Consider the following 55787-nt stretch of genomic DNA (forward strand, 5'->3'; position numbering starts at 1 on the left):
CGAGTTCTGTCAAAGAGATTGTTGTAGTGACCCATGCTACGAAGCGGTCTTTCTTGACCAAGGTTGGGACGGTCTACTACTATTTCTAAGATACAAGGTTGGGTGAAGCGGAGCGCAACCCAACATTCTGATATATGTTGGGTTACGCAAAGCCTCCACCCAACCTACAATTTTTTGCTTCCGAGTTCAGAGCTATTAATGAATACAAAACTCACCTTGACAGCACCACTTTGCACTCATAAATTCCAATTACGGCGGAAATGGAAGAAACCTTCTAAAAACTCTTGCCAAGCAATATCACTATTTAACCTCTGCTTACTCCACTCTCTTGCAGCTTGTTCCAGAATTTCTGAGAAACTGGGATAGACAGGAGATAGATTTGCTAAATCTTTGACTTTAATTTTTTGGGACATTGCTAAGGCAATCAAATTAATCACTTCTCCAGCTTCTGCCCCTAATATCGAAGCTCCCAAAATTTCGCCATTGCGTAGCACAATTAATTTACACATACCAGTGGTTTCGTCCCGAAGTTGGGCTGCTGCCACTGTTTTAAAATATTGACGCAAAACTAAAACTTCATCTCGACTAAATAGACGTTTTGCCTGTGCCTCTGTCAAACCTACTTGCGCCACCATCGGCACAGAAAACATTGCCCAAGGAATGGAGCGATAATTTACTCGTAATCTAGGGAAAAAGAGTGCATTGTTCAGAGCAATTTTTGCTTCATAATTAGCGATATTGGCAAAATCGTAACCACCAATTACATCACCACAAGCGTAAATGCGGTGGTTAGTGGTTTGTAGTTTATCATTCACTACTAAACTACGCCGATGCCATTTTACACTTACCGTTGCCAAATTTAGGGATTCAATATTCGGCTGTTGTCCAGTCGCCACTAAAATTTCATCAGTTTCAATGGCTTTATCTCCTGCTTGAATCCACTTTTTATCCTCAATTAGCCTCACCTGAGTTACTAGTTTATCGGTGAGGACGCGCACACCTTCGACTTCCAACTGTGCCTGAAGCAATATGGCTATTTCAGAGTCAATATGGGAGAGAACATAAGGATGCTTGACTACTAGCGTCACACTGCAACCAAATCGGGCTAAAGTTTGAGCGATTTCAATACTTTGGGGAGTTCCACCGATAATTACCCAATTTTTGGGTAATGTTCCTCCCTGTAAAGATTGCCAAATATTAGAAAGGGTTAGATAGCCAGAGCCTTGCAATCCCTCAATCTCTGGAATTTCTGGACGCGAACCACTGGCTAACAAATAAGTACGGGCGTGTAGTAGGCGATTGTTAACGGCAAAAGCCAGTTGGGGCGAAGATTGAAATTGACCACTGCCAACAATGACATCTACCCCCAGCGCGGCTAGGACGGCAGGAGAATGCTGTTCTTTGAGATTTGCGGCGACGCATTGAGCATACAGCATCGCTTCTTGCCATGCCATAGATATTTGGTATTCTTCTGAAATATCAGTCTTTGTGGCATGAATACCAAAACTAGCGGCATCATTCAACTTTTGCGCCAGTTTACCGATTTCGGTAAGAGCATGGTGATGAGTAAACCCATAGTCTACTTTAGGTTCCACCAAGGCAACCGTAGCACGTAGTTGGGTTGCAGCAAGAGCAGCGTAGTATCCAGCAAGACTGCCGCCAATAATTACAACATCGTAGTCAATTGTCATTTGTCATTGGGAATGGGGAATGGGGAATGGGGAATGGGGAATGGGGAATTGGGCATTGGGCATTGGGGACAAGGAGAAAGACTTGTTTCAAGTTCTCACCTCTTGTCCCCTTGTCCCCCTGCCTCCCCTGCTCCCCTTGCCTCCCCTACTTCCCACTCAGCGCTGTTAGTAAGCGTTGGTTATCGGACTCTTCACGTACAGCAACCCGGAAAAAGCGATCGCCTAATTCTTTAAAACTAAGACAATCACGGATTAAAATCTGGTGATACTTGAGTAATTGGTGCTGTAACTGCGAAGTAGACTCTTGAGACTCAACCAGTAAAAAGTTAGCAGCACTTACTTGGGGTTGCAATCCCGGTATTTCAGCCAAACCCTGAAAGAGTTGGTTTCGTGCAGGTGGTAGCCATGCCCAGGTTTGCTGCTGAAACTCTGTATCCTGGAGGGCTGCAATTGCCGCCGCCGCCGCTAGAGTGTTTACGGGCCAGGGGTCACGCCATAGCTGCCATTTAGCTAGGCAGTCGGGGTGGGCGATCGCATATCCTAATCGCAATCCTGGGAGACTGTAAAATTTGGTTAGCGATCGCAATATTACTAAATTCGGATATTCCTGTACCACCGGAATTAGGCTTTCTTCCTCATTAGGCGGCACAAAATCCATAAATGCTTCATCCACCACAACCAAAGCGAATTGCTCCAGATAGGGCAAAATAGAGTCCCGTGAAAATATCTTGCCGGTTGGGTTGTGGGGATTATTCAGCAATAATCCTTTGTCCTTTGTCTTCTGTCCTTTGTCAAGGAATAATGACCAATTACCAGTGACTAGTGACAAAGGACACTCCAGCACATTAGCGTTATACGCTGCCAAGGTTCGGTAATAGTCACCAAAGGCTGGAGTAATTAAAGTTGTCGCGGCTAATTGAGCCAATTCCCTACCTATTAAAGTGAGTAATTCTGCGGAGCCGTTACCCGGCAGAATCCACTCAGGAGGCAGTTGATGGAAGTGACTGAGAGCTAGTCTCAGTTCACTATATTTTGGATCTGGATAGTGCTTAAGATTACCGAGTTGGGACAGTATAGCAGCGATCGCGCTGTTTGGAGGCCCCAACGGGCTGATGCTAGCAGAAAAATCCAGAATAGCATCAGGGGGACAGCCAGCCAGTGCTGCTGCCCAGGCTAAATTTCCCCCGTGTGCAGGTTGCCGCATTAAAAAAGGGTTCCCGAAGACAGAACCTATGCTTTTGGGGGTGCTACCTTTTCTCTAAACAGTTTTCCTGCGGAGAAAGCAGGAACTCTCGTTGCGGGAATTTCCATTTTCTCATTTGTTTTCGGGTTGCGACCTTCGCGGGCTTTACGTTCGCGTGATTCAAATGAGCCAAATCCCACCAATGTCACCTTATCACCAGAGGAAACCGCTTCAATAATCGTTTCCAAAGCGGCAGTTAAGACTGCATCCGCTTGTTTCTTGGTAACACTAGCCTTTTCAGCTACGGCATCAACTAATTCACCTTTGTTCATATCAAACTCCTGAAGGTTTACTTGAGATTCTTTACGGATGCACCCTGGTACATCTGTATTAAAATCTTTGTTAGCGGGAATACAAAAATCATCCTTTGGGAGTATTTTTACTCAAAACGGCTGTACATCCCATCGGCTCGACTTTTCAATGAATCATTCTAAAGCGTTGTAGCCTGATGTGGATAGATGAAACCATTAATTTATATAGATTTCAGGATTTTTTGTAGTTTTAGGGTACTTGTTTCACTAAAAACCACCCCAAAAGTAGGAAAAAATACCTAGTAAATCCCGCAATCGCCAAGAAAACAGGGGAGTGGGGAGGCGGGAGATGGTGAGGATTTGTTGGGATTAATTACCGATGTTGAAGAGTTATTGCTGAGATTAACCAATTTTTATGGAAATCAAAGACTCATGTTTCCGATTTCTCTAAAAAGTCAGGTATTTTGCTTACTTTTCATATCATCTGAAAAATCCAACACGAAATTTAACCCCATAGCGAGCTTTTTTAGTAGGGAAGGGGGAAAAATTAAAGCGTCTCCCCTACAAGGCTATCCATTAGTTACATCTTTCTTAACATTTGTTAGCGATCGCTGCGACAACTTCTTCTGGTACCTCCGTTACGCGTAGCTTGCTTCGACCGAGGAGTAAGACAAACCAGGCACTTAACAAAACCTTTAGGGACTTCCAGTAAAAAACATCTCTACCGTCTCCATGTACTTTGGAATTTAGGATTATTTATTTTTTGCAGAATCGAGCCAAGGTAAGGAAGCGGTATGATCGAAACGACTACTAGGGGTAATAGATTATGACTCAAGCCATACCAAAACTAGTAACTTTTGAAGATTTTGCAGCGTGGCGACCCGAAGGTGGAAGATACGAATTACATGACGGCGTGATTGTTGAAATGGCACAACCAGTGGGAGACCATGAAGATGTCGTTGGTTTTGTAGCAAGAAAACTAACAGTAGAATTTGACCGACTAAATTTACCTTATACAATCCCCAAAACTGTTCTTGTTAAACCAACTAAGTCGGACTCTGCCTATTCCCCAGATGTGCTATTACTCAATCGCCCTAATTTAATAAATGAGCCGCTATGGAAGAAAGAATCAACTGTAAGTCTTGCAGCATCAATTCCCTTAGTAGTTGAGGTAGTTAGTACGAACTGGGATGATGACTACTACACAAAACAGGGTAAGTATGAGGGTATTGGAATTCCTGAATACTGGGTTGTAGATTATCTCGGTCTAGGCGCTAAAAAGTTCGCTGGCAACCCCAAACAGCCTACTATATCTATTTATCAATTAATCGATGGTGAATACCAAGTTACTCAATTTAGAGGCAGTGATCGTATTGTCTCGCATACTTTCCCGGAATTGAATTTAACAGCCGAACAGATTTTTCAAGCTGGAGGTCTACCAACATAGCCACAACCCCACTTGCTGTTTTACACTACTAAAAAATTTCAGTTTTTTTAATTATTGTTTCTTCTGTTTAAGTGAATTCAACACTTTATGTAGTGTCTGTCTAGTTAGCCTAATCAAAAGACCTCTGAAAGGTTTTAGTACCCAAAACTGTCCCTCTCCGACTCGGAGAAGGACAGAGTTGAACTTTAGTTCAAAGCAGTGAGAGGTGCGAGGATGTGAGCCAGAGGTGACTCTCCTACTGGTGATCTTTATTGCCTACCGGGAAGCTTCAACCCTCGACGTTCAAGGATTTGCCGCACTTCTGGGCTGGGATTGTAGTTATAGCCATAAGAGGAGTTTTCAGAGTCATCCATAATTTGAGGTGTTAGTAATACAATCACCTCATTGCGCTGGTTGGATCTATTTGTACTTCTAAACAGCGCACCAATAAGGGGAAGATCGCCCAAGATGGGAATCTTGGAAATACTTGTCCGGTCTTGGTCTTGAATAATCCCTGAGAGAATTAGTGTCTGACCATCTCGTAAGCGAATTAAGCCAGAAGTAAGGGAACGCTCAGAGACTAAAACAATTTGTCCATTTCCTGTATTTTGTGAGCCTGTAGGAGCGCTGACTGTAGGAGCAACCGATAGAGAAACGAACCCATTATCGTCAATCCGGTCAACTTTCACACTTAAGGTTAACCCAACTTTTTGTTTATCAATTTTTCTTTCTGTCCTAGAGCCAGCAGAAGTATCCGTTGTTTGGAGAGTTATATTTCCCACCACTTCTTGGGTCAGATTAACAAGTGCCTGCTGACCTTCTTGCACAATTAAGGTTGGGTCAGTCAAAATCTTGGCATTGCCATTCGTGACTTGAGCTTGCAAGCTAGTGAGAAGACGTTTGGGGAATTGATAAATAGACGGCAAGCTATATGTATATTGAGCAGGGGTTTGGCCAGTTACCTGATTAGTATATTGAGTCGGTAGACCAGTAACTGGGTCAAACTGAGTTGGGACAGATGTAATTGTTCCTGGAGTTGCTGCGGTAAATGATGAAAGTCCTGGTTGCGTTGGGTTAGAGTTTACACCAGCACTAACTGCTCCTGTGGTTGGATTTTGTGGGTCAAGAAAAATATTTGCGCTACTAAGTGGATTAGGTCTTGTAGGTGTACTAGTTACACTGGTTCTCGCTTCAGCACTATTAACTGGCCTTGAACCACCGAAATTAAGAGACGCTGCACCGCCATCATTTGAAAAGTAGTTGTTGCCAATCCCAAAGGAAAAGCTAGTGTTGTAGTCCTGAGTGTTATTGAGATTAACATCGATAATCTTGACGTTAACTACCACTTGACGACGGCGGATATCAAGCTGAGTTAGTTGAGCCATTGCCATCTGAACTAGCTTGGGAGGCCCAATCAAGGTTAAAGAATTAGTGCGTTCATCTCCTAATGCCTGTAAACCTCTCAGTAATGGGTTAGAGTCTTTGAAATCAACGCGTTGAGTTTCAACCTTGGTTTCTGTAGTTGTCTGAGCTTGTGTGATGGGAGCAGCTGCATTCCCAACAGCTACAGCACTAACACTGGTAACTTGTCGTTCTCGGCTGATAGCACTTTCTGCCCCTAAGCCAACCAAAAAGTTGATGGCGACTCCCACTGTGACCTGATTGAGTCGCAGGTTACGCATAACCATGTCACGGGTGGAATTAGGTAGTTTAGGCCCCACAAAAACTGTGCGATTACTGCGGTTAGCTTCTAAACCACTCAAACGCAAGACGTAGTTGAATACATCTTGCACTGGCTCGTTTTCTATATCTAAAGAGATGGTTTGAGAAGTTGCTTGTGCAGCAGCACCTGGTTGACCTCCACCACCTTGCTCACCTCCGATATAAGCCAGGTTCAAATTAGCAGCACGAGCAAGCAGTGACAAAACCTCACGCACTGGCGCATCTCGCAATACTAAGCGGGGGACACGTTCTTGAGTGCCTAAGTCAATGGTGCTAGGAGAAGCATCAGTGGCGGAAACAGCAATATCTCCTACCGGTGGGGCAACGGCTCTGGGTAAAAAAGGCGGAGCCTGGCTTAGAGGTTGACCCGGCCCAGCAGCTTGTGCAGGTTGTCCGTCAATGGTGACTTCCGGGTTGGGAACAAGAACACCTGAATTTTGACCAGATTGGGCTGGAGTTGTAGCAGGCGGTGCTGTGGGTGTTGACGCTGTTGGCGTTGGTGCTGATGCTATAGTGCCTGCCGATGGGCTAAAGCTGAGTGTAATTCCATTTTGCGATCGCACCACGGGTTGACTGCTAGGTACGTTGCTGCTGCCAGTTACCGTTACCCGAATGCTGTTGGCATCAAGCTGGCTAACCTCGACAGATGCAATTCCTGGTGCTGGGCTATCTTGACGAAAACTATTACCTTGTGGTAATCGTAATTGAGTATTGATAATATCTGCGACTAAAGTCTTACCTCTTTTTGTCGTGAAAACTTGGGGGCGCGAGCCTGAAGAAGTTTTCAAAGCAACACTAATTCCACCATTAACTGGATTTAACTGGACATTAGTAACTTGACTAATTTGTGCCCAAACTGGTTGAGCTGCCAAAAATACAAAAGCGGCAGTACCTAATATAAAACTATTACCGTGAAGCTGTTTCACAGTTCATTCCTCACCTAATAAAACCTTGTTTACAAACAATTTTGAGTAGTTCGTTAAAAGTAAGAAGTTATGAGTGAATAGTTAGGAATGATAACTCCTAACTCACAATTCACAATTCATAACTACTAATTAAAAACTACTTTTTCGGAGCAGCTTTTGCTGCTGCTGCGGCTATTTCTTCAGGACTAAGTGGCATCAATACTTGTAACTGGAATGATGTGTTAATCGCTGCTGGCCCAACCTGTACTGGTGTTTTGTCTAATGGGGATCTTGACTCTACTGGAGCCAAATTTGCTTGATAATCTTTAACTATTAACAAAGGCTGTAATCGCTCAATGTTACGAATTATCGATTGTGTTTGCTCATAAGTTCCTGTAATTTCGGCATTGATAGTGCTGCGTTGCAGCTTGCCGTCAACCAGTAGTCCTAGAGATCCATCAGTAATCGGTTCTGGCTTTTGGGAAACTGGCACGAATCTCTTCAGTTTGGCTCTAACTGCATTAATAGAAGTTGGAGTATTGCCAGACTCAATTAAGCGGTTCAAATCTAACAGCAATGTATCTAAGGTTTTTTCGTTAGCAAATAAACCTAAAACCTGAACTTTTTGCTGTTTTGCCTGCACTAGCTCTTCTTTAACTTTGCCAATCTGTTTGATGCTGGCTTTTTTTTGCTCAATTTGCGCTTGCAGTTCAGAACTTTTGGCTTGCTGCTGCTGGTAGCTTTCCCAAGCTGGCATTAGCAGGTTTAATAATATATAACCTGCTCCCGCTAAACCAATTACCCCTACCAAGATGCCAATGATTTTTGGTGTAAAGGCAATACCAAATATCACGGGGTGGGCTGGCGTTTCCGAATTGAATTCGCCACCATGTTCGGCAAAATTTAAATCATCACTCAGCGTCATTTTGGAATGACTCCTGTTTGTTGCATACTACGAATTCGAGTTACTAACCCCACTGTGCCTTTTTTTTCCAACTCCCGGATTAATTCCGAAGCTGGAATATCGCTCATGCTCGATTGAATAGTGTATTTAACTACTTGGGGTGGCTTAATTATTACACCACTAGAAGGTTGTGCTGCACCTGGTGGTAAGGGAGCATCTACTAATGCTGCCGTCACAATTCTGCTTTCTGTGGACTTCAAGAACCGAGACTGTTGTAAACTCAATAAGAAATCATTGACATCGTTAAAAGAACGAGCCAATCCGGTAATTTCTAATCCGCCGGCCGGATTGTTTGGGGGCTGCCCTGCTACTACCGCAATAGGTGGAGTTTGCTTGATGGTTTCGATTTGGACTGCTGTTGGGATGCGATCGCGCAAATCTTGCAGCATTGCTGACCAAGGTCGAATCTGGTCAAATACAGTGACTAAAGCTTGGGTTTCCCCTTTAACTGCACTCGTCTCGGCTTTGATTTTGTTCAGATTTCCTATTTCAGTATCTAGTCTCTTGCTTTCCTGATCGAATTGTGCTATCTGAGCATCTAATTCAACAATCTTCCCTTGCAACAACCACCAACTAACTCCCAATAAAGCTGGAAGACCTATACCTACTGCAACCCCCACATACACTGGTGTCATATTACCTGTAGGGAAGCTTAGGGATATTCCTCCCTTTCTGTCAGGCTTTTGCTGGTATGCTGGGCGATCTTTAAGAAAATTAACATCCAAACTGTACATTTTCTCACACCAATTAGAAACAAATATTTATGGTTTGAGAATTCTCAAACAGCGTAACTATCAAAACAGACAATCCAAAATCTAAAATCGGTATTACACCTCCCGCATACCTAAACCAAGTACAATCGCCAAGCCAGAGCGTTGTACCTGTGGATATTTATCAGTGTCAACTTCTAACGACAAAGACCCAATTGGATCTATTTGGGTAGTTGGCAAGCTCAATCGTTGGGTAAAGAATTCATCTAGCTGTTGGAGTCCACCTCCTGGCCCAGCTAATAAAATCTGCGCTACCTCCAAATTTTCACTTTGATTAAGGTAAAAATCGATTGAACGGCGCAGTTCATCCGTTAGTTCTCCCAATACTCTTAATATGGCTGCCATACCAGGATCGATCTCGGTAACACCGGTTTTCCCACCATCTAGGGGAGTTGGGGGAATAATCATTCCGTGTAACAGTTCCATATCTCGTGATGTGGGTAAGCTCATTGCCCTTGCTAACGCAGTTTGCATTTGATAAGTGCCTATAGGCACTGTGCGCGAAAATTGCGGTACTCCGTTAACTATGATGGCGATTTCTGTACTGTCGAACTCTATATCAACTAGGACTGCTGCTTCTTGCGGCCCAAATTGTCGCAGTTGTTCACGAATAGTTCGAATCAGGGCAAAACTGTTAATTTCTAAAACATCAATTTGTAGTCCTGCCTGTTCGAATGTACTTATATAGGTATCCGTTATTTCCTTGCGAGTGGCTACTAGAAGTACATGTACTTTTTCAATGCCATCCTCATCTACAAAGTAGTCAAGTTTCTGATAATCTACATCAGCTTCTTCACGAGGATAGGGTAAATACAAACCTGCTTCATGGTTTAGCACCATTTCTCGCAGTTCTTTGTCATCTAACTCCGTTGGTACAGGTATAATCCGAACGATGGAATCTCGCCCTGGTACACCAGTGGCAACACGAGTAGTTTTTATTTTGCTTTCAGCTAGCGCCTGCTGGATTAATTGCGCCATTGCTGCGGGATCGGTGATTTGACCATCGGTAACTACGCCTTCTGGAACTGCTACCGATGTAAAGGTTTCTAGTTTCAAGCCTTGACGCTGTTTGCGTAGCTGAACTACATTTACCCGTTCGGGAGCAAGTTCAATGCCGACCCCTTTATTCGATTTGCCAAACAGACGATTGAATTTTTGTACCACAGTTGTGCCCGATGGACTGCTAAATTGAAAATTTAAATTTGTTGTGGATAGAAACGTAATATATTACGTCTCGACGCGTAATTTATTTAGCCTATAATCTCGACAATTCTGTCTAAGCTTTTCACACTGATCAAGCGTAAAAATACTGGGAAAATGATTCAATTGCGAAAATTTAAACAACTTCTTGCTTTGGCACTGCTTGGCTTATTAACCAGTTGGATTGTAAGTTGCAGCACAGGTAATGTTAGTACAAATACAAAACAAGCTAATTCAGGAGGGGCAACTATTGAGTTTTGGACAATGCAACTCCAACCTCAATTTGCCGACTACTTCAAAAACCTAATTGCAAATTTTGAATCACAAAATCCAGGTATAAAGATTAACTGGGTTGATGTGCCTTGGGCAGCTATGGAGAACAAAATTTTAACAGCTGTCTCAGCAAAAACGCCACCTGATGTAGTTAACCTCAATCCGGGTTTCGCTTCCCAACTGGCGGGTCGAAATGCCTGGTTAGATTTAGATGCGAAAGTCTCAAACGATATACGTTCCTCCTATCTACCGAATATCTGGAAAGCCAGCACGCTTAATGGCAAGAGTTTTGGGTTTCCCTGGTATCTCACCACAAGGTTAACCATTTATAACACTGATTTATTAAAACAGGCAGGTATCAATAAGGTACCCACAACCTACGCAGAATTAGCACAAGTAGCCCAAAAAATTAAAGATAAGACTGGCAAATATGCCTTTTTTGTAACTTTTGTACCGCAAGATTCCGGTGAAGTGCTGGAATCTTTTGTGCAAATGGGAGTCACTCTAATAGATGCTGAGGGGAAAGCAGCGTTTAATTCAGCACAAGGTAAGGCAGCGTTTCAATACTGGGTAGACTTGTATAAAAAAGGGCTACTGCCTAAAGAGGCTTTAACGCAAGGACATCGCCATGCGATCGATTTATATCAATCTGGAGAAACTGTGTTTCTAGCTTCTGGGCCAGAGTTTCTGAAAACGATCGCTAATAATGCCCCGAAAATCGCCCAAGCTTCAGCAATAGCACCTCAACTCACTGGTGACACAGGTAAGAAAAATGTCGCGGTAATGAACATAGTTATTCCCCGCGACACTAAACAACCAGATGGCGCTGTGAAGTTTGCTTTATTTGTCACCAATGACGAAAATCAGTTAGCCTTTGCAAAAGCTGCAAATGTCTTACCTTCTACAGTCAAGGCATTGTCTGATAGTTACTTTACAGATGTTCCAGCTAATGCTTCAACAATAGAAAAAGCACGAGTTATGAGTGCTAAAGAACTACAAAAGGCAGAAATATTAACCCCTAATTTGAAGGATTTCAACAAACTGCAAAAGGCAATATATGAGAATTTGCAAGCAGCAATGTTAGGGGAGAAGACTGTAGATAAAGCTGTAGAAGATGCGGCGCAGGAGTGGAACAACAGATAAATTGGGAATTGGGAATTGGGAATTGGGAATTGGGAATTGGGAATTGGGAATTGGGAATTGGGAATTGGGCATAGTTATTTTCATTTTCCTTGTCCCCCTTGTCTCCCCCTGCTCCCTGCTCCCTGCCTCTATAGCGATGGTATATTTTTTTATTTGGAAGTCCCTTACCTCACTACTTACTCCCCATTTGCAAAAAATCGCCTACTAGATAAAGGGAACCACATAAAACGATTAAATCGTCTGTGGTGGTTGAGATTGCGGCTTCTAGGGCTGTGAATAAATCTGGATGGATTTGGCGATCGCTTAATTTGGGACAGATGCTATAAGCTAGGTTTGCTAAGGAGTCTAGATCGGCAGAGGTTCTACCTGGCCAGGATTCTACTGGTATTGGTACTAAAAAAAGGCGATCGCCGGGGCGCAGCAGGGCGGCAAAAATATCAGCATGATCCTTATCGGAAAACATTCCCATAACCCAAGTGATGGGGTTGGGATTAACTGCGTCTAAGCTATCAACATACTGACGAAGAACTTGGGCGGCGGCAGTATTATGAGCGCCATCAAGTAATATTTTATGGTTGTTCCAGGTAGTCCATTGCATCCGCCCTGGCCATTGAGTTTTTGCCATCCCCTTAATTATGGCTTCTTCAGAAATCTGCCAACCCTGTTGTTGGAGAATTTCTAAAGCTGCTATTGCCAAAGCTGAATTTGCTAATTGAATTTGTCCCGCTAATGGCAAAGGATATTTAGTTAATTGAGAATTTTGAAGTGTTTGATATTCTGCCCATCCTGTAGCGATTTGACGGGCAGGTTGAGGCGTAAAAATTGGACATTCTAATTCTAAAGCCCGCGATCGCACAACTTCTTCTGCATCTGGTGGCAATTGCCCAACCACGACGGGACATCCAGGTTTGAGAATACCTGCTTTTTCTCTAGCAATGTCCGCAACGGTGGGGCCAAGTTGTTGCCAATGTTCTCGACTGATGGAAGTGATGATAGTAACTATGGGTTCCAAACAGACATTGGTTGCATCTAAGCGCCCTCCTAGTCCGACTTCTACCACAGCCACATCTACTTGCTGCTGGGCAAAATATAACCAAGCAGCCGCTGTAATTACTTCAAACTGAGTGGGGTTCCCATACTTCTGTGAAAAAGTTTTATCCCCACTATCCTCCTGTTTCAAGTGGGAAACATCGCCCCCCTTTTCAAGGAGAGTTGGGGGGATCTCCTCGTCACCAGCCCGAATAACTGCTTGGACTTTTTCTAATAATTGCCTTAATTCTTCAGAATCAATTGGCTGTTCATTCAAACAAATACGTTCTGTCCAATCGACTAAATGGGGGGAAGTGTAGCGTCCTGTGCGATAACCAGCCTCAGTAAGTACCGAGGAAAGATAGGCACAGACGGAACCTTTACCATTAGTGCCAGCAACATGAATTACCGGGACTTGGTGATGAGGATTGCCGAGATTTGCCAATAAGTTAACAATGCGATCGAGTCCTAGATGGACACCAAAGCGTTGAAGGGGTTGTATTACAGAATCAATATCCAAGGAGGGGAAGGGGGAAAGGGGAAAGGGGAAGGGGGAAAGGGCAAGAGGGAAGGGGGGAGAATAAAAATTACCTCTTTTCCCTCTGCTCTCTCTGCCTCTTGTGCCCAATGCAGCATTAATCGTGATAAAACCGACTGTCTCCGTAAGTAGAAACAGGCGGTTCAAAAGTGATGATATTAAGCTGAATCTAGGCTTCCCGATCCAAAAAGCCTTGAATTTGTCTTAAAGCCGCAGCGCCAATATTAAACACTGCCCAACTAGCAGCAATGACAACTGGTGCTAAAACGATCGCTATACGGTAATCGATATCCATATCTAGAACCCCTCTCTTAAGTAGAAATTAAAGTTTTGTCAACTGCTCTCATTTTTATTTTTAGCTGAAGTGGGTAACTTTTCCCAACATATATGTAAAGAATGTTTAAATTATTGAAAATTGGGTATGGGGCGTTGGGTACAAGAGGCATAGGGGAAGAGAGCAGAAAGCAGAGGCGAAAGAGCTAATTTTTATTCTCCCCCTTACCCCTTACCCCTTAACCCTTACCCTGTCCCCTTCTCTCTAAGACTTACTAAAGCCAATGTCTGTACCTTTACCAGCATGAACTAAAGCTAACTTTTGGTAACGTTTAGCGTGTTCAATTAGTTCTGCGGCTTCAGCCTCTGTTAATTGTCGTAACACTTTGCCTGGAACACCTACAACTAGTGACAAAGGCGGTATATTTTTAGTTACGACTGCGCCAGCACCAATAATGCTACCAGCACCCACTCGTACCCCGTCTAAAATAACCGCACCAATGCCAATCAAACTTCCACGCTCAATGTAAGCGGAATGTACCACAGCGCGATGCCCTACGGTAACATGATCTTCTAAAATTGTCGGAAAACCAGGATCGCCATGTAGAATTGCACCATCTTGAATATTTGTGCATTCGCCAATTTCAATGCGTTCTACATCTGCTCTAACTACTGCTCCATACCAAATGCTTACCCCTGCTGCTATATTTACCGAACCCATAACAACAGCATTGGCTGCGATGAAGGCAGCTTGAGAAAAATCAGGAGATGTCCAGTAAGAAGCGGTAGACACGATAGAATATGAATAATGGTACCAAGGAACACTGGAGAAACTCCAACCTTTGAGGCTGGTTGCACGACCAGGATATCACAGCGTCAAGCCTCTACGCTGAGGAAAACACTAGTGAACAATGTTACTGCCGCAACTCTGTGTCTGTGCAGCAGTCAACAAGTAACCCAAAGTGGTAGAGCCGAAGTGTATAATCCAATCCACTAGTGCTGGTGAAGACAAAATTATGTTTGTACGCACTTCATGATGAATCCAGGCTTTCAGTACCCGATGTTTGGGCCGGAAATACAGTGTCCCCATTGTCGCCAGACTATTCCGGCGCTGACATTAACAGATACCTATTTGTGTCCGCGTCATGGCGCTTTTGAAGCTAATCCTCAAAATGGAGAGTTAATCCATTTGCAATCAGGCCGTCATTGGCGGAGGTGGAATAATGAATGGTATAGGCAGCATACTCATCCCGATGGTATTCGGTTTGAAATTCACGAAGCATTAGATAAGCTCTATACCCAAGGTTATCGAGCCACAAAAGTGATTATTGCTCACCGCTATCAGGAATTGATGAGTGGCTATTTAGAACGCAGTACACCTTGGCGTTCTGGACAACCAGAAGTTACCGCTGCTCGGCTATACGGCTTACCCGTAGAGTTTAGCCCCGATACCTCAGAAGATCCCTGTTGGGAAGTGATTAATTTTGACTTGGAAAAAGAGCCTGGTGTCCCTGTACGCTACCCTTATTTCAGGTTGTTTGAATAATGGTCATTAGTCATTAGTCATTTGTCATTAGTGAATAACAAAAGACAAATGACTAAGGACTAAGGACTAAGGATTAATATGCACCACGCTTCTATTCGGACTGCGAATATTCATCGAGCGATCGCTTTCTACGAACATTTAGGATTTACAATTTCGGAACGCTTTACTACAGGCTACACGTTAGCTTGCTGGATGGAAGGATTGGGCGGCAGAATTGAACTGATCCAAATTCCCGAACCAAAGCCAGCCCCAGATGCCTTTGCTGACGAGCATTATGTGGGGTATTATCATCTCTCGTTCGATTTAACTGAGATTACACCAGATTTACCTAGCTGGTTTACAAATTTACAAGAACGTGTTTTGATTGCGGCGGCTGAGAGTCAAACCGAAGAATTACAACCGTTAAAGGTACTTTTAGAACCGACACAACAGCAAATAGGCGATCGCATTTACGAAGTGGCTTTCATTGCCGATACTGATGGCTTACCTCTAGAATTCATTCGGGTTTTAGCAAAACTGCCATAATTTAGCTTTTTTATTACCTTTATTGTTAATATATTGTTTTTCTGTATTGTTGCCGAGGTAACAGATTTTTTTGCCATATTAAACTGTGGTCACTCACCAAAATAATTATGTAAATTAATTTACAGATATATTTCCTAAGTACATGTATGGATTATCTAGATTTTATAAATATTCCTTGCCGTTATTAATTTTAAGCTTATGGCTAGTAGCGGTTTTTTTGTTGAGCGATCGACCTGCTAATAGTCAACATACAGCCATATCTAACAAAGAAAAATCCCAGTCAACCTTGCTAGCAAAAAGAATAATGCCCTCAACACTGACAGAAAACGTCCATAAGACAGTGCTGGAAAATGGTCTAACTGTCCTAACAAAGGAAGTGCATACTGCGCCAGTGGTGACGGTGCAAGTGTGGTACAAGGTTGGCTCACGCAACGAAGAACCAGGGGTAAATGGCATTGCCCACCAGTTGGAACACCTGATGTTTAAAGGCACGAAAAATCGTCCAATTCAATTTGGCCGTTTGTTTAGTGCTTTAGGTAGTGATTCTAATGCTTTCACGAGCTATGACCAAACTGCGTATTACGGTACTGTGGAGCGTAACAAGCTAAAAGCGCTTTTAGTGCTAGAAGCAGACAGAATGCAAAATTCCCAGATTGAGCCAGAACAACTAGCGAGTGAAAAGCGAGTAGTAATTTCTGAATTGCAAGGTTACGAAAATAGTCCAGAATATCGCCTCAACCGCGCCGTCATGCAGGCAGTATTTCCTAACCATGCTTATGGGTTGCCTGTAGGTGGTACTAAAGCTGATGTCGAGAAATTTGAAGTTGAGCAAGTACAGAAATATTACCGTAATTTTTACAGCCCCGATAATGCTGTCTTAGTGATTGTTGGAGATTTTCAAACCGTGAATACCCTCGAAATAATTAAAGAAGTGTTTGGCAAACTACCAAGGAGGCAGGGGGCAGGGGGAGCAGGGGGAGACAAGGGGGACAAGGAAAATGAAAATAACTATGCCCAATTCCCAATTCCCAATTCCCAATTCCCCACTCCTATAGTGTTGCGAGAACCGGGAGCAGGGCGACTGTTACAAGTTGTGTATCCGCTACCGGATGCAAATCAACCAGATGTGCCTGCATTGGATGTGATGGATTACATCTTTACAGAAGGACGGAATTCTAGACTTTATCAGGCATTGGTGGAATCAGGTTTAGCTAGTGAAGTTACAGCATCTGTTACCAGTTTGCGAGAATCTGGCTGGTATGAGGTTTTGGTGACGGCTGGATCTAAAAAAGATTTGAAAAAAATCGACTTAGTGTTGAATAGCGCGATCGCAAATGTAGCAGAAAAAGGTGTGACAACTGAGGAAGTAGAACGAGCCAAAACCCAATTAACAGCAGATGTAATTTTGAGTAACCGTGATATCACCTCTCAAGCAATGCGATTGGGCAATGATGAGACAACTGTTGGTGATTATCGCTATACAGAACGCTATTTGGCTGCTGTTCGTCTGGTGAAGCCGACGGATGTTGTCGCTGTTATTAACAAATACCTTACTAAAGAAGCTCGGACAGTAGGCTTTTTTGAACCAACTCAAAAGCAGATAGCAGGGGTTGGCGACAAACCAGACTCAGCCCAAACTACAGAAAATTTTTCTCCTGGCGTGCCTGTACTTCCTTCTGAGGTGGTGAAATACTTACCACCTGTGGATTTGGCTACAGATGCGATTGCCCAAGTTTTACCACAGGAATTTAAACTTACCAACGGGCTGCGGATATTACTGTTACCTGATAATAGTACTCCCACCGTTACTTTAAGCGGCTATATTCAAGCCGGTACAGAATTTGATCCAGATGATCGAGCGGGATTGGCTGCTTTTGTGGCAGATAATTTGCTAAATGGTACTAAGAGCAAAGATGTCTTAACTATTGCCAAAATATTGGCAGAACGAGGGGCGAGTCTCAACTTTGAAGTCCATCGTGAAGGTGTGCATATCGAGGGTGATAGTTTAGCAGGAGATTTGCCAGTAATTCTAGAGATATTGGCAGATGTTGTTAAAAATAGTACCTTTCCCGCACAAGAATTGGAATTACATCGCCAACAAACTTTAACCGATCTGCAACTGGAATTAGATGAGCCAGCAGAAGTAGCCAGAAGAATATTTGTGCAGTCAATTTACCCGAAAAAACATCCCTTACACACTTTTCCCACAGAGGAGAGTTTACAGCAGATTCAACGCCAGGATGTGATCAATTTCAAAGCTAAACATTATCGTCCAGACACGACAGTATTGGCGCTGGTGGGAGATTTTGATCTAGATAAAGTGCGATCGCTCATTAAAAATGAGTTTGGTAACTGGGAAGTTAGCGGCCAAGCACCCACATTAAAATATCCTCCGGTATCAATGCCGGAGAAAATAGTGAGTGTCAACCCAGTTTTACCAGGTAAAGCCCAAGCTGTGACATATATGGGTTACACAGGTATTAAGCGTTACGATCCTCGGTTTCACGCAGCCTTAGTATTGAACCAGATTTTGGGAGGCGATACTTTATCTAGTAGACTTGGTGCAGAAGTACGCGATCGCCAAGGTTTGAGCTATGGAATTTATAGCTACTTCCAAGCCGGGAAGAATGCAGGCACATTTTTGATAGAAATGCAAACTAGTCCAGCAGATACTAGTCAAGCGATCGCTAGTACTCGCCAAATACTACAGCAAATCCATCAACAAGGTGTCACTGCGCTAGAAGTAGAAACAGCTAAACGTACCCTCATCAGCAACTACAACGTTTCCCTGGCAAACCCAGAAGAATTAACAGATAGAATTCTGATGAATGAGGTGTATGGACTAGATAAAGTAGAATTGCATACCTTTACTGACAAACTTCAGAAAGTCACCTTTGAGCAAGTTAATCAAGCGGCTCGTGAATTACTCCATCCAGATCAAATCGTAGTGGTTACTGCTGGGCCATCTGTGTTAGCAGAGAAAAGCATTAGGTAGAGATGGGCGCTGGGCATGGATAATAAAGAATAGGTAAAGCGGTTTTTCCCGCTACCTATGAATTGTTCCTGCTCATCAGCATTGCCTTTTGAGAACTACCAATGAAAATTTACAACCATTTATACCAAATTTTAATTGCATCTCTGACTTTTCCAAATACTGATTGGCTGCAAATATTACGTCGTAGCTACGTAATATTAACGTTGTTAATAAGCTTAAATTTCATCACTGCGACTCCAGTAATGGCGGCAAATTTGTCTGGTGATTTGCTTAAGCAACCAGCCACAGAAATTACAATTAGCTTGGGTAATTCGGCTAACGAACTCAAATTTGAGCCAAATCATCTGGAATTCGAGGCTGGCAAACGCTATCAACTTCGGCTTACCAATCCCAGCCAACTGAAGCACTATTTTACTGCTAAAGACTTTGCCGATGGCATCTGGACACAAAAAGTCCAAGCAGGCAAAGTAGAAATTAAAGGAGCTATTCACGAACTGGAACTCAAGCCGGGTGCTGAGGCGGAATGGGTATTTGTGCCCTTAAAATCTGGAACTTATGGCTTACGTTGTTCAATATCAGGACATACGGAAGCAGGTATGACTGGAGAAATTGCCATCAACAACTAAAAATTGTTCGACTCAGTATTTAATAGCCGTCTAGTGTTTCAATTAAAGATAATTAATCTAAATCGTATAAACCTCGTCTACCTTGAGAACCGTAGTTTTGTAGGTTGGGTGCAGCAATAGCATAACCCAACATAAATAAATATATCTTTTAAAAAACTCTAGGTTTCAACATAAATGAGGTTTAGTTGGGAGCGAAAAATAAGTTAGGGCGATTTTGCCTGAAGTCTAAAATATCAGGAGTAAGTGAATATGTTATTCTGTATACATTAGTGACTAAACTGTAATAATCCTGATCAGGGATTGAAATAACTTAAATTATAGATATTTTTCTCAAGTAATCTAGAGAAAGCATTCATACTTCATCGACAAAGCCAACAGTAATTATTAATTTCCCATGAACATTTTCAGTAACTTACTTTCTCAAGCAACTCAGCCTGCACCTGCAAAAAAACAACGCCGTGGAATTGAAATTAAATCACCGCGTGAAATTGAAATCATGCGGCAATCATCGGCAATTGTGGCAACTGTCTTAAAAGAAATTTCCGAGCTAGTAAAGCCAGGAATGACAACGGCTGATTTGGATGCTCACGCAGAAAAACGCATCCGCGAAATGGGTGCAACACCAAGTTTTAAAGGATATCACGGTTTTCCTGGTTCTATCTGCTCCAGCATTAATAACGAAGCAGTGCATGGCATTCCTAGCCCTAAAAAAGTGATTCGTGTGGGGGATGTATTAAAAGTAGATACTGGCGCTTATTACCAAGGCTTTCATGGTGATTCTTGCATTTCAATTGCTGTAGGTGAAGTGACAGAAGAAGCTGCTAAATTAATTCGCGTAGCAGAAGAAGCTTTATTTAAAGGTATTGAACAAGTAAAGGCTGGTGTATACCTGCTTGACTTAGCTGGAGCAATTGAAGACCATGTGAAAGCGAACGGCTTTAGTATAGTTGAAGAATTCACTGGACACGGTGTCGGTCGTAATTTGCACGAAGAACCTTCAGTATTCAACTACCGCACCCGCGAGATGCCAAATGTTAAACTCCGTGCGGGAATGACGCTGGCAATTGAGCCAATTTTAAATGCGGGTTCTAGACACACCCGGACATTATCTGACCGTTGGACAGCAGTCACTGTGGATAATTCTTTGTCGGCTCAGTTTGAGCATACAGTGTTAGTTACAGACACGGGTTATGAGATTTTGACTGACCGTTCTAAGGTGTAATTGTTAGTTTTAATTATCTGTTGTTAAGAGAGGGAAAGTGTCACCAGATGACAATTTGCCTCTTTATTTTTTACGCTAGGTTCGTTCTCAAATATAAGATTGACGCAAACACTAGTCAAAAAGAAAGTAGGTTATAATCTAATACGCTTGGGTTAAGCGCTACTTGTACAAAATCGTGGCTTTTTGAGACGCGATAAATCGCCGTCTCTACAAGTGTTTTGGTCTTATCTGAATTGTACTGATTTTTTAAAACTTGCGATATCTAGTTTTCCACGAATCATTTAGTTAGGACTGCTATATTTGATTAATAGCGGCATAATTATTTTTATAAACAGTAAGAATTTCTTTAGCTTGTACAGAGACAGATGTACTCTCTGGAATAGCTTGTAATAAATTGATTGCTTGCACCCATTTATATTGTGCTTGTTGCCGAACTAGTAGCGAATGAGGTGAACTATTTACAAAAAGATTAGCTTCTATTGCTAGTTTTTGGGCTGATTCTAAGTTTGCTAAGGCTTGCTTTTCTACTAAGATTCTTTGACTGATAGATTTATAATTAATCTGATAGTAAGCTAATTTCTTCTTTGCCCTGTCATAAACTGATGTTTGATGAGGAATACTATCTAATAAGATAATTGCCTGATGCCATTTAGTTTCTGCTTGTTGCCAGACTTTTAGAGGATGCGGTGGTTTTTGAACTAGAGCAGCAGCCTCCATACCGAATTTTTGAGCAGATTTAAACTTAGCATTTGCACTTTCTTCTTGAGTTAAACTTAGATTTATCTGCTGCCATTGGAGATTTTGTTCTTTCATTTTCCAGCTACCAAAACCCAAGACTAATAAACTTGAGACTACGATCAAAACCGAACGTACTATCTTGGGTGTCGAAAACTTTGGTAATATTTGTACATGCTGGCTAATAGTTGCTTTATTATGATTTTCTTGTTCTATCTTTTTTAGGGCTTGTTCTGCCTGTTCCCTTAAAGTGTCACCCTGAATAATTAAAACAGCTATTTGTTCTTGGAGATGATCGCAATCATTAAGAATATCGGTCAATTCTTGAAATTTACTACCACTCGATATAATTAATTCGTGGTCATCATCTAACCACTCTAAGGCAAAGCCAGATTTCCCACAAAAAGCAGACACTCCTAATAAAATATTTAATAAGCTACGACTATTTTTAATAGTATCAAAAACATAATTTAACTTCTGTCTTAATTGTAATAATTCATTTTGGCAATTATTAATTTTTTGAATTTGATCCTCTAAAACATGAGATTTTTCACAGACTAATTTAATTTTTAAATTATCATAAGTTATCTGAAATTGTGCAAATAAACTGAGATGATTAATATCAGAACTTAGTTGATTGACTAAACTATCATCACTGAGAATATCAGCAGCTATTGCTTGCAAAAAATAACCCCATTCTATCCAGTCATCGATTTTGGATTGTAAATCAGTTAATGAAATTTTAGTTTTTGAATGTCCAAATTTGTCTGCGATCGCTGGATCTACCAATCCAACGCTAGGTAGAAACAAACTAGCTACAGTGCCTATTCGAGGAAGTGTAGCGATCGCAGAATTTTTGACGTTCTCCAATCTCAATTCCTGGGCAATTAATTTTTTAATATTTCGTAGTTGTTCTTGAGCATTATTAATCGAGATAATTTGTTCCATGATTTTATTAGAATCGCCAATAGTCAGTTTTAGATTCTGAATTAGTGTTGGCAATTCGCTAACAAGTATTTCTAGGTTAGCCATAAATACCTCTTAGGGATTTGTCGAAAGTTTATGCGAAACAATTAAAATATCTGGAGTAAGAACATAACCACACATCTAAGCATCCTAGTTGAGTGACAAATCTTAGGATCTATAAAATGTATAATTCCCGTAAATCCTGGTAAAGTAACAATTTCAGTTTAAAAATCCCAGAGAAAGACAAAATTACCCATTCACTAACCTATGAATGAAGTTGATTTAGCATTTACCCCAGCACTAGAGTTGGCGCAATTAATTCGTCGCCGGGAAGTATCACCGCTAGAGTTGGTAGAAATATATTTAGAACGGATTGAGAAATTAAATCCCCAATTAGGAAGTTATTTTACGGTGACGGCAGAACTAGCGATCGCAGATGCCAAAGCCAAAACAGAATTATTGACAACTACCTCAGAACTACCGCCATTTTTTGGTGTGCCAATTTCCATTAAAGACCTAAACGCTGTAGCTGATGTTACCTGTACTTATGGAAACCCGGCGTTACTGAACAATATCCCTAACTATGATGATGGCGTTGTAACACGGATTAAGCAAGCTGGATTTACTATTCTTGGTAAAACAGCCACTTCTGAATTAGGTTCTTTTCCTTACAGTGAGCCTACGGGTTTTCCTCCAGCGAGAAATCCGTGGAATTTAGAATACACCCCAGGCGGTTCCAGTGGTGGCGCGGCGGCGGCGGTAGCAGCAGGATTGTGTGCGATCGCTCAAGGTTCTGATGGCGGTGGTTCAATTCGTGGCCCTGCGGCTTGTTGTGGTTTGGTAGGACTTAAACCATCCAGGGGTAGAGTGAGTAAAGCACCCGTAGGCGAACGCCTCGCTGGAATTGCCGTCAACGGCCCCATCGCCCGGACTGTTGCTGATGCTGCTGCCCTTTTGGATACCATATCTGGCTATGTCACAGGCGATCCTTACTGGTTGCCAGATCCCGAACCATCATTTCTCGCTGCCACTCAGACAAAATTGGGTGCTTTGCGAATTGCCTTTGACACTAATATTTCTCCTTTGGGAGAAGCTGATGCTAACTGTCAGCAAGGTGTCCGTCAAACAGTCCAGTTATTAGAACAACTCGGCCACCATGTTGAACAGAAATCCCCAGATTTTAGCGGTTTAGTTGAACCATTTCAAATCGTTTGGCAAGCTGGGGTAGCTGCGTCAGGACTTCCTGTTGAAGCCTTACAACCATTAAATCGTTGGCTATTTGCACGCACAGGTTCTGTTGCCCAGTACCTCCAAGCAGTTTCCCAAATGCAGATTGTGGCACGACAGATTGTAGCCTTTTTCGATACCGTGGATGTGCTGGTACTGCCAGTTTATCTCCATTCACCTATCCGCGTTGGAGAATGGGCTGTGCTGAGTCCAGAAGAGACATTCCAAAATATTATTGAGTGGATTGCCCCTTGTCCACCTGCGAATGCAACTGGACAACCTGCGATCACAATTCCTGTCGCTTTTGATAGTAATGGTTTACCTATAAGTGTGCAACTAATTGGTAAACCTGCGGCTGAAGCTACCCTCATCAACCTAGCAGCACAATTAGAAGCGGCTAACCCTTGGATTCATCATCGTCCAGCCTTTGCGATATCAGGCTAATCATGCAGGCATCCCTGGAACAACTTTCGCAAATTATTGTGTTTGCAGGTTTAGAAACGGCAGACAAAGTAAATTTGCAACCTCACACTCAGGTGCAACGCTATCGCAAAGGAGAGATTATTCTCCATGAGGGTGATGTCTTACCAACAAAACTCTATGCTGTTGCTAGTGGAGAAATTCAAGTTACCAAAATAGCAATGACGGGGAAAGAAACGATTCTCCGCACCTTAACGGCTGGGGAAATTTTTGCGGCTCCTGCTTTATTAGGCAATGGAATTTCCCCAGCAACCGTAACTGCTGAATCTGATTGTGAAATTCTCACTATAGAAAGAGATGCTTTATTAAAAGCGATTGGACAAAACCCTGAAATTGCATTACGAATGCTGATGGTGTTTAACAGTCGGATTCAGCAATTGCATGAAACAGTCCACGGATTAGTTTCTGAAAGAGCTATTGTTCGCCTTGCCAGATTAATTCAATATTTTGCTGCCGAATCTGGAACTGAATTAAGTCCACAAGGCGAGTGTTTAAAAGTCAAATTGTCTTATTATCGCATGGCTCGCAGTAGCGGGATTACTTACGAAGAATGTGTGCGGTTAATTAAAAGTCTCAAGTCAGTAATTGACTATCGTCGTGGTGGGACGATTATCATACTGGATACTAATAAATTAGATGCGATCGCTTCTGGAAATATAGATCATTGAAGAAGAATTCAGAAGTCAGAATTCAGGAGTCAGAATCAAGACGCTCGATAACTCGCTCTAAGCGTTCACGTAGCGTCTCGTAGAGAAGCCATGCCGTTGGCACAGCCTCTCGTAGAGAAGGCTTTACGCTGCGCTATCCGCCAGTCGCACAGAATTCATTCTGAATTCTGACTCCTGACTCCTGAATTCTATTCAATAACATTTGTTACAAGTTTCCAGAGATCCAGGACTTACGCAAAAAATAGCCCAAACCTTTATTATTCGGTAGGGGCAATTCATGTAGACGCATTCGCGGAGCGTCTCGTAGACAAGCGGCTTCCCGCAGGGTATTGCCCCTACCGCGTGTAGTTTTGCGTAAGTTCTAAGATCGAAAAAGATAACATTTTGATGTATTGCCTTTTTCCATAAGGAATTTACAACAGAATTTAACATCTATAACGACTCTAAATAGCTCAAAAGATCCGCCATTTCTTGGGTGCTAGGCTGGAATTTTGGCATTGGCGGGGTTTCGCCACTGATTACCTGGTGAATCAATCCATATTGAGATTTATGCTTGGAAACAGCTTGCAAACTCGGCCCTACTCGCCCGTCTGCTTCCAAACCATGACAACCAGCACAATTAATTTGAAAGATCGCGTGTCCTTGAACTGGGTTTCCTGTTAGAGATAAAACACTCTTAACATAAGGATCGGAGGCTTGAACCAACTGAACACCAAAAAAGCCCAAAGGGACTGATAGCAGTATGGCCAGCGTCAATAAAACGATGCGCTGAATCAAAATTTCAGGTTTGGTAATCTGGTTATCCAAAAGGTTTGCGGTGAAGTCTAAGTGTGCTAAAAAGTTTTCTTTTCCTACACATAGCTTAAAAGTTCTTGATCGTGTCTGCAAGCACAGAAGACTATTTTTTTCTGAGCATTCACCCTCCAAAAAGTCTATAGGACGCAGGATTCATACTAAATTTGGTAAAATCAAAAACAGGCAACGAATATTTAATCATTACAAAGAGGAGATTTCCAGTGGTTGAACCCCTGCTATCAGGTATTGTCCTTGGTCTAGTTTTCGTCACCCTCGCCGGACTGTTTTACGCTGCCTATAAGCAATACAAGCGCCCCAATCAGTTGGGCGGTTGAGGGAGTTTTGTTAGCTGTAGCGGGGCATTTAGCCTGTGCTGAGTGCTGAGTGCTGAGTAGGGGAGACAAGGGGACTAAGGAGGATAAAGAAGCAATTTTTCTCCCCTCTCTCCCTTATCTTTTCCACTCCCTTCTCGTCTCATTGCACAATTCTGTAGAAAGTAAGTGATGTGTTGCCGTAAACCTTCTCGCGGCAAATTTCCCAAGAGGGAATCTCTGGCGGTGTCCAACCTTGTGAGGCGTGTTCAACTGCGATTTCGCCACTAGGATCTAAAAGTTGATAGTGAGCGATCGCTTCTAATACTGGTTGGAACAATCCACTGGCATAAGGTGGATCAAAGTAAATTCTATCGAATTGCTTGCCTGATAAAGTCTTTAACTGCTGCGTAATATCTCCCCGCAATACCCGAAATTCCTGCTCGTCGGCATTAGCTACCTGCTGCCAATTTTGTTGGATGGTGGCACAGGCTCGGCTCGATTGTTCAATTCCCACTGCTAGGCTGGCTCCTCTACACAAAGCCTCTGCGCCCATTGAACCAGTACCGGCGCACAAATCTAGCCAGCGACAACCTGCAATTTCTCCCTGCCAAATATTAAAGACTGCCTCCCTTACCCGCGCACTGGTAGGTCTAGTTTCTTTCCCTGGTAAAGTTTTTAGCTGGCGATTACCGTAAATTCTCAGGCTCATTGGTTATTAGTCATTGGTCATTAGTCATTAGTCATTGGTCATTAGTTTTAGACAAAGGACAAAGAACAAATGACAAAAATAGATTAGGCAGGAATTTTTTCACGGACTTGAGCAACAAAATTAGACAAGATTTGCAATCCAATATTAGAGGATTTTTCGGGGTGAAATTGAACTGCCATGAGATTTTCGTGAGCGATCGCAGCTGTGACGGTTTGAGTACCGTGGGTGATGGTTGCTGCACGGATTAGCGGGTCTATTGGGTCAACATAGTAAGAATGGACAAAATATACCCAAGGATCGGACGGCAAATGCTCCCACAAAATACTTTTTGCCTGAGTCATTTCCAGCTGATTCCAACCCATGTGAGGAATAGTGATGTCAGGTTCTGGACGAAATCGGCGCACTTTTCCTTTGATAATTCCTAGTCCTGGTTGGGTACCTTCTGCACTTGATTCAAAGAGAATTTGCAATCCTAAACAAATTCCCAAAAAAGGTTTACCAGATGCGATCGCATCTTTAATAGGTTGTTCCAAACCACGCGCTCGCAGGTGTTGTACTGCTGGATCAAATGCTCCCACTCCCGGCAGAACTATTGCATCTGCCTGCTCTAATTCCTTTGGAGAATAAGTAACATTAGGAGTTGCCCCAGCTTTTTCCAACCCTTTACAGACTGAGTGCAAATTTCCCATCTCGTAGTCTACGACCGCAATTACTGGCATTTACCTGCTCCTTGTAAATTTATTAATGGAGGGTTTTTCTATTCTAAATAATATTTGTTATGAAGAAAAGAATTCTATTAACTTATTTTGACATTTGCCTAAAATATCAACAGTCAAAATTCTTCTGATGATTTATTACTTGAAGTTACCAAACTCGATCTGATACCAGATGACTTGAATTTTTTACGCCAGTTACCCGTAGATGTCCAACTTGCCAATACTCAGGTAATGGAAAAAATCAATGCAATTCAACCCGAAGACATTATCTGTTGTGAGCAGGCTGCAATCCTTACACAATTAAGTGTGGAAGCATTTGCTAGCTGTGGAGAAATTAGAATTTGATATAGAAAAATTAGTGGAGAAAGAAGCATCAATTTAGATTAGCCACGACTGCGGTCAATTTGTTTTTACTATTTAGGCTTGGACTACTTAGACCAAAATCAACTTACAATCCGTTGTCTTTTTACCCACGTCCCGGTTCTAAATCAAGAAAATTTGATGGGAATTCTTGCAAATTTCGTATTAATTATTAACAAACTGGCACTTTCATCAAGTTGTTAATGTCTGTATGGTGAAAGAAATATCTAAGTATATGTTGCCATTGTTACTAATTTTCCCAATTGCTCAATCAACTCCTGCGACACCACCACCTGAAGAAGTCGTACAAACACAAGAAGTACGTCCTTTACCAGGTCAATTGGATACAGTGCCAACTTTTAACAGTAATAGTCCAGAATTGGTGTTGAAAGAGGGAATTTTACTCTCCACTTTTCCACCAGATGGCAAAAAAGTGCCAACAGCGCATTTGAATTTTCCCTTTCGGGGACGATTTGATATTTTTGCCCATCACGTTGCTAGGGCTGAACCACTAGAGAATTTGCGATCGCTCTATTTAGGGATAATTTTGCACAACCCTAGTTCGGAAGCAGTAAAGGTGAATATTTGGCAGGCGGCGAGTTATTTGAGTCAACCGGATGCACCATTTATTCAATTACCATCTTTTAGCCAAAATCCTTTAGGGACAATTTTTGCTGGACCAGGCGATCGCGTCATGTCTGATGTGCTGCGGGGACGACGACAAGAGATTTTCCCTGCCCAAATTGAGATTCCAGCAAAACAAAGTCGGATGTTATTAAATTTACCAATTCCTGTACAGGGATTGACACCACCTCTGAATGGTCGTTCGACATTGATCCGATTGCAAAGTAATGGCACTGTCTATGCGGCTAGCCTAGCGATGTTTGCACGGGTAAATCCTGATGGCAGTGAGCGATCGCCTACTTTAGAAGAGTGGCAGAATTTACTAGATAATGGTGATTTGGCTGGGCCACGGGATAAAGCGCCCACTCCTCTAGAGGAAACTGGCAAGCCAAGAATTTATGGGCGTGTTGCTGGAGTCTCCAGTGGTTCACAATGGAGAGCCTTATTAGTAGATAAGCCTAAAGCTAGGTATCTAACTATTCCCCAGCCTGGTCAAGTGTTTTCCTACGCCCTGAGTACCCTACATGGCGGTATGTTAGGAACTGGTCAAATTCAAAGTGCTAATATGCTGGTGCGCTATCCTGACACCGCATATCGCGCTCATGGCAACTATGGAATTCAATATAATCTCAAGTTGCCGCTATACAACAATACTCAAAGTCCTCAAACTGTCAGTGTATCCATACAAACCCCACTGAAGGAGAATCAGTTAGTCAAACCAGGGTTACGCTTTCTGAGTACACCAGCTCGTGAAGTATTCTTCCGAGGGACAGTGCGGGTACGTTACAAAGATGAGCAAAATCAGCTGCAAACTAAGTTTGTGCATTTAGTACAAAAGAGAGGTCAACCAGGGGAACCCTTAGTTTCATTAAATATGAAAGCTGGCGATCGCTCCTTAGTAGAAGTAGACTTTCTCTATCCACCAGATGCCACACCACCGCAAGTATTAACAGTGTCAACTCAGGCGGAAAGTCGGTAATAAATGAGGGGTAATTGGTATAGCTTTTCTCTAATTACCAATTACCTTGGCAATTTCTGGCAACTGTGGCTCAATAATTTAGCCGTCAAGCTTCTTTTAAAATAGATATAAGACATTACATAAGGTCATTACAGATGGTTGCAACTCCAAATTCTAGCTATATTTCTCCAGAAGACTATCTCAAAGGAGAAGAAACTAGTCCTATCAAGCATGAATATAGACAGGGACAGGTTTATGCAATGGCAGGAGCAAGTAATACCCATGTAATTATTAGCGGAAATGTGTTTGCTATGCTAAGAAATCATTTGCGCGGAAGTGGTTTTCAGGCTTATATCTCAGACACTAAAGCACATATTGAGTCGATTAATATCTATTACTATCCCGATGTTATGGTAAGTTGTGACCAACGAGATAAAGCTTTTAACAACTTTCTGCGTTACCCTTGTTTAATTGTAGAAGTGTTATCTCCAACAACAGAAGCCTTTGACCGAGGTGATAAATTTGCTGACTACCGACAGATGGAATCACTTCAGGAATATGTACTCATAAGTCAAACTCGATTAAATGTTGAGTGTTTTCGCCGTAACTCAGAGAGCCAATGGGTACTTTATCCTTATGGAAAAGAAGATATAATTCATCTGGCAAGTGTAGATTTTCGGTGTGCTGTTGCAGATTTATATGAGGATGTTACTTTTGAATCGCTGTAATTGAATGACTACTAGCTGAAAAGCAAGAAACCAGAATCTTGAGGATTTAAATATGTGTTTTTATAAAACAAAATAAAAAGGCAAAAGAAAATTTCTTTTGCCTTTTTACTTTTTAGATTTTAATAGAGACGCGAAATTTCAAGTCTCTATTCGTCGTCGAAATCATCCTCGTCGTCTTCCTCTTCTTCCTCAAAATCGTCGTCGTCTACGACTTCATCGGCGATTAATTCATCTTCATCATCTAGAATTGATCTTTCTGCACGTCTGCTGCCAAAGCCAGATTCCCCAAGGGTCGGAGAATCTAAATTATAGGTACGAGCTGTGCGGTCATCTAAAACCATATCCAGAGGATCATCAACTTCATCTAAGACACTACTGCTAATCTCAGCAGCATAATCATCGATCGCACCGGGTTCTTCATAGGTATTGTATCCAGTACCAGCCGGAATCAATCGCCCGATAATCACGTTTTCCTTTAATCCGCGCAGCCAGTCAGATTTGCCTTCGATAGCTGCTTCGGTAAGTACCCGTGTTGTCTCTTGGAAGGATGCTGCGGAGATAAAGCTGTCGGTGTTCAACGATGCTTTGGTGATACCCAACAATACTGGGGTATACTGTGCCCTCGCACCGCCTGTAATTGCCATAGCTTCGTTCACCTGCTCAACTTGGCGCAGTTCTACCAATTCGCCGGGAAGCATGGTGGTGTCACCACCATCATCAATCCTGACCTTGTTGGTCATTTGGCGAACAATTACTTCAATGTGCTTATCGGAAATATCAATCCCTTGAGACTGATACACCATTTGCACTTCATTCACCAAAAATGTTTGTACCTTCTGCAAAGCAATGCTGGCACAAGCATAGATTCCGTCTTCAGAACCCAGGCTAAAGAAGATCTCCAAAATTTCGTGGGGATTAGATGGCCCATCAGTTAACGGTTGTCCCGCTAATACTATTGATCCATCTGGCACAATCAAGTTTTGTCCAGGCCCCAGAGGATAATCTGTCACCACGCCATTTGATTCTACGACCTTAATAGCGATCGCTTCATCACCACTTTCAGCGTAAACTACCTTAACTTCTCCGCCCCGCCGACATAAAATGCAGGCTTCTTTAGGTTTACGAGCTTCAAGTAGTTCCTCAATCCGGGGCAAACCTTGAATGATATCTCCGGTTTTGGCGCGTTCAAACACCAGCAACACCAAGTTATCACCCCGTTGTACCAAATCGCCGTCTTCTATCTGCAACACAGCACCAGGGCTGACTCGATAAGGACGACCAATGCGGGTAGTAACAACGTAGTTTTTAGTACTCAGAGCTGATTCCCCACCAGATGCAGCGGCAGCATTTTTAATATCTACTACCTGTCCTGATTCTGGGGCAAAAACTCCAGGAGCAATTTCTGTACCTTCTACTAGCAAGTCACCCACTTTCACCTTGGGCTGAGTACTAGTATTAATGGTGAGCCTGTCAGCGTCACGCAACACTAAGCAGCGACGCACGTTTTCGGTTCCTTTGCGGACACCTCGCACTTCCCCGCCTTCTTTACACAAGATTTGGGTACGTGCGACTACAGAACCTGGGGCAATGGTTAGCCCATCGTGTACCTCAAGTGTAGTCTGGGTGCTACCTTGGGTGGCATCGGCGGTAATGTCTCGACGAATTACCAAGGATTCCAAAATTACCAGTTGTAAACGTTGAACTTCTGGGTCTTCAGTATCCTCTACTAATTCAATATCTGCTGCCAGGGGTGAGGCATTATGGTCTTGTTCCCCTTCTTGCTCAATTTCCAGTACTAGCTGGGTTCGCAGCAATTCTACACCTTCAACAGATTTGACACGTTCCGAATCTTTGTAAGGTAGTCTCTGCACCGCTCTTAATTGAATTGATCGCCCGGTTTGTTGACTTACCGATGTAGTGGATGGCACATCTGGGTTATCAGGTACGGCAAACTCAACTACTGGACGACTCAACAGGGCAGGGCCTTCTGGTGTTTCCACATACTGGATATAACGCAATTCCGTGGCGACATTACCTTGGAATTCCTCACCTGGTTGGATGAAGGTGTTATCTCGCCCGATGACTGATTCTGGATCGTCCACCATCAGCAGTTCCCCTGGCTTGACCACGACTTCCCGCAGGATGTCGTTTTTCTGGGTTACTTCTACCACACCACTGTTTTGGCAGAAGATATCTTTCACTACTTCGGTGCCAGCTTCTACAAACTGACCGTCTTCCACCAACAGCAAGGAGATATCTTTATTAACTTCGTGGCTTTCTTCAGGAATCCACAACAAGGTACCGCCCTGCACGACTTCATAACCCAGCTTGGCTTTACCTTTTTTCTGGACTTCGACACCAGCGAATTTCAGGAATCCACCAGTGGTTGTGCGATAGCGGTCATCAATTAACTCAGCTACTACTTGACCATTTTGCACTTTTGTGCCTGGTGTAGCTCGGAGGTTAAATACCTGGTTGTTGCCAGTAGATACTAAGTAATTATTACGACCTTGAGAACTTTGGACTGTCACGGTTGCTTGGTCTAAGACCACAGAAGCAGTGATAATCTCGATTTCCCTGGTACTCTTACCTGGGGTAGCTTCGGGCAAGCGCACCACACCGCCGTGTAAACTGGCTAATTTGGTTTCTGCTAAAACTCCATTAGCAGCGATCGCATCACCATTTTTCACCACCAATTCTGCACCAGGTGGCAAGTTGTAAACTTCCCCAGACAAAATCCAAATCAAACCACCACGTGCGGCTGTAGTTGTGGTATTACCTTGACGGTCAGTTTTTTGTTCTGGGACTACTTCGGCAAATTGCACTTCCCCTGCTAAGTCAGAGGCAACATCTTTAACTGCTTTTTCTGTATTAGTCCGAGTTGTACGTCCACCAAGGGCGACCTCTGCCAACAACTGCCCTTGTTTTACCTTATTTCCATCAAATACATATAGTGTTGAACCTTGGGTCAGATGAACTTCTTGGTTCTCTGGGGTGACATCACCTACTTTTGTTGGTTCCAAAAGCATGATGCCATTCGCCTCAACATACAGGGCATCTTCCCCGTGGCGGGTACGATATGTTCTGGTTTTCAGTTTGCGGGGAAGCTTGACAGTCCCATCGATTTTAGAACGAACTTGTTGCGCCACTTCTCCAGTAAACACCCCACCCGTGTGGAATGTCCGCATGGTTAACTGGGTTCCGGGTTCACCGATACTTTGGGCGGCAATAATCCCCACAGCTTCGCCTAAGTCTACCATCTTGGCGTGTGCCAAACTCCAGCCGTAGCAGTGTTGACAGACAGAACGTGCGGCTTCACAAGTTAGTGGCGATCGCACCACAACTTCTCCCACCCCAGACTTTTCAATTTTCTTCGCCAAGTCTTCAGGAATTGGCGAATTGCGTGCTGCAATCAATTCTTTTGTGACCGGATGCACCACATCTTCGCCAATTACTCGTCCCATCAAGCGAGTTGCAAGAGGAATCAAGGTTTTAGCACCTTCTGTCATTGGTCGAATGCTAAGACCTCTGGTAGTGCCACAGTCAAATTCCCGAATAATTACATCCTGGGAAACGTCGACTAATCGGCGGGTGAGATAACCAGAGTCAGCCGTCCGTAAGGCAGTATCTACCAATCCTTTTCTGGCACCGTAAGACGAAATAATGTATTCCGTCACAGTTAGCCCTTCACGGAAGTTGGTTTTGATAGGTAAATCGATAATTTCCCCTTGAGGATCTGCCATCAGTCCCCGCATCCCAACCAACTGCCGGACTTGTGAGATGTTACCCCGTGCCCCGGAGAATGCCATCATGTATACGGAGTTTAGGGGATTAGTCTTCTTGAAGTGAACGACTACTTCATCTTTCAAGGCTTCACTGGTACCATTCCAAGTATCGATTACCTTTTGGAAGCGTTCTACTTCAGTGATTTCTCCCCGTTGATAACGGGTTTCAGTAGCGCGAATTTCTTCCTCGGCTGCTTCTAAGAGCAATCGCTTAGTTGGTGGTATCATCAAGTCATCTACACTGATGGAAACCCCTGCTTTGGTAGCATAGCGAAATCCCAGATCTTTCAATTTGTCCGCCATCACTGCGGTTCGCGCTGTACCATAATTCGTAAAAGCCCAAGAAATTAAATTTCTCAGTTGACCTTTGTCAACCACGCGATTGCGAAAAATCATTTTTTCGTTAGTCATTAATCATTAGTCCTGAGTCATCAATAATTAATAATTCTTAATTCGTAGTTCGTAATTCGTAATTAATTCTTCAATTACGAATTACGAATTAGAAATTACGAATTAACTTGCTAGTGCTTCCTGAATGGCATTGTTGTAAATAACGCGGCCAGGAGTTGTGTATATATACTGTGAAAGTACATTGCCCTTAGCGTCTTGTCTGACTCGACGGAACTTATAGAGTAATGTGCGGGTACCATCCTCGTTTTCCGTCACTTTCACGGGTTCTGTATCCGGCTGGTCTGATTCTATTTCGCCGTCAAACCTTACGTAAATATAGGCGTGCAAGTCAATTTGATCTTGCTGGAAAGCCATAATTACATCCTCTAGCGAAGAAAAGTAATTTCCTGCCCCTTTTGTCGCACCGGGATTTTCTGCTGTTAAATAATAGGCTCCCAACACCATATCTTGACTAGGCGTGATGATGGGTTTACCCGTGGCTGGTGACAAAATATTGTTAGAAGCCAACATCAACAACCGTGCTTCAGCCTGACTTTCTAACGACAGAGGGACGTGTACCGCCATTTGGTCGCCGTCAAAGTCGGCGTTAAACGCCGGACACACCAAAGGATGCAGTTGAATTGCTCTACCTTCTACCAAAATCGGTTCAAAAGACTGAATACCCAAACGGTGCAACGTTGGTGCCCGGTTTAGCATTACAGGGTGTCCTTCAATCACCTCTTCCAACACATCCCAAACACTGGGATCATTGCGGGATATCAGCTTTTTCGCAGCTTTGATGTTATTTACCATGCCGCTACGAATCAGGCGGTTGATCACAAATGGTTGAAATAGCTCAATCGCCATTTCTCTAGGCAAACCGCACTGGTGAATTTTCAGCTTTGGCCCGACCACAATTACAGAACGTCCAGAGTAGTCAACTCGTTTACCTAACAAGTTTTGTCGGAAACGTCCTTGCTTACCCTCAATAATGTCGGACAAAGATTTCAGGGGTCGGTTATTTGCCCCTACAACAGTTCGTCCCCGACGACCATTGTCAATCAAAGCATCCACTGCTTCTTGCAGCATCCGCTTTTCGTTCCGCACGATAATCTCTGGTGCCAAAATTTCTTGTAAGCGTGCCAAACGATTGTTGCGGTTAATTACCCGGCGATACAAATCATTCAAATCGCTCGTGGCAAACCGTCCACCATCTAGCTGCACCATTGGCCGCAAGTCCGGGGGAATCACGGGAATGACTGCCATTACCATCCACTCTGGTTTGGAACCAGTGGCGATAAAGTTGTCAATCACCCGCAGTCGCTTAATTAGCTTGGCTCTCTTTTGTCCCTTGGCGTTGCCAATTTCTTCGCGTAGGCTTTCAGCTTCTTGTTCCAAATTGATATCGGCAAGCAAACGCAACAGCGCTTCAGCCCCAATACCTACCTCTACGCCTTGCAGCACAGAATCTTCGCTATAAATTTGGTCTTCTATTTCCAACCACTGGTCTTCACTCAGCAGCTGTTTGTAAGTTAAAGTTTCGGCATTACCTGCACTCAGGACAACATAAGAGTTGAAATATACAATCTGCTCCACATCCCGCAAGGGCATATCCAACAGGATGGAAATATAGCTAGGAATGCCTTTGAGATACCAAACGTGAGCTACTGGTGCGGCGAGTTTAATATAGCCCATGCGGTGGCGACGCACCCGTGACTCGGTGACTTCTACCCCACAGCGCTCACAGACAATACCTCTATGACGAACTCTTTTATACTTACCACAATGGCATTCCCAATCTTTCGCTGGGCCAAAGATGCGCTCACAAAATAAGCCATCCATTTCTGGCTTGAGAGTTCGGTAATTAATCGTTTCTGGCTTGGTAACTTCACCGACTACTTGACCATTAGGCAATGTTCTTTCGCCCCACTGCCGAATGCGTTCGGGGGAAGCCAAGCCGATTTTTACGTAGTCAAACTGATTAGTTTGGGCAGGTCTCATACTTAATTCGTAATTCGTAATTCGTAATTCGTAATTAACAATTTCTAATTCGTAATTAACAATTTTTAATTCGTAATTCGTAATTGAAGAATTAATTACGAATTACGAATTATCAATTACGAATTATTCGTCGTCTTCCAGCGATTCGCGGGAAAGAGATTCATAAGTTGGTCGAGGAGGTGTGCGACGGGCTGATTGGTCTGCCATCAAATCGACTTCCACATCTAGGGAACTGCCGTCTGCTTGGGTTTCTACCTTGTGTACAGCAATATCCAATCCTAATGATTGCAACTCGCGCATTAGCACCTTAAAGGATTCTGGAGTTCCAGGTCTAGGAATTGCCTTACCTTTAACGATCGCATTTAACGCTTCATTCCGTCCTTGCATATCGTCAGATTTAACTGTGAGCAATTCCTGTAAGGTGTAAGCCGCACCAAAGGCTTCCAATGCCCACACTTCCATTTCTCCAAATCGTTGACCACCTTGTTGTGCTTTACCACCCAAGGGTTGCTGAGTCACCAGCGAGTATGGGCCTGTGGAACGGGCGTGGATCTTATCATCCACCAAATGCACCAGTTTCAGCATATAAGCCACACCGATGGTAATTGCTCGGTCAAAGGGTTCACCTGTACGACCGTCATACACCATGATTTTGCCTGGATTATCTGGGTTATATACCCAGTCTTTCCCTGTTTCGTCCCGTGCTTCTTGCAATTTGCCATGCACGATTCGGCGCGATGACTCTTCACCGTACATTTCATCAAACGGAGTAATCTTAAATCGGACTCCCAAAGTTTGACCAGCCCAACCCAAGAGGCACTCAAATACTTGTCCGACATTCATCCGACTAGGTACACCCAAGGGGTTAAGTACAATGTCCACTGGTGAACCATCGGGCAAATAAGGCATATCTTCCGCCGGTAATATCCGAGAAATAATCCCTTTATTACCGTGCCGTCCTGCCATTTTGTCGCCAACTTGGATTTTGCGTTTTTGGGCAACGTACACCCGGACTACCATATTGGCTCCTGGTGGCAGTTCATCCCCTTGTTCACGAGTAAACAAGCGCACATCAACTACGCGACCTTTTTCACCGTTGGGGACTCGCAGGGAATTGTCGCGTACATCCCGCGCTTTTTCACCGAAAATCGCCCGTAATAGTTTTTCTTCTGGTGGTTGGTCAGATTCACCTTTGGGTGTTACCTTACCCACCAAGATATCTCCAGCTTCTACCCATGCCCCTATACGAATGATTCCTTGTTCATCCAACTGACGCAAGGCATCTTCCCCGACGTTGGGAATTTCTCTGGTAATTTCTTCTGGCCCTAGTTTGGTTTGTCTAGCTTCAATTTCATATTTTTCAATGTGAATTGAGGTGTAGACATCATCCTGCACCAATCTTTCAGAGATTAAAATTGCGTCTTCGTAGTTGTAGCCTTCCCAAGGCATATAGGCAACGACGATATTTTGTCCTAGCGCCAATTCACCGCCTTCGGTGGAGGAGCCGTCAGCTAATACCTGACCAGCAACAACCCGTTCACCAATGCGGACGAGAGGTTTCTGATTTAAACAGGTGTCTTGGTTTGAGCGTTGGTACTTGGAAAGGGTGTATCTAATTTCGGAGGTGTTAGGTTTAGGACGGACGCGAATTTCTGTAGCATCCACATAAGTAACATCGCCATCAGTACGCGATACAATCACCATCCCGGAGTCTCTTGCTCCTTGGGCTTCCAAACCAGTACCCACTAGAGGACGTTCTGGCTTCAGCAGGGGTACTGCTTGCCGTTGCATGTTCGACCCCATCAGCGCTCGGTTAGCGTCATCATGCTCCAAGAAGGGAATCATGCTGGTTGCTACCGACACAATCTGTACGGGAGATACTGCTACGTAGTCCACCTGTTCTGGTGTTGTGGTGGAAAATTCTTGGCGATAACGTACTGGCACTAGTGGACCAATAATGTGCCCAGTTTCATCTACAGGAATATCCCCAGGAGCAACCCGTAGATCGTCTTCTTCATCGGCTGTCATGTAGGCTGGGGGCAAGTCAAATCTGACTCGTCCATTTTCCACAGGTCTAAATGGTGTTTCGAGGAATCCGTACAGGTTAACCCGCGCATGGGTTGCTAAGGAGCCAATCAATCCGGCGTTGGGGCCTTCTGGTGTCTCAATGGGGCAAATACGTCCATAGTGGCTAGGGTGAATATCCCGCACGGCAAACCCAGCGCGTTCGCGGGTTAAACCACCAGGACCAAGGGCACTCAGACGGCGTTTGTGGGTCAGTTCTGCCAGAGGATTGGTTTGATCCATGAACTGACTTAACTGGCTGGAACCAAAGAATTCTTTAATTGCTGCTACCAATGGTTTGGGGTTCACCAAGGAAGCAGGGGTTAGCACTTCCGCATCGGATACGGTCATCCTTTCCCGAATGATTCTCTCTAGGCGGTTTAAGCCTACTCTTACTTGGTTTTGCAGCAATTCACCGACGCTTCTCACTCGACGGTTGCCTAAATGGTCAATGTCATCGATATTACCGATGTCGTATTCTAGGTTAATTAGGTAATCTACGGCTGCCAAGATATCGCCAGCAGTCAACACCCGCATGGTGTCTGGGACAGAAAGGCGCAATTTCTTGTTGAGTTTGTACCGTCCAACACGACCAAGGTCATAACGTTTCGGGTCAAAGAAACGAGAATCTAAGAGTTGTTGTCCACCTAATACTGTAGGTGGTTCACCAGGACGGAGTTTGCGATATAACTCCATCAGGGCTTCTTCTTCAGAAAATTGCCCTTCTTTTTCGATGGTTTTTTGGAAATATTCGGGGTGGCGTAAGGCATCAAAGATTTCGTTGTCTGATAACCCTAAAGCTTTTAGAAGTACCTGCGCTGAGAGTTTGCGGGTTTTGTCGATGCGTACCCAGACCAAATCGTTACGGTCTGTTTCAAATTTCAGCCATGCTCCCCGGTTAGGAATTAAGCTAGCTGAATAAGTACGTCGCCCGTTTTTGTCGATTTCTGATTTGTAATAAACGCCTGGCGATCGCACGATTTGATTGACAATTACCCGTTCGGCTCCGTTAATAATAAACGTGCCGCGATCAGTCATCAAAGGCAAATCACCAATGAATACCTCTTGCTCTTTGATTTCCCCGGTTTCCTTATTAATCAACCGTGTGGGAACATACATTTGGACGGCATAAGTACTATCCCGCCGCTTGGCTTCTTCGACGCTATACTTTGGCTCTTTGAGTTTGTAGTTATGACCCAAAAAGTGCAATTCTAATTTGCCCGTATAATCTGTAATAGGACTAAAGGAGTTAAGTTCTTCTATCAGCCCTTCTTCCAAAAACCAGCGAAAGCTCGATCGCTGGATTTCAATCAAGTCGGGCAACAGAAAGGCGGGTTCCATGTATGTTTCTTTAGTCATGCCTCTTCCTTTGTCAACCTGGTAAAATTTTCCCTTGGACACTGCTGTTTTACGCTTCCCACTGCTAGTCAGTGTCCTTAGTTGTTTGGGAACTTTTGACACACTTGCTATTTACAGGTGTGGGCAAACGCAGCGATTAAAGCTGGAATGAGCAATTTGGACAAGGGGATAATTGCCCCTAATCGGGTACTCAGACACCAAAAACTCACTATAGTCTTGATTTAAGAAGAATATACAGTTGAGATATTCCTGAGTTTTATCTACGTTCTTCATTTCCCCTCCAAAAAGCGCGTTAATTTGCTGACGCAGCTCTAGACGGTGTGTTTTAAATCCACCCGGCTATTTATACTCTCAGTGATATCTTAGATATCCTAAGACTGAGGGAACGATCCGCACCTTGTTGGTTTTGAATCAGAATTTCTTCGTTTTGCTGGATTGTACTCACAAGGCAATTTCGTTTAAGGATTTTGTATAGGTTAAATACACATCAAGCCGATGTTGTGCAAAATAAAGTCTACCTCAACCTGGTTTGGCACGGTTAGTCATGTGTGGAGAGCATCCGCTTGTAGAGATTTGGAGGATGGCCAAGCCGATAACATCACTGAAAATTAGGCTCAGAAATTTTAGGTTCCTTCCTTTATCATTATGGCGCACGCAAAATGTTTTTGAGGGAATAATATTAGCATATTTTTGTCCCCCTAGAGTTTTATTTTTTTAGCACAACTGAATAAAAGTGATTAAAGCCCACTTTTATATTGACAGACCAAATAATTCACAGGCGTTTTGGGTGGTTTGATGGGCGATCGCTTCTACCGTTTCTTGACGCAGTTTCGCTATTTGCTCGGCTACATAAAGCACGTAGGCTGGTTCATTACGTCTTTGTCCCCGTTTAGGAACTGGGGCGAGAAATGGACAGTCTGTTTCAATCAGTAGGCGATCGCTACTCACCATCGCAGCTGATGATTGGATTGCTTTGGCATTTTTGAACGTGACCGTCCCGCTAAAGCTGATGTAGAAGCCTAAATCGAGAAACCATTGGGTTTCTTCTGGCGTTCCTCCCCAGCAATGCATAACACCGCGCACTCTTTCTCCCTTAAGTTCCCGCCATTTTTGCAACACTTCTTTGGTTGCTACAGCAGCATCACGGCAGTGGATAATTACTGGTAAATTGAGTTCAGATGCGATCGCTAACTGTGACTCAAATACCAAAAGCTGATGCTCATAGTTATCAGCTTTGTAAAAATCCAGCCCCATTTCTCCAATTGCTACCACATTCGAGTCAGAACTAGCTAAAGTTTTGATTGTCTCGGCTGTTTCGCTATTCCATTTCTCAGCATCTAGAGGATGTAATCCCACGGCAAAGCTGATTTCAGGAAACTGGTGTGCTATGGATTGAATGGTGGAAAATTCACCTGGGTGAACACAGGAATGTACTAAACGCACTACTCCTGCTTCTTGCCACCGCGATCGCACTGTTGCTAAATCCGGCTGAAAAGTATCAAAGTTGAGATGAACGTGCGTGTCTACCAGTTGCATTCTTTGTTCTTTGTCGTTAGTCATAAAATTGTTAGCCCTGATCGTGACTAAGGACAAATCATCCTTCGGGTAAATCTTTCTCCTGTGGTAGCCACTAAGCGATCACCAAATTTTCCAGAGGGAACGCCACTTGTTTTAATTGGCATAAACAAAACCAGTTACTCATGGTGCAACCCTGCTGTAGAAGGGTTAAAAGGCACAGAGCAAATTGGTGTGGAAACCCTCAAGATTACACTAACTTCGGATGAGCAACTGGCGTTTTACGCCAGTTAATTACTACAGCTTTTAGAAAATTCGTAACCTAGTGACTCACTCAGTTAAAAGATCGCACTGGCTCAACAATGACTATTCAGCTGCTGTTTGAGTGATGGGCTTTAGTTTATGAGCCAATCTTGACTTTTTCCTTGCCCCATTGTTGGGGTGAAGGACACCCCGTTTGACTGCTTTATCGATTTTGCCGTAAGCTTCGGATAACCGAGCCTGTGCTTCTTGTTTTAATTCTGGGGTAGGATTAGCTGCATAGACAGCTACAGCATTAGAGTATTTCTTCATCAGCGTCTTGACTGCTGATTTGTAAGCTTTGTTACGCAGTCGGTTACGTTCTGCGATTTGGGCACGCTTGAGAGCAGACTTTGTATTCGCCACAGTCAATTCCAAAAATACTATTAATATGTACACACACTACTAGACTTACTAATATAGCATCCAAATTGCCAATGTTATAATTTCCTAAAAAAAATCTGCCATTGGACAATAGTTTTTCTTCCCCTGCTTTCTAAATCTCTTCAGTCCGCAATTGAGTGTGTCGTCAATTTAGGAAATGCGTTAAAATAAGCCATATCAAATAAAACTGTTGTTACCCTAACTCACCACTACCTGAGAAAGCGATGTGGTTGCCAATGTGATATTTCCTGAATTTTAGGATCTATTATCAGAGGCAAAAAACTGTAAACAGCGAAATTTCAGGGTTATCAAAGTATAGAAACGATACTATATCGTGTCTGTACAGATGTAAACTACTGAGAAGTTAGGAAAATAAGTAAAAATTATACTCAGACCCTACCCCCTGTAAATTTAGGGGATTGGATGTGCAAACACACCACCTGCACCCCGCAAGGAGTGAGGGAAAGGGCATAAGGGTAATGGGAAATGGCACACCCACATCCTGCCGCTATCCTGTTAAGGGTTGTCGGACTGAGCAATTAAGTCGCCTTCTCAAGCAAACCATCTGCTGGCAAGCTTGAGAGTATCAAAAAAATCCAGGTTAAGCTAGAGAAGAGAATTAGAGTCAGCTTGCACACCCCAGTGGGTCAAGAGCAATACTAAATCTCAGGTGTGAATATTATAATTTTGGCATTGTCCTTACTCCATGCTGCGAATCATTACTCAGCAGGCAGACGTTAGAGCAGAACTGCAACGGATCTGCGATCGCACCCATGACGAACAGGTGCTTCACAAAGAAGCAACGGTGCGGGAAGTTTTGCAAGCAGTGAAGCGCCAAGGCGATAAAGCTGTATTGCATTACACAGCCGAATTTGACAAACAAACCCTGAAAGCAGAAGAACTCCGAGTTACAGGCTCGGAACTAGATGCAGCCTATCAGCAGGTGTCAAAGGAGTTGTTGGGCGCAGTTCGGCTAGCTTGCCGCCAAATTGAAGCGTTTCATCGTCAGCGAGTACCAAAAAGCTGGGTACACTTTGGCGACGATGAAGTAGTACTGGGCAAACGCTACACCCCTGTAGACCGAGCGGGGCTGTATGTGCCCGGTGGCCGCGCCGCCTATCCTAGTACAGTGCTGATGAATGCAATTCCCGCTCATGTCGCTGCTGTACCTCATATAGTGATGGTGACACCACCAGGCCCAGGGGGTGTAATTAACCCAGCAGTCTTAGTAGCTGCCCAAGAAGCAGGAGTGCAAGAAATTTATCGCATTGGGGGCGCACAAGCGATCGCTGCTTTAGCCTATGGCACAGAAACAATTCCGAAAGTGAATGTGATTACTGGCCCCGGTAACATTTATGTCACCCTTGCGAAAAAACTTGTATATGGCACCGTCGGTATTGATTCTTTGGCAGGCCCCAGCGAAGTGCTGGTGATTGCCGATGAAAGCGCAAATCCGGTGCATGTCGCTGCTGACTTGCTAGCCCAAGCCGAACACGATCCAATGGCGGCGGCAATCTTGCTGACGACAGATGCGGCTTTGGCGAAAAACGTGCAAGTAGCCTTGGAAAGACAGCTAGTGGATCATCCACGGCGAATAGACACAGAAAAAGCGATCGCTCATTATGGGTTGATTGTCCTTGTGGAATCGCTCCAAGCAGCAGCAGAACTCTCAAATGAATTTGCCCCTGAACACCTGGAATTAGAAGTAAAAGACCCTTGGGCACTCTTACCACAGATTCGCCACGCTGGGGCAATCTTTTTGGGTTACTCCACACCAGAAGCTGTAGGAGACTATTTGGCAGGGCCTAACCACACCTTGCCAACTTCTGGCGCTGCCCGCTATGCTTCGGCGTTAGGGGTAGAAACTTTCCTCAAACATTCCAGTATTATTCAATACTCCCAAACTGCGCTGCAAAATGTGGCTGGTGCTATTGATGTGCTAGCAACAGCAGAAGGTTTACCTTCTCATGCTGATTCAGTCCGCCGCCGAATTCAGCAAGAGGAGTAATTTGGAATGGTTAATTTTGTTTAATACTGTTGACAAAAGTCACTTTCTAGGTAGCAAATAAATCATTTGCTACCTGCTTTCAGGGTTTTGGCGAGCATCTACTAGACATTGCCCGCCTATTGTATTGTACTGACTGATGATGTAGTAAACCTTAGCGTCCCCAAATGACTGGCGAAAATATCTTCCTACAATGCACTAGCGTCAAATTTGGGTGAAACCAATTCATCGCATAACCTCGAAAACATATACTAAGTAGGCAAATATAAAAATAATTTAGTGTAGCTGCTCACAAGTTTTACTACATACTTATGTAACGGGGTCTACTCTTATAGGAGACGAGAGCGGTGCTAAAGAATATTTTGATAGCTCTGGACGGTTCGGAAATGGGAGAACGAGTAATTCAGAGTTTAGATAATTTGGTGTTATCAAAAGATGCCAAGGTTATTATCTGTCATGTATTTCCTACACCAGAGTCTGAAATGGAAATACCTGCCGATCGTCCTCAGCCAGAGTCCCCAACATTTTCTTATTTTCAACTGGAAAAACAGCTGCAATCCTATCAGGAAAAATTATCAGTCCCAAGTGAATTAGAACTGGTAACTGGCGATCCTGCCGAAGAGATTATTCGTCTTGCCAATATTTACAAAGCTAACTTAATTATAATTGGTAGTCGGGGATTAATTGGGATGAAGCGAATTGTCCAGCGTTCTGTAAGTAGTCAAGTTGTCGAAGAAGCTAATTGTTCGGTGTTAGTGGTAAAGCCGAATTAGAATCAGGTCACTTGAAGTATGTGATTTGACTAATCAGAGACTCAATAATAAGTCAGTGGGCGTAAATAATTGTTGTTGAGATAAGGCAATAAGCAACAGGGAAGGGCAACAGTCAAGAAGCCTCTTTGAGTTGTACCGAATGTTTTCAAAAATAAAATATGAGCCTTATATAAGCCAATACGGTTCAGTTCAGGGCTACTGGCAACAATTTTTGGTTTTCAAGACGCGATAAATCGCCGTCTCTACAAGAAGTGTTTTGGGCTTATCTGAACGTATTGCTATATAAGCAGTTATGACTGGTGAAGACTGGCGTTTTGGAGTTTATCATCGTGCGAATCGTCAGGTGACTCAAGACCAGAAACGCTATCAAGTTCTAGAAGATTTATCTGTCATGGTAAAAATCATTGTAGGTATTATTTCTGCTTCTGGAACTGGGAGCTAGGGACATAGAGACTAAGGAAAGAAGTCGGGGAGTGCCGTGAGCGTAGCCGAACGGTAGCAGGGAGTAAGGGGACAGGGGCAGAATAAAAATTAGCTCTTTCCCCTCTGCCTCTTGTACCCCATACCCCAATTCCCAATCCCTTCACATTCAGCCGATTCAACGTCCTTGAGTTGCCAGAAATTGACGCAAGCTCAACAAACTCAAGGTTTGACCCAAATTTAAGGGCAAAAGTGAAACTCCTTCCAAGCGGGATTGCACCCAACCTTCTCCCCAATACCATTCATGAAACCCGTCAATACCTCCACTGAGTAGCAAACGGAGACAGTTGAATTTTACAACATCTACTTGATGATGAATTGAGACTGGCCCAGTCCAGGTAGTAAACTGAAATCCCGGAAGTAGTTCTTCTGGCATTCCTGGCGCAAAGCGTTGCGCTAAGAGCCATTTTTCTAGTTGTACCGGATGCAGCAGACTATCACGAATTGCATCTGTTGGCGCTTCAATTTCGATTCGCAGTTGACTTTGTTGAAAATTACCTAGCATTTTTCTAAGACTGCCTAAAAGTGAGATATCGCTATTTCTAATATTGCAAATAGTTTTTGTCATTAGTCTTTTGTCCTTTGTCCTTTGCAAATAACTAATGACCAATGACAGCCGTTTGTTTACCTAACACCCCACTACGTTACTTTTCTTGCAGCAGAGAACTTAGAATAGAAAAAGTGAACTTGTTAAGAAATGTAAGGTTATTCATGGCGGATCAGTTAATTCGTGCAACAGCAGCCGAAGGTGGAATTCGTGCCGTAGGTGTGATCACCACACGTTTAACAGAAGAAGCACGGCAGCGACACAAGCTTTCATACGTGGCAACGGCAGCACTGGGTCGCACTATGGCGGCGGGCTTGTTAATGGCTTCTAGTATGAAGCGAAGTGGATCAAGGGTCAATATGCGGGTGAAGGGCGATGGCCCTTTAGGCGGCATATTGGTAGATGCCGGCTTAGATGGTACGGTACGCGGGTATGTGGGGAATCCATCTATAGAATTACCTCCTAATGCCAAAGGTAAGCTAGATGTTGGTGGTGCAGTGGGTGGTGGCTACCTCTACGTTGTGCGAGATGTCGGTTATGGTTATCCTTACTCTAGTACGGTAGAACTAGTTTCTGGTGAAATTGGCGATGATGTGGCTCATTATCTGGTGAATTCTGAACAAACACCTTCAGCTTTAGTTTTAGGTGTGTTTGTGGGAGCAGGGGGAGTAACTGCGGCTGGAGGATTACTAATACAAGTGTTACCCAAAGCTGCCAGAGATGAAGCCCTCGTAGAAACTTTAGAATCACGAGTCGCTGGTTTGGCAGGATTTACGCCATTATTGCAAGCCGGGAAGAATTTGACTGAAATTTTTAGCGACCTATTAGGCGATATGGGCCTGGAAATCTTTTCCGAACGGCAAATGCTGCGTTTCCACTGTGGTTGTTCTTTCGATCGCGTTTTGGGGGCACTGAAAATTTTGGGAGAAGCCGAACTGCAAGATATGATTGTTAAAGATAATGGTGCTGAAGCAACTTGCGACTTTTGCGGCAACGTTTACCAGGCAAGTAGCGATCAGTTAGCTCAACTAATTGCCGATTTACAAGCTGAATCTACTGTTTCAGGATAAAGTATAAAAAGACACTAATTTTTTAGATTGAACATGGTATTCTGTGGAGAGGGATAATCAAAAAAAAGTAGCTTTTTGATCGCGAGAAAGTTACTATGGCATCAATGGAATTATCGACCTAAAACAGAGCGCTATTCAATTATTTTGGTGTGAGAGATGACAGAGCGGGATATTCCAGACAGTTGGTCTTCAGCCAGTGATAGAGAGCCAGATCAAAACAAAAGATTATCCCGAACAGAACAATTCGGTGAAACTCAACCATTTGGTGTCCCACCCACTGGTTCTACTTCTAAGTCAGTGAAGCGGCGAAAAAAAAACGATACACAAGGATTACCTATAAATAGTCATTCAGGAGAGACTGCCAAACTCAGTAGTGCTTCTGGGAAATGGCCACGCTGGATGAAAAGCTGGACATTGTGGCTAGTACTACTAATGTTGATTCCCGGCAGTGTAGGATTCTTGGCAATGGCAATGCTGCTAAAGTTGCCGGCTGCTCCTAATTGCCCCTCGATTTTCTGGCCCCTAGCTAGTGCTTCTGTGCGGCTACATTGCGCTCAGTTGGCGGCTTCTAAGCAAACAGTGAACGACCTATTGCAAGCGATCGCTCTGGTGAAGCAACTACCACAAAATCACCCGTTGCATGGAGAAATTGATCGTTTCATCGAAGAATGGTCGCGGGATATTTTGAAGCTAGCCGATCAAAGTTTCCAAACAGGGAATTTAGAGGAAGCGATCGCTACTGCTCGCAAGATACCCGAAGATGTGGCAGCTTATAAATTAGTCGATGAACAAGTTGACAAATGGCAGTCAATTTGGACAAAGGCAGAAGAAACATACAACGGTGCGATCGCAGAAGTAAAAGAACGGCGCTGGCAATCGGCGTTCATGTTATCCGCCAAAATGCTGCGCGTAGACAATCAATACTGGGCGGGCACTAAATACGACCAATTGAATCGTCTAATCGCCGGAGCGCGGGAAGATGGCGATAAGTTAGGAAAAGCGGAAAGTTTAGCAAGCAGCAAAGTAGTCGATAATTTACTAGAAGCCATCAAGCTAGCCGAGTCTATTGGGCAGGAAAGTTACCTTTACCAAAAAGCTCAGGAAGCGATTCCTGCATTTGGACGCAAAATGCTGGAATTGGCACAGGCAAAACTAGACAAGCGGGATGCCGATGAAGCACTGAATATTGCTAGACAAATTCCAGAGAGTACGAAACTACAGGGTGAAACAGACGACTTTATCGCCATAGCTGATGCGAAAAGAAGTGCTTGGATCGGTAACGTTTCTGGTTTAGAGGCTGCGATCGCTCAAGCACAACAAATCGATCCTTCCAGACCAGTGTATAACGAAGCCCAGCAACTGATTGCTCGTTGGCAGTTGGAAATTGAAGATGTTGCCAATCTAGAAAAAGCGAGGTTGTTGGCTAGCCAGGGAACAGTCCCTAATTTAACAGCAGCGATCGCCCAAGTACAGTTAATACCTGTAAATAATCCCAGGGCCACAGAAGCGAGGCAAGAGATAGATCGCTGGCGTGCCCAAGTGGAGACAATTGAAGACCAACCTTACTTAGAACGTGCCGAACAGATAGCTGTATTCGATGATATCAACTCTTTGCAAGCTGCGATCGCTCAGGCCAGCGAAATTCGTAGAGGTCGGGCATTATATCCAGAAGCACGGAAAAGAATTCGGACTTGGATAGGAAAAATTCAGCGAATTCAAGACCAACCCTACTTGGATCAAGCACAAGAACTGGCTCAGAGTGGAAATCTCACCGCCGCCATTAGCGCCGCTCAACAAATTGCCTCATCGGGAAGGGCGCTTTCACAAGAAGCGCAAGCTGCGATAAATGATTGGGAAGGGCAAATCCGCACTAGAGAAAACTGGAAAAAAGCCCAAGAAGTTGGCGCGGCTGGTACCCCAGAAGCTTTGGTTGAAGCAATACGGCTGGCAGATCGGGTTTCAAACAATAGCATCCTACGTATGGATGCGAATCTGGCTATTGACCAATGGAGTCAGCAATTGTTAGAAATAGCTCGCTCTCAAGGTCAGTCTGATATTGCTAGAGGAATTGATATTGCAAAATCGATTCCACGCGGTAGTGCTGCTTACAGTGCGGCGCAAGAGCAAATTAAAACTTGGCAGGATTTTCTGAATCCTAAACCTGAACCTCAGCCTCAACCCCAGACTGAATCTCTACCATTTCCTCAATCAACTACTAATGGGCAGTAATATTGTCATTTAAAGATTAAAACCTTTTAATTTAGCATTTTCAAAAGGCATATCCAGGGATGCCGGGGTGTAAAAAAACTTTTTAAGTGGGGTAGCACAGCGAGTTGTGCTGCCCTACTTAAATTTATTCCTCCATTACTCTCCCCATTCTTTAATTACAGAAAATAGTGATGAGTAATCATCATCGGCAAATGACATTTTCACGGCTGTTTGTAAGATTTGCCGCACACCTTTAATACTGCTGAGATCCAAACTTCGAGATTTCGCTTCAGAGATAAACAATTCTGTATCTTTGAGCAAATGTTTTGTGGGGAAATTCGGATCGGCATAATTGCCATCCAACATACGTTGTAGCTTTTTGTCAAAGGTAGGTGCGTAGAGTGGACTGTCGCGCAAGATTTGCATAAACATATCCACATCAACACCCTGACGCTGGACAAAAGCCAGGCTCAAAGCAAAGCTAGTTGTTAGGGAAGCTATTAGTTGATTTAATGCCAATTTAAGCGCCGCCGCAGATCCTACTGGCCCTATAAGTAAAGGTTCTGTCCCAAAATTTTGGAGTAACTTCAAGTGCCGTTGATATTGTTCTGGCTCTGCCCCTACCATCACACTCAACTTACCAGCTTGTGCTTCCGGGATACTCCCTAATACTGGTGCTTCTAAATACTCACCACCACCACCAACGATTGCATCTCTAATTTCCTGGCTTTCTGTGGGAGTAATTGTTCCCATTTGGATGATTGTGCGCCCTTCCAAAGTTTGCCAAGAAGTGTCTGAAAGCAACACATTATAAATGGCCGGGGCATTAGTCAGCATGAGGATTACGCACTCAGCAGCACGAATGGCGTGGCGGGGATGTGTAGCAATTTCAGCCCCAGCTGCTTGTAGTGGTGCTAATTTTTCTGGGGTGCGATTGTAGGCAACTAGCTGTATATCTGCGGCTAATAACCTTTGAGCCATTGGTAGTCCCATCAGTCCAGTTCCCAGAAATGCCACCTTCATTTTTCACGTTCCTTTAATACAGCGTAGGCGTAGTCTGTTGTAGACATCGCGTTTCCATTGTTTGATTTTGATCAGCTGTTCCACATTGAAATTGCACAAGCTGGGCGGGCTTTTCAGCCTACCCCACAAGAGTTATGTTTATTCGATTATGCAAATTAGATGTTTTTTAGCTTATCAGTTATCAGTGAACAGTTATTTTTGAACACTGATAACTTCGTATTTGCTGATTATCCACCAGCCGCAAAAGTCGCCATAATTATCACTGAAAGTAAAATACCAGGAGTAAGTAGTATTACTAGCATTAGCAGGTCATGGGTGGACATAATTATTACTTTTGTATTGTGTTTAACTTTACAGTATTCACTGTTATGCTAGTCTAAATAAGATTGATACTGCATTCTTAAATAGAGTTTTAACTTTTCAAATTTACCTTTATTCTGGCAGGGTCAATCCTTTGAGTTTTTGAGAAGTTTCTGTATTGTCCAGACCTTTGCTCTGAATTAAGACTCCAAAGCCGCCGAGTCCTGTGGGATCTATAAGTTGGTGTAGTGCATCCCGATGCTGTAGTAACTGCAAGAGAGGTTGCTTTTGCTCGGAAAGGGCTGCAATGCGATCGCCTAATCCCAACGCCATCAAAAATAATCCCTGCTGGATAAAACCAACATTTTTTAAATTGCACCGTTCGCCCCAGCGTTCCAAAGCCGTAAAGTCAACATGGGCAGTGATATCTTGTCGCCCAATATTAATATAAGGGTTGTCATGGAAACGATGATGATAATAACACTGTAGTGTTCCCTGCGATCGCCTGGGATTATAATAATGGCTGGCGGGGTAGCCATAATCAATTGTTAACACATAGCCGCGCTGCAAGCGGTCTGCTACTATACTCAACCAGTCTAGAGCAGCTAAATTAATTTCACTACGGTAGCCATCTGGATATGCACTTTGGGTAAAGTTCATTTCCACTAAGTCTAAATATTCAGCCAGTTGGGGGGTTGAAGGTTCTCCTGTGACTTCTATAAATGATGGGTATGGGGCATTGGTTTCTTTCTCATTCTTCTCTGTGGTTACGTAAATTTCTCGGAGTTCTCCCGTTTCTAGGATGAATTGATGTACGGGGAACGCATCTACTAACTCGTTAGAGAAAAAGCAACCTGCGATCGCATTTGGTGGTATTTCCTCTAAATTGCACCAACGCACAGGGAAATCTTCTAAGCGTTGCTGCTGTTCTTGTCTTAAACTTGAAGACTTTTCAACAATTATGTACTCTAGGGCGGTAAAAAAATCTGGGTAGTGCTGTTGATGATATTTAAGGATATGCAAAGCTAGCAATCCTTGACCTGCTCCCATTTCTACCAGAGAAAAGGGTACAGGTTTTCCTAAAATTTCCCACATTTGGAAAAATTGTTCTGCTAGTAACTCACCAAAGTCAGAACAGAGGTTGGGAGAGGTAAAAAAATCACTATCTTTAAAGCCAATTTTGACTACATCGCTGGAATAGTAGCCGTATTCAGGGTGGTATAGTGCCAGATCCATGAATTGGGCAAAAGTAATTCGTTGTTGAGGACTGGTAGTAATGTGATTTGCGATCGCTTCACACAGCAAAGCATTGGAATCCATAAAATTTCAGATTTTAGATTGGGGACTACAGAAAACAAATGCTTACCAACGACGGTTCGCCTCCAATCGTTAACGCAAAGGCAAGAACCGGACTTGTCCTTCCCATTCTCCTTCTAAGCTACATTCATCTAGCAACAAAATTTCCTCGATCGCCAAACCAACTGAAACACGACGACTGATCTCAAATAAACCAGGCATTGCCAAGCCTGCTTGTAATCGTTCATAAGCAAAAGTTGTCATCGTTGCGACATCATGAGTTAGCACCACACGCCTGTTTTGCGCTGCCCATTCTAATACAGTTGGATCGTCTGCTTCAGTCAATCCAACATCCTGAACACGGACAATATCAACATTAATGTTACGACGCAGAACACCACGGATAATCTGATTATTAAAGTTCTCATCAGCCAAAAAACGCAGCATCGTAATTTACCCTTGTGGGTTGCGTCTTGCTAAAAGGCGATCGCGCACTCCAATAGGGTTAAAACGCTTTTCAGCTTCCTGCTGAACTTTCGTGGCAAGTCTTTGACGCTCTAGAAGGTAGGTATCAACCTCACCTTGGTGTTGTAAGTAATAACCAATCACCAAATAGATATCCCAAAGATGAAGCGATGGGTACTGTTCTCTGATCTCTTCTGCTGTAGCCCCTTCAAGGAAAGCTGTAACGACTGTATCTAAAGTGATGCGGGTTTTGCTAACTCTAACAACACCATTTGCATCAGTTACAAGGGGAATCGGGGTAACAGTAGGAATAAGTAGCATTTTAATATCTGGGCAGTGCTGTTTTCCTATGCCCAGTATAAGCCAAATCTAGAAGCAGCCATTTAGATCAAGACATCTGCTAAAAGGCAATTTGTTACTTAGCCACTTACCAACGACACCAGCACACCATTGGGATCGCGGACACGAGCAATCATTTGTCCCCCAGGCTGGCTTTTAGGGGCATCTAATGTTTTTGCACCAGCGCCGATCGCTCTCATGTAAGCGCTGCCAACATCGGGGGTAATAAATGATATCTGAATTAATGTCGGTGGTTGTGTGGGATCATTGGCATGAAAGCCACCAGGAAATAATTTCTGTGCTTCGCTACTAGAGGAGAAAGCTAGTGTAGTGCTGCCGGTTTCGATTTCCGCCCAGATAGATTGTCCTTTATCCTGGAGAGTGCGACGAACCAGACCAAAGGCTTTTTCGTAAAACTCAACTGTTTTAACTACATCGTCTACCCAGATGACCGTGTAACCAAATTTCATAATTCTTTCTCCTTATCTAGAAAAAATTGAGGGTTTGAAACCCACGGAGGTGGGTAAAGCCTTGTGTAGACGCGGTTTCTAACCGCTCTTTTAACTACGAATTACGAATTATTTTAGCTCTCCAAAATATTACGATCTGTCGCTAGAGTTTGTGCGCCTGTTTGCATCATTTCTATATCTGATGGCGACCAATCATGAGTCCCTTGACAGTGATGTGCTACTAGCAATCCCCATAATCCTCTAGGGATGACAATTGGTACAACCAAGTTAGCGCGAACCTGCAAATTGCGGAGAAAATCTCGGTGACAAGGATGGATTGGCTCTAATTCAATATCAGCGATCGCCTTTACCCGTCCTGCTAAGTATAAAGCAGCATACTCGTTGTTAAAACAATCATCTGGGCCAGTGGAACCAAGTATTGAAAACTCTTGAGAACTCAAAGATTCAAAAGTCACTTGTCCTTCCCACTGACTGTAAAAATAATACAACACCACCCGATCAACCTGAAGCGATTCTCTGAGTTGATTGGTCGTTTGCCGCACTAACTCATCGCGCTGCATTGTTTTAACAAGGCGATCGAGCAATTTTTGCAAACCCTGTTCACGGCGATCGCGGCTATGGTTAAATTCGGAGTGAGGATGAATTTGCACGGTTCTAAAATTACGACTAAGTAAATGCTGCCGGATTTATATAGTAATTTATTACACCTTATTTAAATACATTTTTGTATTTATAGCAGCAATTCGATTTTAACGAAACATAATCGGAGTCAACCTTTTTAAGAAATTTAAAATAAATTATTAAGAAACTACAATTTTTAATTTGCACCAAAAATAATTCAAAATTATAAATTTAGTATTAAGAATTTTGAAAATTTACAAATAATATGTTTTGTCTTTCCCAAGCTTGAGGCAATAAATATACTTCAAATTCTAATGTAACAATTCAGTTTGTATTCCTCGTTACAGATATTTGAGGATGTTTGAAAAATTCTTTTCACGGTAGCAAAACGTTTTACCCCACCCTAACCCTCCCCTTGTAAAGGGGAGGGAACTAGATTTCCGGCTTCCCCCCTTTCCAAGGGGGGATTGAGGGGGGTAATTCGATTTGTGTGTACACCGCAAGGGGATTAGGGGGAATCAATAAGTGCAAAGATACAGCAAATTACTTTTCAAACAACCTCTTAGTCATACTGATAGTATTCTTTGTTTGCATACTCTGCATGAAAACGAAAGCCTAACAAGAGACTAATTCTGAGTTTCCAAACATTGGGGCAAAGGTGCGGTAAGCTGACAATGCTGCTTCTTTAACTGTTGCATTCACAATCGGAAAAGTAGTGAGGATGTAGCTAAATTCATCTTCGGTTAAGCCGTAAAGATGTGCTACCATTCCATCGAGTTCGGCGCGGAGTTTGGCGCGTTCTGCTTCGTCGGTAACGCCTTGTTGATGGGAACCTAGACCGACTTCTTGCGCGAGTTCGTCAAATTCTGGTGTCGTGCAGATGAGTTTGGCGGCACGTTGTACAATATCGTTGAAGTTGCGATCGTTTTTTGTTAAACGTGGTACGGGTAATTGGTAAATGTAAAACATATTAAGGGTTGTAGTTACCTTTTGGCGTATCATCCAATCAAGCGTAAAACTATTGGTAATAGCACAAAGAAACAACATTTCTTGATTAGAAATTCCAGTTTCAACAACTTTGAGTGTAGTACTATTAACCTCAGTAAACACATTTTTCGGCGTTATATAACAAATTAGTGTTCGTGAATTGGTGTTACTGGCAATGCGACGATGTACCCAGCGATACCCCTGGTAATTCATCAACTGTCCTTTGTCTTCAGTACGACCAATAAGAGCTTTTCTACCTTCTTTTTCATCAATCCAATAAAGAGGCTTTTCTCCTGTTTGCTCAAATTGGTTAAATAGCTTACCTGTAAAAAGTGGTAGCCTTCCTGGTTTGTACTCTTGGTAGAATAAGTGACTATCATTAGTCATGTGAAATTCGTTACTAAGAATTAAATTCCACTTATCTTTAATTTTTTCACTCAGTAAAGGGAACTTACCCATTTTCTCAGCTATGCGGATATCAACCTCATTCTTAAACTCCATTACAGATAAGGAATCAGGCGATAGTTTACGTATCATATCTACGTTAATCTGCAAGCTATCACCACTAGGAAACATTTGAAGTTCTTGCACATCCAAACGCATAAATGCAGATGGGAATTCTGTTGTTGTACTACCTTTAACAAAAGTAAGAACAACAAATTTAAAACGACTATCAACTTCTTCAAAAATTGTCTTACGATTCTCAAGACAGAATAACCCAGTCACTTTAGTTTGACTAAACAACATCTCCCGCAATTGCTTAGTCCCCAAATCAGTGTAAATCCCACTAGGAATTACAATTTCGCACTCACCGCCTGAACGCAAAAGATTAAAACACTGTTCTGTAAACAACTTATAAAGATTAATATCCGTACCTGCTTTTTTACCATTTACAATAGAAATCTGATTTTTATACTGTTCAGATGAACGATAATAAGCACTCACATAAGGATATTGACTTTGATATTCTAACCAAGTACTTGCAATTATGGGATTTTGTAAAAGTTTATTCTGTTCTTTCTCAAAATCCTTAATATCCATCTTATTCTTTGTCACCAGTTCATTATGCTGTGCAAAGAACTCTTTCGCCTGTGGCTTAAATATTTCCCAAGGTGGATTAGTAATAATTGCATCAAAACCACCGCGTTCTAAAACCTCGTTAAAATGATAACCCCAATGAAACGGCTTCAAAGCTGCAATATCCTCAACCTTCAAAACCCGCTTCTGTGATTTCCCAGTTAACTGAACTTCTTCATACTTGATACCCAAACGCTTACTAAACTCATCCAACAGCAAAAGATTTAACTTTTCTTGCGATTTTTTGTTGAGTTGTTCAATATTTTTGCGGATGTGTATCAATCGAGTATCTTTAGGTGTATCTGTATTGGGTAATGCTTTAGGTGAAAAAGCGTGTTCTTTATACAACTCAACAGATTTATTTTTTTCTTCTAAAATTTTCTTATAATTATCTGCGGCTAAAGACTGTAATAGATTTCCTTGTAGTGAATTACCCACCGCATCAAAAGCCGTATCATCTACTTTAATTAAACCAATCAGCGAATTACCCGCCATAATATTAAAATCAATATTCGGCAAAGGCTCTAACTCTTCTACATCATTAGCAGAAGAAACCAACGCTAAGAAAAGACGTAGTTTAGCAATTTCCGTTGCTTCCTCCATGATAAGTAGGACAGGGTGAAAAAACCAAATTGTGTAAAGATAAGTAAATACACATAATGTATCTACCACGGTAACAGGTATATGGGCAGCCGTTTAAGGGTAT

The 55787-nt window shown here is 43.1% G+C and carries 47 protein-coding genes; 20 read left to right on the plus strand and 27 right to left on the minus strand.

Annotation, left to right across the window (positions count from 1 at the left end; translation table 11 throughout):
* Positions 1–236 precede the first annotated feature (236 nt).
* From H6G86_RS28400 to hbs, 3 genes are all read right to left on the minus strand, one after another.
* Positions 237–1691, minus strand: a complete 1455-nt coding sequence (locus H6G86_RS28400) for a dihydrolipoyl dehydrogenase family protein (RefSeq protein ID WP_190937113.1) — start codon at positions 1689–1691, stop codon at positions 237–239.
* 145 nt (positions 1692–1836) lie between these two features.
* Positions 1837–2895: a threonine-phosphate decarboxylase CobD gene (gene cobD / locus H6G86_RS28405; protein ID WP_190937114.1), complete on the minus strand. Its 1059-nt coding sequence runs from the start codon at positions 2893–2895 to the stop codon at positions 1837–1839.
* A 26-nt stretch (positions 2896–2921) separates the two neighbouring features.
* Positions 2922–3206 carry a non-specific DNA-binding protein Hbs gene (gene hbs / locus H6G86_RS28410; RefSeq protein WP_010998076.1) on the minus strand — a complete coding sequence of 95 codons (285 nt, stop codon included), beginning with the start codon at positions 3204–3206 and terminating at the stop codon, positions 2922–2924.
* Positions 3207–4011: 805 nt separating this feature from the next.
* Between hbs and H6G86_RS28415 the strand changes: the two genes are divergently transcribed.
* Entirely contained in the window at positions 4012–4632 is a 621-nt protein-coding gene (locus tag H6G86_RS28415; protein ID WP_190937115.1) for a Uma2 family endonuclease, read from the plus strand.
* Between the two features lie 248 nt (positions 4633–4880).
* On the opposite strand, the gene H6G86_RS28420 is transcribed toward H6G86_RS28415, so the two are convergent.
* The 4 genes from H6G86_RS28420 to pilM all read right to left on the minus strand — a co-directional run bounded on the left by H6G86_RS28420 (position 4881) and on the right by pilM (position 10136).
* Positions 4881–7259: a secretin GspD/PilQ domain-containing protein gene (locus H6G86_RS28420; RefSeq protein WP_190937116.1), complete on the minus strand. Its 2379-nt coding sequence runs from the start codon at positions 7257–7259 to the stop codon at positions 4881–4883.
* A 136-nt stretch (positions 7260–7395) separates the two neighbouring features.
* The gene (locus H6G86_RS28425) at positions 7396–8163 is read right to left on the minus strand and encodes a pilus assembly protein PilO (RefSeq protein WP_190937117.1); all 768 of its coding nucleotides are present in this window, start codon (positions 8161–8163) and stop codon (positions 7396–7398) included.
* The gene (locus H6G86_RS28430; protein ID WP_190937118.1) at positions 8160–8936 is read right to left on the minus strand and encodes a PilN domain-containing protein; all 777 of its coding nucleotides are present in this window, start codon (positions 8934–8936) and stop codon (positions 8160–8162) included. Before H6G86_RS28430 ends, H6G86_RS28425 begins: the two co-directional genes overlap by 4 nt.
* A gap of 93 nt (positions 8937–9029) precedes the next feature.
* Entirely contained in the window at positions 9030–10136 is a 1107-nt protein-coding gene (gene pilM / locus H6G86_RS28435) for a type IV pilus assembly protein PilM (protein WP_114085264.1), read from the minus strand.
* Positions 10137–10289: 153 nt separating this feature from the next.
* Here pilM and H6G86_RS28440 point away from each other — a divergent pair, with 153 nt between their 5' ends.
* Positions 10290–11588, plus strand: coding sequence for an ABC transporter substrate-binding protein (locus H6G86_RS28440; protein ID WP_190937119.1), 1299 nt, complete (start codon positions 10290–10292; stop codon positions 11586–11588).
* Between the two features lie 172 nt (positions 11589–11760).
* Here the strand turns inward: H6G86_RS28440 and H6G86_RS28445 are convergent, their stop codons facing one another.
* From H6G86_RS28445 to H6G86_RS28455, 3 genes are all read right to left on the minus strand, one after another.
* Entirely contained in the window at positions 11761–13137 is a 1377-nt protein-coding gene (locus H6G86_RS28445) for a bifunctional folylpolyglutamate synthase/dihydrofolate synthase (protein WP_190937120.1), read from the minus strand.
* Positions 13138–13324: 187 nt separating this feature from the next.
* A complete protein-coding gene (locus H6G86_RS28450) occupies positions 13325–13450 on the minus strand; it encodes a photosystem II protein Y (RefSeq protein ID WP_012411301.1) in 126 nt (41 codons plus the stop codon).
* Between the two features lie 243 nt (positions 13451–13693).
* Positions 13694–14221: a gamma carbonic anhydrase family protein gene (locus H6G86_RS28455; protein WP_012411300.1), complete on the minus strand. Its 528-nt coding sequence runs from the start codon at positions 14219–14221 to the stop codon at positions 13694–13696.
* Between the two features lie 15 nt (positions 14222–14236).
* Between H6G86_RS28455 and H6G86_RS38950 the strand changes: the two genes are divergently transcribed.
* From H6G86_RS38950 to map, 6 genes are all read left to right on the plus strand, one after another.
* Complete coding sequence (locus H6G86_RS38950; protein WP_228058008.1) at positions 14237–14425, plus strand: hypothetical protein; 189 nt, start codon at positions 14237–14239, stop codon at positions 14423–14425.
* A gap of 39 nt (positions 14426–14464) precedes the next feature.
* Complete coding sequence (locus tag H6G86_RS28465) at positions 14465–14974, plus strand: TIGR02652 family protein (RefSeq protein WP_442936442.1); 510 nt, start codon at positions 14465–14467, stop codon at positions 14972–14974.
* Between the two features lie 78 nt (positions 14975–15052).
* A complete protein-coding gene (locus tag H6G86_RS28470; RefSeq protein ID WP_190937121.1) occupies positions 15053–15499 on the plus strand; it encodes a VOC family protein in 447 nt (148 codons plus the stop codon).
* Positions 15500–15641: 142 nt separating this feature from the next.
* Entirely contained in the window at positions 15642–18494 is a 2853-nt protein-coding gene (locus H6G86_RS28475) for a M16 family metallopeptidase (RefSeq protein WP_190937122.1), read from the plus strand.
* Between the two features lie 101 nt (positions 18495–18595).
* Positions 18596–19120 (plus strand): cupredoxin domain-containing protein, encoded by a 525-nt coding sequence (locus tag H6G86_RS28480; protein ID WP_242065015.1) that lies wholly within the window; start codon positions 18596–18598, stop codon positions 19118–19120.
* Positions 19121–19514: 394 nt separating this feature from the next.
* Positions 19515–20342, plus strand: a complete 828-nt coding sequence (map, locus tag H6G86_RS28485; protein WP_163928957.1) for a type I methionyl aminopeptidase — start codon at positions 19515–19517, stop codon at positions 20340–20342.
* 294 nt (positions 20343–20636) lie between these two features.
* Here map and H6G86_RS28490 read toward each other — a convergent pair whose 3' ends face one another.
* Positions 20637–22109 carry a hypothetical protein gene (locus H6G86_RS28490; RefSeq protein ID WP_190937123.1) on the minus strand — a complete coding sequence of 491 codons (1473 nt, stop codon included), beginning with the start codon at positions 22107–22109 and terminating at the stop codon, positions 20637–20639.
* 201 nt (positions 22110–22310) lie between these two features.
* On the opposite strand from H6G86_RS28490, the gene H6G86_RS28495 reads away from it, so the two are divergent.
* Both H6G86_RS28495 and H6G86_RS28500 read left to right on the plus strand, forming a co-directional pair.
* Positions 22311–23714: an amidase gene (locus tag H6G86_RS28495; RefSeq protein ID WP_190937124.1), complete on the plus strand. Its 1404-nt coding sequence runs from the start codon at positions 22311–22313 to the stop codon at positions 23712–23714.
* Between the two features lie 2 nt (positions 23715–23716).
* Positions 23717–24418 (plus strand): Crp/Fnr family transcriptional regulator, encoded by a 702-nt coding sequence (locus tag H6G86_RS28500; RefSeq protein WP_190937125.1) that lies wholly within the window; start codon positions 23717–23719, stop codon positions 24416–24418.
* A gap of 432 nt (positions 24419–24850) precedes the next feature.
* Here H6G86_RS28500 and H6G86_RS28505 read toward each other — a convergent pair whose 3' ends face one another.
* Positions 24851–25225, minus strand: a complete 375-nt coding sequence (locus tag H6G86_RS28505) for a c-type cytochrome (RefSeq protein ID WP_163928961.1) — start codon at positions 25223–25225, stop codon at positions 24851–24853.
* A gap of 209 nt (positions 25226–25434) precedes the next feature.
* On the opposite strand from H6G86_RS28505, the gene petG reads away from it, so the two are divergent.
* The gene (petG, locus tag H6G86_RS38955; RefSeq protein WP_063721252.1) at positions 25435–25548 is read left to right on the plus strand and encodes a cytochrome b6-f complex subunit V; all 114 of its coding nucleotides are present in this window, start codon (positions 25435–25437) and stop codon (positions 25546–25548) included.
* A 139-nt stretch (positions 25549–25687) separates the two neighbouring features.
* Here petG and rsmD read toward each other — a convergent pair whose 3' ends face one another.
* Both rsmD and hisH read right to left on the minus strand, forming a co-directional pair.
* Positions 25688–26236 (minus strand): 16S rRNA (guanine(966)-N(2))-methyltransferase RsmD, encoded by a 549-nt coding sequence (gene rsmD, locus H6G86_RS28515; RefSeq protein WP_012411290.1) that lies wholly within the window; start codon positions 26234–26236, stop codon positions 25688–25690.
* Positions 26237–26319: 83 nt separating this feature from the next.
* The gene (gene hisH, locus H6G86_RS28520; protein ID WP_012411289.1) at positions 26320–26955 is read right to left on the minus strand and encodes an imidazole glycerol phosphate synthase subunit HisH; all 636 of its coding nucleotides are present in this window, start codon (positions 26953–26955) and stop codon (positions 26320–26322) included.
* A gap of 174 nt (positions 26956–27129) precedes the next feature.
* Between hisH and H6G86_RS39895 the strand changes: the two genes are divergently transcribed.
* From H6G86_RS39895 to H6G86_RS28535, 3 genes are all read left to right on the plus strand, one after another.
* A complete protein-coding gene (locus H6G86_RS39895) occupies positions 27130–27297 on the plus strand; it encodes a hypothetical protein (protein WP_313931476.1) in 168 nt (55 codons plus the stop codon).
* A gap of 250 nt (positions 27298–27547) precedes the next feature.
* A complete protein-coding gene (locus H6G86_RS28530; RefSeq protein WP_190937141.1) occupies positions 27548–28915 on the plus strand; it encodes a DUF3370 domain-containing protein in 1368 nt (455 codons plus the stop codon).
* Positions 28916–29049: 134 nt separating this feature from the next.
* The gene (locus H6G86_RS28535) at positions 29050–29622 is read left to right on the plus strand and encodes a Uma2 family endonuclease (RefSeq protein ID WP_190937126.1); all 573 of its coding nucleotides are present in this window, start codon (positions 29050–29052) and stop codon (positions 29620–29622) included.
* A 146-nt stretch (positions 29623–29768) separates the two neighbouring features.
* Here H6G86_RS28535 and H6G86_RS28540 read toward each other — a convergent pair whose 3' ends face one another.
* The 4 genes from H6G86_RS28540 to H6G86_RS28555 all read right to left on the minus strand — a co-directional run bounded on the left by H6G86_RS28540 (position 29769) and on the right by H6G86_RS28555 (position 40757).
* The gene (locus H6G86_RS28540) at positions 29769–33818 is read right to left on the minus strand and encodes a DNA-directed RNA polymerase subunit beta'' (protein ID WP_190937127.1); all 4050 of its coding nucleotides are present in this window, start codon (positions 33816–33818) and stop codon (positions 29769–29771) included.
* 102 nt (positions 33819–33920) lie between these two features.
* On the minus strand, positions 33921–35798 hold the full coding sequence (locus tag H6G86_RS28545; protein WP_094342607.1) for a DNA-directed RNA polymerase subunit gamma: 1878 nt from the start codon (positions 35796–35798) through the stop codon (positions 33921–33923).
* A gap of 123 nt (positions 35799–35921) precedes the next feature.
* Positions 35922–39221 (minus strand): DNA-directed RNA polymerase subunit beta, encoded by a 3300-nt coding sequence (gene rpoB / locus H6G86_RS28550; protein WP_190937128.1) that lies wholly within the window; start codon positions 39219–39221, stop codon positions 35922–35924.
* A 750-nt stretch (positions 39222–39971) separates the two neighbouring features.
* Positions 39972–40757, minus strand: a complete 786-nt coding sequence (locus H6G86_RS28555) for a TatD family hydrolase (RefSeq protein ID WP_190937142.1) — start codon at positions 40755–40757, stop codon at positions 39972–39974.
* Between the two features lie 84 nt (positions 40758–40841).
* On the opposite strand from H6G86_RS28555, the gene H6G86_RS28560 reads away from it, so the two are divergent.
* Positions 40842–41030 carry a hypothetical protein gene (locus H6G86_RS28560; protein WP_190937129.1) on the plus strand — a complete coding sequence of 63 codons (189 nt, stop codon included), beginning with the start codon at positions 40842–40844 and terminating at the stop codon, positions 41028–41030.
* 72 nt (positions 41031–41102) lie between these two features.
* On the opposite strand, the gene rpsT is transcribed toward H6G86_RS28560, so the two are convergent.
* Positions 41103–41402: a 30S ribosomal protein S20 gene (gene rpsT / locus H6G86_RS28565; RefSeq protein WP_190937130.1), complete on the minus strand. Its 300-nt coding sequence runs from the start codon at positions 41400–41402 to the stop codon at positions 41103–41105.
* Positions 41403–42126: 724 nt separating this feature from the next.
* On the opposite strand from rpsT, the gene hisD reads away from it, so the two are divergent.
* From hisD to H6G86_RS28580, 3 genes are all read left to right on the plus strand, one after another.
* Complete coding sequence (gene hisD, locus H6G86_RS28570; protein WP_163928968.1) at positions 42127–43428, plus strand: histidinol dehydrogenase; 1302 nt, start codon at positions 42127–42129, stop codon at positions 43426–43428.
* 344 nt (positions 43429–43772) lie between these two features.
* Positions 43773–44198 (plus strand): universal stress protein, encoded by a 426-nt coding sequence (locus tag H6G86_RS28575; protein ID WP_190937131.1) that lies wholly within the window; start codon positions 43773–43775, stop codon positions 44196–44198.
* 292 nt (positions 44199–44490) lie between these two features.
* On the plus strand, positions 44491–44640 hold the full coding sequence (locus tag H6G86_RS28580) for a hypothetical protein (protein ID WP_190937132.1): 150 nt from the start codon (positions 44491–44493) through the stop codon (positions 44638–44640).
* Positions 44641–44796: 156 nt separating this feature from the next.
* Here the strand turns inward: H6G86_RS28580 and H6G86_RS28585 are convergent, their stop codons facing one another.
* Positions 44797–45183 (minus strand): hypothetical protein, encoded by a 387-nt coding sequence (locus tag H6G86_RS28585; RefSeq protein WP_190937143.1) that lies wholly within the window; start codon positions 45181–45183, stop codon positions 44797–44799.
* A 206-nt stretch (positions 45184–45389) separates the two neighbouring features.
* Between H6G86_RS28585 and hslO the strand changes: the two genes are divergently transcribed.
* Both hslO and H6G86_RS28595 read left to right on the plus strand, forming a co-directional pair.
* Positions 45390–46295, plus strand: coding sequence for an Hsp33 family molecular chaperone HslO (gene hslO / locus H6G86_RS28590; RefSeq protein WP_190937133.1), 906 nt, complete (start codon positions 45390–45392; stop codon positions 46293–46295).
* 156 nt (positions 46296–46451) lie between these two features.
* A complete protein-coding gene (locus H6G86_RS28595) occupies positions 46452–48524 on the plus strand; it encodes a type 2 periplasmic-binding domain-containing protein (protein WP_190937134.1) in 2073 nt (690 codons plus the stop codon).
* A gap of 135 nt (positions 48525–48659) precedes the next feature.
* On the opposite strand, the gene H6G86_RS28600 is transcribed toward H6G86_RS28595, so the two are convergent.
* The 7 genes from H6G86_RS28600 to H6G86_RS28630 all read right to left on the minus strand — a co-directional run bounded on the left by H6G86_RS28600 (position 48660) and on the right by H6G86_RS28630 (position 55753).
* Positions 48660–49526, minus strand: coding sequence for an NAD(P)-dependent oxidoreductase (locus H6G86_RS28600; protein ID WP_163928974.1), 867 nt, complete (start codon positions 49524–49526; stop codon positions 48660–48662).
* A gap of 432 nt (positions 49527–49958) precedes the next feature.
* On the minus strand, positions 49959–51146 hold the full coding sequence (locus H6G86_RS28605; RefSeq protein WP_190937135.1) for a class I SAM-dependent methyltransferase: 1188 nt from the start codon (positions 51144–51146) through the stop codon (positions 49959–49961).
* Positions 51147–51215: 69 nt separating this feature from the next.
* The gene (locus H6G86_RS28610) at positions 51216–51569 is read right to left on the minus strand and encodes a DUF5615 family PIN-like protein (protein WP_190937136.1); all 354 of its coding nucleotides are present in this window, start codon (positions 51567–51569) and stop codon (positions 51216–51218) included.
* 6 nt (positions 51570–51575) lie between these two features.
* Positions 51576–51908: a DUF433 domain-containing protein gene (locus H6G86_RS28615; RefSeq protein WP_190937137.1), complete on the minus strand. Its 333-nt coding sequence runs from the start codon at positions 51906–51908 to the stop codon at positions 51576–51578.
* 98 nt (positions 51909–52006) lie between these two features.
* Positions 52007–52396: a VOC family protein gene (locus tag H6G86_RS28620; protein WP_114085291.1), complete on the minus strand. Its 390-nt coding sequence runs from the start codon at positions 52394–52396 to the stop codon at positions 52007–52009.
* Between the two features lie 113 nt (positions 52397–52509).
* Positions 52510–53046: a GAF domain-containing protein gene (locus H6G86_RS28625; protein ID WP_190937138.1), complete on the minus strand. Its 537-nt coding sequence runs from the start codon at positions 53044–53046 to the stop codon at positions 52510–52512.
* Positions 53047–53632: 586 nt separating this feature from the next.
* Complete coding sequence (locus tag H6G86_RS28630) at positions 53633–55753, minus strand: Eco57I restriction-modification methylase domain-containing protein (RefSeq protein WP_206758449.1); 2121 nt, start codon at positions 55751–55753, stop codon at positions 53633–53635.
* Positions 55754–55787: the final 34 nt, after the last annotated feature.

Origin of the sequence: Nostoc sp. FACHB-133, assembly GCF_014698055.1 — a bacterium.
Taxonomy (GTDB): Bacteria; Cyanobacteriota; Cyanobacteriia; order Cyanobacteriales; family Nostocaceae; genus Nostoc.

Bases quoted from the DNA above. Each gene is read 5' to 3' on its own strand.
- H6G86_RS28400 (WP_190937113.1), bottom strand. From the start codon at position 1,691: ATGACAATTGACTACGATGTTGTAATTATTGGCGGCAGTCTTGCTGGA.
- cobD (WP_190937114.1), bottom strand. From the start codon at position 2,895: ATGCGGCAACCTGCACACGGGGGAAATTTAGCCTGGGCAGCAGCACTG.
- hbs (WP_010998076.1), bottom strand. From the start codon at position 3,206: ATGAACAAAGGTGAATTAGTTGATGCCGTAGCTGAAAAGGCTAGTGTT.
- H6G86_RS28415 (WP_190937115.1), top strand. From the start codon at position 4,012: ATGACTCAAGCCATACCAAAACTAGTAACTTTTGAAGATTTTGCAGCG.
- H6G86_RS28425 (WP_190937117.1), bottom strand. From the start codon at position 8,163: ATGACGCTGAGTGATGATTTAAATTTTGCCGAACATGGTGGCGAATTC.
- H6G86_RS28430 (WP_190937118.1), bottom strand. From the start codon at position 8,936: ATGTACAGTTTGGATGTTAATTTTCTTAAAGATCGCCCAGCATACCAG.
- H6G86_RS28440 (WP_190937119.1), top strand. From the start codon at position 10,290: ATGATTCAATTGCGAAAATTTAAACAACTTCTTGCTTTGGCACTGCTT.
- H6G86_RS28450 (WP_012411301.1), bottom strand. From the start codon at position 13,450: ATGGATATCGATTACCGTATAGCGATCGTTTTAGCACCAGTTGTCATT.
- H6G86_RS38950 (WP_228058008.1), top strand. From the start codon at position 14,237: ATGGTACCAAGGAACACTGGAGAAACTCCAACCTTTGAGGCTGGTTGC.
- H6G86_RS28465 (WP_442936442.1), top strand. From the start codon at position 14,465: ATGAATCCAGGCTTTCAGTACCCGATGTTTGGGCCGGAAATACAGTGT.
- H6G86_RS28470 (WP_190937121.1), top strand. From the start codon at position 15,053: ATGCACCACGCTTCTATTCGGACTGCGAATATTCATCGAGCGATCGCT.
- H6G86_RS28475 (WP_190937122.1), top strand. From the start codon at position 15,642: ATGTATGGATTATCTAGATTTTATAAATATTCCTTGCCGTTATTAATT.
- H6G86_RS28480 (WP_242065015.1), top strand. From the start codon at position 18,596: ATGAAAATTTACAACCATTTATACCAAATTTTAATTGCATCTCTGACT.
- map (WP_163928957.1), top strand. From the start codon at position 19,515: ATGAACATTTTCAGTAACTTACTTTCTCAAGCAACTCAGCCTGCACCT.
- H6G86_RS28490 (WP_190937123.1), bottom strand. From the start codon at position 22,109: ATGGCTAACCTAGAAATACTTGTTAGCGAATTGCCAACACTAATTCAG.
- H6G86_RS28495 (WP_190937124.1), top strand. From the start codon at position 22,311: ATGAATGAAGTTGATTTAGCATTTACCCCAGCACTAGAGTTGGCGCAA.
- H6G86_RS28500 (WP_190937125.1), top strand. From the start codon at position 23,717: ATGCAGGCATCCCTGGAACAACTTTCGCAAATTATTGTGTTTGCAGGT.
- rsmD (WP_012411290.1), bottom strand. From the start codon at position 26,236: ATGAGCCTGAGAATTTACGGTAATCGCCAGCTAAAAACTTTACCAGGG.
- hisH (WP_012411289.1), bottom strand. From the start codon at position 26,955: ATGCCAGTAATTGCGGTCGTAGACTACGAGATGGGAAATTTGCACTCA.
- H6G86_RS28530 (WP_190937141.1), top strand. From the start codon at position 27,548: ATGTTGCCATTGTTACTAATTTTCCCAATTGCTCAATCAACTCCTGCG.
- H6G86_RS28535 (WP_190937126.1), top strand. From the start codon at position 29,050: ATGGTTGCAACTCCAAATTCTAGCTATATTTCTCCAGAAGACTATCTC.
- H6G86_RS28540 (WP_190937127.1), bottom strand. From the start codon at position 33,818: ATGACTAACGAAAAAATGATTTTTCGCAATCGCGTGGTTGACAAAGGT.
- H6G86_RS28545 (WP_094342607.1), bottom strand. From the start codon at position 35,798: ATGAGACCTGCCCAAACTAATCAGTTTGACTACGTAAAAATCGGCTTG.
- rpoB (WP_190937128.1), bottom strand. From the start codon at position 39,221: ATGACTAAAGAAACATACATGGAACCCGCCTTTCTGTTGCCCGACTTG.
- H6G86_RS28555 (WP_190937142.1), bottom strand. From the start codon at position 40,757: ATGCAACTGGTAGACACGCACGTTCATCTCAACTTTGATACTTTTCAG.
- hisD (WP_163928968.1), top strand. From the start codon at position 42,127: ATGCTGCGAATCATTACTCAGCAGGCAGACGTTAGAGCAGAACTGCAA.
- H6G86_RS28580 (WP_190937132.1), top strand. From the start codon at position 44,491: ATGACTGGTGAAGACTGGCGTTTTGGAGTTTATCATCGTGCGAATCGT.
- H6G86_RS28585 (WP_190937143.1), bottom strand. From the start codon at position 45,183: ATGCTAGGTAATTTTCAACAAAGTCAACTGCGAATCGAAATTGAAGCG.
- hslO (WP_190937133.1), top strand. From the start codon at position 45,390: ATGGCGGATCAGTTAATTCGTGCAACAGCAGCCGAAGGTGGAATTCGT.
- H6G86_RS28595 (WP_190937134.1), top strand. From the start codon at position 46,452: ATGACAGAGCGGGATATTCCAGACAGTTGGTCTTCAGCCAGTGATAGA.
- H6G86_RS28600 (WP_163928974.1), bottom strand. From the start codon at position 49,526: ATGAAGGTGGCATTTCTGGGAACTGGACTGATGGGACTACCAATGGCT.
- H6G86_RS28605 (WP_190937135.1), bottom strand. From the start codon at position 51,146: ATGGATTCCAATGCTTTGCTGTGTGAAGCGATCGCAAATCACATTACT.
- H6G86_RS28610 (WP_190937136.1), bottom strand. From the start codon at position 51,569: ATGCTGCGTTTTTTGGCTGATGAGAACTTTAATAATCAGATTATCCGT.
- H6G86_RS28615 (WP_190937137.1), bottom strand. From the start codon at position 51,908: ATGCTACTTATTCCTACTGTTACCCCGATTCCCCTTGTAACTGATGCA.
- H6G86_RS28620 (WP_114085291.1), bottom strand. From the start codon at position 52,396: ATGAAATTTGGTTACACGGTCATCTGGGTAGACGATGTAGTTAAAACA.